The sequence below is a fragment of the Streptomyces sp. NPDC020192 genome (genome assembly GCF_044388685.1).
Classification (GTDB): Bacteria; Actinomycetota; Actinomycetes; order Streptomycetales; family Streptomycetaceae; genus Streptomyces.
Genome location: NZ_JBIRXG010000042.1, coordinates 1 through 44,868 on the forward strand (window position 1 = coordinate 1; position 44,868 = coordinate 44,868).

The following is a 44,868-nucleotide window of genomic DNA, read 5'->3' on the forward strand; positions in this document are numbered from 1 at the left end:
TCCAGCACCTTGCCGCTGTTGCGGTTGACCAGCACGTACCACTTCTTCAGATCCAGGGTTTTTTGCTCCGCCGAAGCCTGGCTGACCACGACAGCGGAACCGGCCACGATGCTTCGGGCGACCACCGCGGGCGTGGCCATCGGCACGGTGGCCGCCGGCGCGGGACGCCACCGATGACGTGGGTGGGCTGGGGACATGTCTGTCCTGTCGTTCCAGGGACACGCCTGTGCTCTCTTTCAGCCGTTGCATCTGACCGGACCACTTGGCCGGACAACGCTGAGTGGTCCGAGAGGCCGAAAAGGTTGCCGCGAAAAGCCACAGATTTTTCCGCCGTGACCGCTTCCCCTCCGCCACGGCGAACGCGGCGGCTTCCCTGGTGAGCCGTACGGCGTCTTGGCACCCGGCCGGGAGGCGGTCGCGCAGCCCTTCACCGTGTGGGACGTCGCCCGCCGCCGCGCCCGCACCACCCTGGACAGGCGCAAGCCACCGCGGTCGCCAAACCGCACACCGGCTCCCACCAGGGCGGATAGGTTTCGGCAAGGGCACGCCCCGCCAGGGCAACCGCCCATGGTCAGGACACGACGGAGCGCTGGGGCACGGTGCCCGCGTCGGTCGGCGTGGAGCGGGTGGTGTACTGCGGTACGGGGGCGTCGTCGCGGCCGGTGTCGCGCACGAGTCCGTACCGTTCGCGGTCGGCGGAGTGCGGGGCCGGGAGAGCGGCGATGTCGTCGGCTGTCTCCTGCCAGGAGGAGGGCAGGACGTCGAGGTTGTAGTCGGCCTGGGTTTCGTTGAGGTGGAGTGTGACGCTGCCGTCGAGGTAGTAGTACTCGTTCTGCCACATCTGCTGGGCTCCCGGCGGGAGGGTGATCAGTCCCTGCTGCCTGTTGCCCATCCAGGTGCCGCCGGCGGTCGCGCCCGGTTGGCGGTCGTCCATGCGGTGGCCGCCGCCCGAGGCCACGTGGAACAGCCTTCCGCGCAGTCCGGTCCACGAGGGCATGGTCAGCAGCCCGGGGCGCAGCTCGTACATCACGTCCCAGTGGACGGTGAAGTAGCCCTTCCCGCGCAGTACCACCGTGTCCCCGCGGTGGACGAGCTGGTAGCCGTCCAGGTGCTTCTTGAGGCCCGTCATCGTCACCGTGGTCTGCGGGCGGTGGGGCAATGCGGCGGGCGGCCGGTCCGGCGGCGGCGCGCTGTCCACGGTGTCGACCACGGACCCGTACCGCGGCCGGGGCGAGGGATGCGAGACGGCCGAGCCCGGTACCGGTGCCGGCCGCGACGGTGATGCGGATGCGGTGGGCGAGGGCGCGGGTGCCGGGCGGGAAGCCGTCGGGGCGGTGGCCGGACGCGCCGACGGGCTGGACCATGGGGCCGTGTACACGAGCGCGCCGCCGCCCACGGCGAGCAGCGCGCTCGCCGCCACCACGGCCTTCGCGGTGAGGCTCGTCCCTGCGGTCCCTGCCGTCCCCGCCGTCGCGGAACCCCCGCCGCCTGAAGTGGCCGCGGTTCCGGCATGGTCGGCCGCCGCAGCGTGCGTTCCCGCGGACAGCCACGGGCGCCAGGCCAGCAGTGCCGCCGGCACGGGCAGGAGGGCCAGGGGCGCCAGCAGTCCTTCCGGGGCCAGCATGCCTTCCTCGTGGCGCACGCACCGCGGGCACTGCCGCACATGGCGGCCGAGGCGTTTGCGCCACAGGCCGCTGGGGGCCCCGTTCCAGTCCAGGGTCAGCCGGGTCAGTTCGCCGCATGCGGGCCTGGCCGCGAGGGCTCGGACGATGACGCGGGAGGTGTGCAGGCGCTCCTTCATGCGTTGCACCCGTACAGCCGCTTGATGGCCGGTCATGTCCAGAGCGGAAGCGAGCTCGGCCCGGGCGAGCCTGCCGGCCGTCTCCAGCCACCACAGTGACAGCAGCTCCCGGTCGTCCTCGTCGAGCCAACGGGTCGCGCGCAAGGACTCCTCGCGCTGCCCGGACAGCCGCAGGTTGAGGATGACCCCCTCGGCGAAGTCGGCGGCCGGGTCGGGCCGGTGCTCAGCCGCGTCGAACGCCGCTCCCGTCGTCTCCCTCCTGCCGCGCCTGCGGATGTGGTCGCGGACCTCGTTCACGGTGATGGTGATCACCCAGGATCGGAACGCCTCCGGGCGCTCCAGTCCCCTGATACCGCGCAGGATGCGCATCATCGTCTCCTGGACGATGTCGTCGACATCGTCGCGGTACGGGTACGCACGCGCTGCGACGCTGTAGACCAGCGGAAGCGTCCGGGAGCTGAGCTCTTCCAGGGCGCCGTGTTCCCCGGCCCGAGCCGCGGCGACCACGTCGGCCGCGGGCGCGGCATGCCTTGGCATGGGGTCTCCCTTCGACCTGCCGCGGGTAGGTTGCCCCGCTCGCGCCGGCCGAGCCGGGTTGCGGGGGTCCTCGGGCAACCGCCGTCAGTATCACAGGCACCGGGGCAGCGATGTCATCGTAAGGGGTGAGTGTTGACAGCCATGGGCGGGCCGGTGGAATCGGTGGCGGCCGGGGATCAGCGGGAGTGACGCGGGGCCGTACGCGGACGCGAGCGGTTGCGTACGAAGACGAAGACCGCGGCGACGCCGGCGAGAACGACGCCCGCCAGTCCTGTGATGGTCCACAGAGCACCGACGTTGCTGCCGGTGTCCGCCATGGTGCCGGTGGAGGCGCCCAGGGGCGTGGCCGCTCGGCCGGTCCGGGCCGGGGAGGGTGCCGGTCCCGTCGCGGCGGCGGAGGTGAGAGCGGTGAGCACGGTGTGGGCGCCGGCCCGGCTGACGGAGAAGTGCGCCCCGCCGATGGCGAGACCGGTACCGGAGACTGTTGCGGTCGTCGAACCGACGGTCAGCTCGGGGGAGTTCCGGGAAAGGAGGATCTTCGCGCCTGTGACGGCCTGCAGCTTGCGCAGGGTCGTGTCGCGTGCCTTGCTGAGATCCAGGACGGCCGAGGGACCGGTCAGAGCGACCGCGCTGGATGTCCGCAAAGAGGTCCCGGAGACGATCAGGCTGCCTTTGGCCACGGTGGTGGCGCCCGTGTAGGCGGTGCTGGTGACGGTGGTGGCCGCGGCTCCGCTCTGCGTCACCGAACCGGCACCGGTCACCGCCGGGAGGAGGGTGGGTGTCCTGGTGTTGCGGAGCACGAGTGAACCGTTGTCGATCACTTTGTCGAGGGCTCCGCCGGTGTGGAGGCTTCCGTCGCCGCCCGCGGTCCCGGAGCCGAGATGGAGAGTCGCACTTCTGCCGACGGTGGTGGATCCGTCGTAGTACTGCGCTGCTGCGAAGGTCACGTCGTTGCCGCTGGTGTCGGCGATGACGACGTCCCCGGCACCGGGAGCGCTGAGGGTGTCGTGATACATGCCGCCGCCGATGGGCGCGCCCAGGGTTACCGGTCCGTTGTAGTCGAAGGTGAGCCGAGAGCGCTGCCGTCTGGCGTGCAGGTTGATGTAGACCGTCTGCGCCGTGCCGGGCATGAAGATCTGGTGTGTGGTCCCGTCGCCCCACTGGACGTCGGCGCCCTCGATGTTGGTGCCGCGCTTGTTGAGTTTGTGGGCCACGGGTCGCCAGTTCAGTCCGGGGTCGCTCAGCGAGGGCGCCGCCCCGTCGCCGCTGTCACTCCAGCTGTAGACGCCGGTGAGGATCACCTTGCTGCCCGGGCGGGAGTGCACATTGACGTCGTTGCCGTACTCGTGGCTGTAGAAGTTCTGCCGCTGTACGACAGTGTGGTTGAGCGGGGTGTCGATGATCCATGAACCACGGTTGACGACGGAACGAGCGTTGGGCAGGTCGGCGGCACAGGTGGTGCTCGCGAAGTTGACGCCCGTGCCGTTGTCGAAGATGCCGGAGAACGGGTTGGTGCCGCATATCTGGAGCGTTCCCCATATGTTCCGGGGCTGGGTGACCAGGCCGGAGCCGCTGATGATGCCCAGGTTGAACAGCCGGGTCAGCGACAGGCGCAGTGTGCCGTCCACCTGGATGTTGTCCTGGTTCTGCTGGTAACCGGGCGTGTTGTATGGGAAGGACCCGATCAGGCCGGTCGTGCCGCCGGTGCCGTACTGGAGGGTTGCCCCCGCGTCCACGGTGACCGCGGGCTCGTCGGGACTGCCGACCACGACGTACGGGTGGTTGCCGCCCGGGATCTGGACCCTCTGGTGCTGCCGGGAGTGCGGCAGGGTGAAGGTGCTGTCCTTGGCGAGGACCAGCGTGCCGGTGCCGGACACGCGAAGGGCTCCTTCACCGCTGATCACGCCGGTGTACGTGTGGGTTCCCTGCGGAACGCGCACGACCGCGTCGCCGGTCAGGACGACATCACGGTTCGCCAGGACGGCCGCAGTGATGTCGCCGTCTGCGGCGACTGCGCTGCCCACCGCAACCACCGGTGTGACGGCTCCCGCAACGAGAGCCGACGCCAGAACAAGGTGCCAAGATCGCTTCATCGAGTCAGGGTGCTTCCTGGAGTGCTGGTGATCCTTACGGACGTGAAGACCGGTGGCCGGCCACCGGGATCTCAAAAACCCTGAGAAGTTCTCCGGTCCGCCTACGCCGCCCATCCGGACCCGGAACGCGGTCAGTTCTTCGTCCAGCTCACCGCAGATGCGGGAGACCTCGGACTCGGAGATCCCGCTGACCGCTCCGCACCTTCGGGATCTTCAGGTCCGGGTCGCCGGCCTGCCTGGTTCGGCACCCTGTCCCGGTGTCCGTTGCGCCAGGTCGTGCGCGTCCGTAACCGGACGCCCACCCGGCCCGAAGAGCCGCGGTTCAGCGACACATCACGAGCCTGGGAAGACCGTGAAACGAGTCGTAAGCCTCACGGAGCAGGTCTGTCCGCCTGAAACAGAATCGAGGATAAAGATCAAGCTCAGCTCTTCTTCGCGTTCAGCGCGCGCTGCAGCTGCGCCTTGTTCATGTCCGAACGGCCCTCGATGCCGCGCTGCTTGGCCTCGTTGTACAGCTGGTCATAGGTCGGGCCCTGAGAACCCTTGCCGGACCGCTGGCCACCGCGCTGGCCGGAGGACTTGTCCTGGGTCGAGGTTCGGCTCGCGGTCTTGGACTCGCCGGAGCGGGCGCGTTCCTTGTTCACGGTCCGCGAGGCGATCTCCTTGGCCCGCTTGGGCGACTCGCCCCGGTCCTGCGCGCTCTTCTTGATGTGCTCGTATTGGCGCTCCCGCTTGGAGCTCGATCCTGCAGGCATGGTTTTCTCCCTTCCTGAGCACGGAGATCCCACGTCTTGGTGCTGCGAAGGCGATCTGTCCGGCATCACGGATGGTCGGCCTGCTGGTCCGGCGGCACGCCGCCGCCTTCTCCTCCGCCCTTATCGCCGTTGTCGGTGCGGTGGGCACGTCGACGCTGTGCTGTGCCGTGGCGCCGCCCCTGTGACTGCGTCTCTGCTCGGGTTGCGATGGGTTGGACATCTGCAGGGACCCCGCTCGTGCCGACCTTCGTTCGGAGCGTCGGGTTCCCCATGGGAGCCACCCGACGCATGCGGCAGGCACGCACCCTTCCGGACGGCCCTGCTGGTATGCCCCGCCCCCGTTTTTGGAACCGCTCACGCATGGCTCCGAACCACGATGAGGCACCCGTCCTCGACGCCCTCGCCCGATATCACGACGTCGACGAGGTGGGATTCACGCCGTCCGGCCCACAAGCAGGCACGCGGCGCGGACCCCCGCGCGCGAGCAGTGCTGGGCGATGCCGTCTTCTACGGCGATGTCCTGGCCAACGGTGGCCTGGACGACCGCCTCGCCCGGGCCCGCGTACTGGAGCGGGCCGAGAATCTCATGGCCGACGCGGTACACGCCGACCACACGTTCTTCTCGACGTGCGGCAGTTCACTGTCCGTGAAGGCTGCCATGCTGACGGTGACCTGCCCGGGCAACCGGCTCCTCGTCGGACGCGACGCACACAAGTCGGTGGTCGCCGGGCTCATCCTGTCCGGCGTCGAGCCGGTATGGGTGGAGCCCCAATGGGCCGCCTCCCGGAACATCGCCCATCCCCCTCGGCGGCCGCCTACGACAAAGCCTTCACGAACCATCCGGATGCCGACGGTGCCCTGGTCACCAGCCCGCCTCCGTACGGAGCCGCCGCCGACATCACGGGAATCGCCGACGTCTGTCACCGCCGCGGCAAACCGCTCATCGTGGATGAGGCGTGGGGAGCGTACCTCCCCTTCCACGACGATCTGCCGTCGTGGGCCATGGATGCGGGCGCCGACGTCTGCGTGACCAGCATCCACAAGATGGGCGGCGGCCTGGAACAGGGTGGCCGCGCAGGTACGAGCGTCCGGGGTGCGCCTCGTCGGCCGGCCCGTCAGCTGCCGCGGGGGCGGGCGGGGACGTGGGCGGCACCTCGGCGTACACCTTCACGCCCCATTCCACGTGGTCGGCGAGCCGCTCCAGCAGCGCGGTCAAGGCCGCCTCCCGCTCGCGCAGCATGTACCGGACGCGGTTTCGTCGAGATACACGGTGGCCAGCCGCAGTGGCAGAACCGTGGTGCGCGCGCCACGGTCTCGATGACCAGGTGGTGCGCCCGGGCGGTCGCTTCCAGCCAGCACATCTCCTCCAGACCGACCCTCAGCGCCGACTCCGAGAACTCGCTCTGGGACACCGCGCTGACCTCGGCGGCCACCGCACCCGAGCGGACCAGGGTGACAGTGGCGTCCGCCACTCCTCGGACGTGGGCGAGCGCCGTCCGTTCCAGCGCGGCGGACGACCTCACCACGGCGTACGCGTAGCACAGCTGCTCGTGCACCGTTCTCAGCTCCGGTCCTCGTCGTCTTCGACCTTGCGGCGCTTGCAGCGTGGCTCGGCACGCGTCTCTCGCTGCTTCTGCTCGGCGCCACCGGCGTCACGAGACCGGCGACGGCTGCCGGATCCGCCGTCGGACAGCTCCGGCTGCGACTCGCTTGGCTGTCTGCGCAGCACCTCCACTCGGCGCGCAACTGCTCGTTCTGCTCCTTGAGGCTGCCTCGGCGGTCGGCACGGGAGGAGAGGGCCGGGTCGTGCTCCCACCAGTCGATACCGATCTCCCCGGCCTTGTCGACGGACACCACCAGAAGCCGGAGTTTGATGGTGAGCAGCTCGATGTCGCGGAGATTGATCTTGGTGTCATCGACAATGACAATTCCCTTGCCGGGCACGCGCTCAAGGATGTCCGCCAGGTTCGCGCTACCCCCAGTACCTTGTTGATCAGCCCCGCAATGGGGTGCCCGGCCTCTGGGACGGCATGACTGTTCCCCCTGGCCTGGACGTCGGCAAGGGCGAACACCACGCCACCGCGCTGACCCCGGCCGCCCTCAGCCACCGTCCGGCCTCCTCGCTCGTGCACCACTCTTGGAACGACTTTGGGCGCCCGTTGTCCTGGCCGTCGTCCTCCTGGCGCGCCGCTCGCCCTCTTCCTGAGCCGACCCGCGGTGCTGCGCCTTCTTTTTGCGCGCCTCGCTCCGGCGCGCCGCACCCTTCCGAGCTTCGCTGCGGCGCTCGTCGGCTTCGCGCTCTTTCTCCACGCCGGCCTCTTCTTCGCTTTCTTCCTCCTGGCGTGGGTCCTCCTCGCGTTCGTCACCCGTCTTCTGCTCCGTTGCCCGGTCCGCCTCGCCACGGTCCCCGCCAGCGTCCGGATGCGCTCTTTCGTGCAGTTCCGTGGTGCGTTCGTGGAGGGCGTCGGCCAGGCTGTCGGCCTTCGCCGTCAATACGGCGGTCGCCGCGGCCTTGCCCGCGCCGGTCAGTTCGGTCCGCGCCTGCTGAGTGATGTCGCCGAAGAAGGGGGACTCCTGGACGGCCTTGACGAGCTGTCCGGGCTTGATCCGCGACCCGGCCGGCAGCGCGGTCAGACTCAGGGCGAGTTTGGCCTTCTTGGTCCGGCCCAGCAGGTATCCGCCGAGGACGGCCGCCCCGATCTTGGCGTTGTTCATGATCGCGACTTCTTTCCTTGCTCATGCCTCACGGACCGCTCTGCCGCGGCTCCGCAGCTGGTAGGCCCCGATCTCCTCCAGGCGGCGCATCAGCCTTTCCTCGTGCCGCTCGATCTCCTCGTCGTCGATACGGCCCTCGGTCCGCGCCCGATCCAGGTTCACGAGCTCTTCCTGCACGGGTGCGGGATCGTAGTACTCGTCCTCAGCGGCACGGACGACCTTGTCGAGCACCCACAAGACACCGCGCACGGGGCGACCGGCAGCGCCAGGATCTCGGTGACCAGTCCCATACCGCCTCCTCGTGCTGTCCGGACAGGTCATGGCAAGCGGGTCAGGTGAAGCTGTACGGCGGCAGCGGCCCCCGTACCCGCAGTTCGACGTGCTCTCCGTACCGTTCGGCGAGTTCCTGGGCGGTGCGGGTGAACCCTTCTGATCGTTCGCCGTCCACCAGGAAGGACACGTTCACGAAGTACTGCTGGGGCGGCTCCGCAAGTTTCTCGAACCAGGCGAGTGGCCGCAGGGCGGCAAGCATCTCGGCGGCAAGCGCCTCCTGCCGGGTCTGCACCTCCTGCGCCATGAGCTCCCCGAGCGCCAGCCGGTCCTCGTAGGTGCCGCCGCCTTCGCGGGTCGCCTCGTTCAGCGCGGTGGCTTGCTCGGACGTCTCGAGCATGGCGCGCAGCAGCGCGTCCTCGTCGTGGATTCCCTTGACGTTGAAATCCGCTCACCCGGTGAACTCCTCGAGGCGCTGCGAGAACTCCTCCAGGCGCCGCCAAACACCGCCGTGGTCGAACGCGCGGTGGCCCCTCCATGTCGTTCTCCGTGGCCAGCACGGTCACCGGGACCTAGATACGGCCTGACTATGGAGAACCTCAACCTGGACCTCAGGTCGCCCGGCACATCCTGATCGCGCCAGCGCATCCAGAACTGCAATTGACTGCCGCATCCCGTTTCCGTGACACATATGGGGTACCCGAGCGCCGTGTCCACAAATACCCATAGGGACTTAGGGGGTATGAACGCCAAATGGCCGGAGGACAGAAAGCCAAGGGCAAGATGGAAGAAGCCGCAGGCAAGACGAAGGAGGCAGTCGGCCGCACGGTGGGCAACGAGCGGATGACGGCCGAAGGACAGGCCAACAAGAAGAAGGGCGCAGCGCGCCAGGCCAAGGAGAAGACGAAGGATACTTTCAAGCACTGACATGGCAAGTTCTGAGCGGGATCCTGTTTAAGGATCCCGCTCCCTTATGCCATCAAGTTGCACGCCGCCTGATCCAGAATAACTTTCGACACGAAAAGAATCCGGGCTCGGTGGCGGACAGAAGACGCCGTTAAGCTCACCAATAGTGACGTCGACCGGCGACTGCGTGACCCATTGATCCCAGGGCCCACAAGGCGATTCCGACCACTGCCAGGATGATGCCTATGGTCCACAGGATCGATATCCCTGTGATGAAACCGACGATGAGCAGGACGATGCCGAGGGCGATCATTACGTGCCTCCCACAGTTGGCAATGGCTCCTCGCCTTCGGGTTCCCGGAAAACGGCTGCTTCCACCATCAGCGGCGGAACTCTGGAGCGCGCCCACTCCTTCGTCCCGTCCTGTGCACCGGCCCGCTCATTGGCGGCAGGCCAGCCGCGTGACCAGCCGGTCAGCGAGCGTGCCTACGGCCGTGACTGGGACTCGTAGGCATCCGCCGCCGCACGCTGAACCCACACGAAGCCCGGGACTCCCACCGACCGCCCTTGCTTGTCCGGCCGCGTCTGCGCCGATAGTCACGGCTGGGGGTGAGAATGGCTGGATCACACAGGATCCCGCCCCCTCCGGCGAGGAGACAGACCGCATCGTCGAGCTGGAGGAACAGGTCGACCAGCTCAAGGAAGCTGTCACCTCGCACCAGGTCGTGGACTAGGCGATAGGCATGGTCGCCATCCTGTGCCGGGTGTCACCGGATCAGGCGTGGGAGGTACTGAAGGAGGTCTCCCAGCACACGAACATCAAACTGCGCAACACGCAACTGATCCTCATCTGGGGGCGCACGGGAGAGACGCCTGCGGATATCCGGGACGAACTGGAATACACCCCCGACCGCCACGGCCCGACAGAGATCCCCCGGACCCCACCCCCGGAGTGAACGGGGCCTGGGCCAACAAGACTGGCGGCCCAGCCCGGAGATTGATCACGATTGCTACTGGAGCAGCCTGAGGTTCTGCGCCAGTAGTGGTTCGTTAGATGTTGTGTGACTTCTGCTGCTGGTGCGTCAGTCCCTCGTCGGGGTCCGAAGCTGGAGCCGTTGCTTTTGGCCGAGGACGAGCGTGTGGTGCTGGTGCCGTGGGCACGCCGGGCGAAGTCGGCCCAGGCGCTCGCTCTGCGGGCGCGGATCGTCCTGGCGTGTGCCGGCCCGCATGTGCCGCCGATCGTGGAGGTGGCCCGGAACTTAGGGGTGGCCGCGGACACGGTCCGCAAGTGGCGGCGCCGGTTCCTGGCTGAGCGGTTGGACGGGCTGGTGGACGAGCCCCGGCCCGGCCGTCCTCCCACCATCGGCGTTGACGAGGTGGAAGCCGTCGTGATCGCCACGCTGGAGGAGATTCCGAGGAACGCGACCCACTGGTCGCGTTCCTCCATGGCTGAGCGCAGTGCGCTGTCGAAGTCGACGGTCGGTCGGATCTGGCGGAAGTTCCATCTCAAGCCCCACCTGGCGGACACATTCAAACTGTCGACTGATCCGCTGTTCGTGGAGAAGGTCCACGATGTCGTCGGCCTGTACTTCAACCCGCCCGAGGGTGCGGTGGTCCTCTGCGTGGACGAGAAGTCCCAGATCCAAGCCCTGGGCCGGTCCCAGCCCGTGCTAGGGACTGTGTGGGGTTCAGATCACTGGATCGGTGATTCCCGCTCCGATCGCTTGTCGGCTGCGGTAGACCGGGCGCGTGACGCGTGGCGATCTGACCGATGCAGAGTGGGAGTTGATCGAGCCGCACCTGCCACTGGGGGTGTCCGGGCCGATTCCTGACCTGCGCCGCTCCTTCAACGCGGTGATGTGGAGGTTCCGCACCGGCAGCCCCTGGCGAGACGTGCCGGATAGCTGCGGACCCTGGTCGACGGTCTATGACCGATTCCGGCTGTGGGCGCATGCCGGGGTCTTCCAGGGGCTCATGGAGGCGATGATCGCCGAGGCGGCGGCCCGCGGTGATATCGATCTCGGCCTGGTCAGCGTGGATTCCACAGTCGCCCGCGCACATCACCACGCAGCCGGGATGGTGGTCGATGCGGAGCTCCTCGACGAGCTGGAAAAGGCCGTGGCAGGGGAAAAGGGGCTCCAGCGAAGGGGCAAAACGACCCGGTAGGCGAGGCGTCCGACGAGCTGACAGAAGCCGAGCGGGAACGGCGCCGTGCCTTGCGTCGGCGCCATCGTGCGCGGCTGCGGGCCGCCGAACTGGGCAGCTCCCGAGGCGGGTTGACTAGTAAAGTCCACCTCGCCGCCGACCGACGCTGCCGCCCGCTGTCCATCATCCTCACCCCCGGACAGGCCGCGGACAGCCTGCGCTTCGTCCCGATCATGGAGAAGATCAGAGTGCGAGGGCGCGTCGGCCGTCCCCGGACCCGGCCGGATGCGGCCGCCGGCGACAAGGCGTACTCCTGCCGCGCTAAGCGCGCCTACCTGCGCAGACGCAACATCAAGGCGGTGATCCCGGAGAAGTCCGACCAGGCCGACCGCCAACCGCAAGAAGAAGGGACGCTGAGGAGGCCGCCTGGTCAGCCACGACACCGCGCTCTACAAGGACCGCAACACCGTCGAACGCTGCATCAATAAGTTCAAGGAATGGCGAGGACCGGCCACCCGCTACGACAAGACGCCCGCGAGCTACACCGGCGGGCTCCACCTGCGCGGATCCGTCCTCTGGTTACGCAGCCCGCCAGCCCTCCCGTGATCTCAACCCCGCGCAGTCCCTAGCCCCACTACGGTCCCCTGGCCGCTGGGGCCTGACTATCCCACGGCCCCACGCCAGAGGGTGCTTCCCTGAGCAAGCTGGGGAGGCACCTCCATTCGTACGGCTGGACCGGGATCCCGTTGGCGGGACCTCCCCGGGCGATACAGCATCCGGAAGACCGTCCACGAACGTCACCGGCGCTGGTCCGCCGACGGCACGTGGGACCGGATCCTGCGGGCGGTGCAGGCCGATACCGATCTGGCGGACCGGCTCGACTCGAGCATGGTGGGGGTCGACTCGACCAGACGATCGGAGGCGGGCGAGCCCGCCTTCTCGGTGCTGGACCACGCCGCGAGCAGCGGGGGCTCTATGTCCCAGTGATCCCGCCCCAAACGGCGGCCGGGGAGGGTCGTAGCCGGCATCACTGCTTGGCCGGCGGCTCTTCGGCCTCTTCGCCGTCCGGCCCCTGGTGTTCCTCCATCAACTGCTCGATCTCCCAAGGGACCTCGTACAGCGCCTTCAGGACCAGACCCCACGCCCGGTCCCGCAGCTCCTCCGGTACCTCGTCTTCGATCTTCTCCGCGAGCCTGCCGATCTCGACCCGGGCGCCATCCTCCGTGCCCGTGGTCGGCGCGGTGATCGCCTCCCACAGGAACCGGCCCACCCCGGCCGCCACCTGGCCTATACCGCCGAGCACCGAGCCCACAACCATCTACGCTTCCCCCTGGTGGTTGGTGTCCTGCCGCAGCGTGGGCCGCCCCAGTGTGCGGGGCGACCCACCGAGTCGTTTCAGGTGATGGTGGGCCAGGGCCGCAGCAGGGCGGCAATCTTCCCAGCGCTGCAGGCCGGGTCCAGGAGCAGGTCCTTGAAGGCGATGGCGTCCTCGCGGTCTGGTTTGACCGTGAACCGGGGCAGGAGTGTTGAGACATAGTCGTATCACCACAGGCTTGGCAAGATTCGGGTGGGTTCGTCCCTCGGTGGTCATCGGATGACGCTGCTCGGGGCCGAAGTGACGTGCTCCATTTGAGGGTATTGCGGTTACGGACAGCACGGTGGGGCGTTGAACGTGTATGAGCGGAAGTCATCGGCGGAAGCGGTCAGGGTCGCAAGCGTTCGAACAGGTGCAAGCGCAGTTGGCTCGTGCGGCTGCCGCGATGGCCGTGGGGAAGAAGTCGCCGCGGCAGGGAGTGGAAGAAACGGTTCGTCCGGCAGGTGCGGAGCCGGATAATGGCCACGATAAAGCGGCACCACCCGACTTGAGCTGAGGTCATTCGCCTGCCTTCGCGTCGCCTCACCATCGGCGGTCGTCGGGGGCTGCCCGATCGCGTCGGTGGGTCCAACGCATGAGTTGTTTCCAGCGTCTGTGGTCGGCGAGGGCGTGCTCGACGGTGATGCGGTCGGATGAGTGGCTGTGCCGATCGCGTTCCCACTGTTCGACTCTGCCGGGCAGTGCTCCGGATCGTGGCTTTCTGGACGGGGTGAGTGCACGGCCGGGATGGTCACGGCTCAGGCTCAGGTAGCCGTCGTCGAGCAGCACCTCCACCGGGTCGAAGTGCTGGAAGCAGCCAGTGATGCCCGCAGCGCGAACTGCGGTCGCATCGTCCATCCGCCCCGGCCGCAGGCCATCGGCCCACAGGGTGCGGCCCTGGTGGTCAGCGATGACGGTGGCTTTCATCGTGTTCTGTTTCTTCTTGCCCGACACGAATGCCCGCCTGCCGCCCCGGCCGGCGGTCGGACCTGGAATCTCGGTGGCGTCCAGCCTCAACTCGACACCCTCGGCCTGGGCGTAGGCGAACACGTCCTCCAGCGTTCGAAGCCGCAGGCCAGGCCTGTCGGGAACAGCAAAACCCCGCTCCGCCAGCAGTCGGCGTATCTCACCGACGGCCCGGGTGACAGTCGGGCGATCGACGTTGAACAGCACCAAGACCGCGTGAGGCAGGTCATGCCGCAGGTGAATCAGCGTGACTATCAGCCGGTCCACGAACACCAGCCGGTACTGAGCACCCGCGCCCTGCGCGCGTCTGCGCACTCCACCTCGCACCCGCGACACCACCAGCCCAGCCCAGAACCTACGGTCAGCCGGCGGCCCGTCCCCGCAGCCCTGCACAAGGAGTCTGCGCGACCCGGAGCTGACCGGCATGCCCGAACCCACGCTGGACGAACTTATCAACCAACTGGCCGTGGATTTGGACGAGTTACGTGAGCAAGAACGAGTCCAGCAGCGAGGAGGCGAACGCATCCGTGCTCGCGGTGCAGGGGCCAGGGACAAGCTGACCACCGCCGACAGAGTCCTGGCCACCGTGCTCTACCTGCGCAAACTCGGCACCAGAGATCTGCTTGCCCAGCTCTTCGGGGTCACCGGAAGCACCCTCACCAGGGCCGTCCACCAAGTTCAGCCCCTCCTGACCGAGCACGGCTACACGATCCCGCCCTCGACAGCCAGGTTCCGCACCCCCGCTGACGTCACGGCGTTCCTCGCGAACCGCAGCCCCACGGAGATCAAAGCAGCATGTTGATTCTCTGCGAGCCCTAAGGCACAGCAGCAGCCAGGATCCCTGGTGCCGCCCCCGCGCTCCGCACAGAGGTGTCCGCAGCCCACCACTGCCAGTGCAGCTGCTCTTTACCCGTCAGGGCAATGAAGACTGACAAGCTCTTCAACCCGGGACGGCACCTGTACCCGACGGTCGAAACGGCCCGCTGCCTCGAGACTCCCCCGGCCTCGGTGTGTCGCCCTGCCGCTGATTCGCCAGACCGACTTCTGGCGTGAGTGATGTGCGTCCACTGGCAGACCCCGCGACCACAGCCATTGCGCGTCACTGCGACGCGCAGGCAATGACCACAGGCTCGCCGCCGTTCCGCATGCGCAACCGTCTCCACCGGAGCAGTGCCTGTCAGGCACAGCTGGATGCTCTTGTCGCCGAGGCGGGCGGCAGTTCGCTCGGGGCAGGTGCAGGTCCGCGGGAGTATGCACCGCGGCGCGGTGGCTGCCCATGGCCGCGGCACCGTTGATGCCGGGTCGGCGATGTCGCCGGCGGCGAGACCTCATGCGGCCCACCTCAGGCCAGGCGGGCGCCCTTGCCGAGATGCTGCGCGACCACTGCACCCTCTACAACTGCGCGTTGCAGGAACGCCGCGACGCCTACCGGCATACGTCGAAGCCGACGGTCCGCTACGGGCAGCAGTCGCGCAGCTCAAGGGCATCCGGGCTGTCGACCCGGAGTGTCAGGGCCGCTGGTCCTTCTCCTCCCAGCAGGCGACGTTGCGCCGGCTGGACAAGGCATTCGCCGCGTACTTACTGCGCCTCAAGGCCGGACAGAAGCCAGGGCATCCGCGTTTCCGGTCCGGCAACTTCGGGGTGACGAGTTCCTTGGCCAGGAGCAGTTCGTCATCCTCGAAGAGCTCCGGGTCCTGCATGCATGCGAACACTGCCAGGCCCAGTACCGCGGCCTGCGTGTTAATTGGCGCGATCATCACGGAGCGCATCCTGCGCTGGCGGACTGAGCATTGAGGTTTCGCAGAGCCGGATCACGCTGCTGGCGCCCGGGATCCGGACGGTGACGACGGGGCCACACTGTGGCCGACATCAGCGTCGTGCCCTGGATGCCGATGCGTTCCATGCTTGGTTCGCCGGCGTTCCCACTCGCCGTGCCCGCCTGTCGCACCCGGCGGGAGGCGTACCGACCACGGTCAGCGACAGGTGTCCTCGATCGGGAGATCCGAGTGCGTATGAATGCCGCAGTCCAGTCGTTCGTGAAGTCTCACCGGACGTGGCTGTAGGAGGGCACGAACATCGCCAACTGGTCGGTGATCCAGGGGTCGAACATCACCAACTGGCCTGCGACCCACGGGTCGGGGTGGTCGTGCGCCCGCCGCTGCTCAGCGGCGTGCCCGTAGCCGTGGTTCCGGCTTGCGTGTCCGGGGAGGTTGTGGCCGGCACTGTCGACCACCGCGGTGCGCTCGTTCACCTGAGACGTGGCCGCAGTTGCGGAGCCGCCGGCGGCCAGGAGTGCACCTCCCACGAGGGCAGCGGAAATGCCTGCACGCGAAACACGCCGCATGATCTTCTTCATGGTCTTTCCTCCTTGCGCAGCCCGTCGGTCTGGTTACTACGAACCGGTGGAACCTGCCGGTGCTGCTGCGCTATGGAAGCTACACACTCCCCATATGGTTGAACAATAAACTAACCCGGTGAAACAAATCACTCACACCAGGAGGAATGGGGAGACCGAGCGACACCACGCCTCGCGCACACAGGTTCGGCCCGGACCGCGACAACTCGCGACAGACCACGTCACAGCGCAGCACACACCCCAGACTCCGCCCGCCACAGCAGCCACCCAGACGGAAGCAGGCTCGGCCGGGAGCGACCTGGGGCCGGGCGCGGCAATGGCGACGGCGACGGCGACGGATCCAGGGGTGCCGCAGGCGGCCGTGGCCGACGTCACGGCCAGAAAGGGGCGAATAGTGCCATCATCAATGTCGTGCAAGATTCAACCATCCTGTCGGGGCGCACGGCGGTGACGCTCACGCAACTGAGGCGCACCCTCACCCGCCAGATCCACAGCGAGCGGGCCGATCATGTGGTGCACGGCGTCAAGACCGTCATCACAGCCCTACTGACCTGGGCCGTCGTTGCTCCATGGGCTCCTGATAGCCAGCCCTACCTGGCGGTCGCCACAGCCGTACTCATGGTCAACGCCTCCACGGTGTATCAGTCTGTGACGAAGGCAGCACAAAGCGTCGTGACAAGGATCGCCAGCCTGGTTCTCGCCCTCGTGACTGCCCGGCTCCTGGGACCGACCGTGGGCGCCGTCGCCGTCATTGCGGTCATCGCGGTCCTGGCCGGTCCCCGCCGAACCACCGACGACCGTCTCCAGGTCGCCTCGACGGCGGTGATCGCATTGACCGCCACCGCAACCGATCCCATGGGACATCTCTTGTCCCCCGTACTGCAGACGCTCACCGGCGCGGCCGTGGGGATCGCGGTGAACGCCCTGGTCCTGCCTCCGCTGTATCTGAACGAATCCGATTCCGCCGTACGCGACCTCGCCCACGCCCTGGGAACACTGCTGGACGACATGGGTACCGGCCTCGCCAGGCGACAGCTCACCTCGAATGCTCACGCCTGGCTCCACCAGGCCCGCAACCTGGACAAGCGCCTCACACACGCAGAGGAACAGGTGCAGCAGGCCGATGAGAGCCTGCGCTGGAACACGCGCTGCGTCGCGCACACGCGACGCAAGGACACGACCTCCACGGGTACCGATGCGTTCAGGGTCCTGCGCGGCGTGTCGATCCAGGTCCGTGGAATCGCACGCACCCTGGCCGACAGCGCCCACGACGACCACACCGATCACCACCTGGGCCAGCAGTTCCTCGACCGGTACGCCGACGCCCTGCAACTGGCCGCGACAGCCGTCCAGGGATTCGTCCAAACCCGCCCGGTGACGGACACCGCGAACGCATCTCCCCGCGAACGGCTGCGCACAGCGATCGACGGAACGCTCACCTGGCACCACACGATGACCGACATGATCGGCCAGGGCAGGCTCACCAAGCCAGGCGCGTGGCACGTCTACGGCTCGCTCATGACAGACGTGGAAAGGCTGCTGACCGACCTGGACCGCGGGGACATGCACAGACCCAGCGAACCCACCCCGCGTGAGGCGACCTTCAACGCCGAGCGTGTCTGAAAGATCGTGTAAGTCCGTGATGTGACAGGCTGGTCAGGGCTCTGACCTGGGCCTTCGGCCAGCCGGGACGGACGGACATGAACGACAACGAGATCCCGGCCGTCGAACCGGTCGAGGACAAGCTCGTCGATGAGGTCGTCGAGCGGCTGCTGGAGGGCGCCGACGCCTCGGGTGCTGCCCTGCTGGGCGAAGGCGGGCTGCTGACGGCGGTCACCCGGGCCGTACTGGAACGGGCCCTGGACGCGGAGATGACCGACCACCTCGGATACGAGAAGCACGATCCCGCTGGCCGCGGCTCGGGCAACAGCCGCAATGGGACATCGCTGAAGACGGTGCTGACCGATGCCGGGGCGGTCACGCTGGCCGTTCCCAGGGACCGTGACGGGTCCTTCGAACCGCAGCTGGTGCCCAAGCACGTCAGGCGGCTTACAGGGTTCAACGAGCAGGTCCTGTCGCTGTATGCACGCGGCATGTCGGTCCGCGACATCCGCTCGCACCTGGCCGGCATGTACGGTGTCGAGGTCTCACCGGACCTGATCAGCAAGGTCACCGACGCTGTCACCGACGAGCTCGACGCGTGGCAGAACAGACCACTGGACGCCGTCTGGCCGATCATCTACATCGACGCGCTGTGGGTGAAGATCCGCTCCGGCTCCGTGTCCTCCCGGCCGGTCTACCTGGCCGTCGGGGTGGACATGGACGGCTGCAAGGACGTCCTCGGCCTGTGGGCCGGTGACGAGGGCGAAGGCGCCACGACCTGGATGACCGTGCTGTCCGAGCTCCGCAACCGCGGGGTCGAGGACGTGTGCATCGTCGCCTGCGACGGACTGAAGGGCCTTCCCGACGCGGTCACCGCGACCTGGCCCAAGGCCACCGTTCAGACATGTGTGATCCACTTGATCGGTGCCTCGCTGAGGTTCGCCTCCAAGCAGCACCACACCGGGCTGGTCACGGAGTTGAAGGCCATCTACACCGCCCCGACCGAGCAGGCCGCCAAGCAGGCCCTCGCCGACTTCGCCGCAGGCGAGCTGGGCCAGCGGTATCCGGCGATCGTGCGGACCTGGCAGGCCGCGTGGAGCGAATTCACGCCCTATCTCGCCTTCCCGCCGGAGATAAGGAAGGTCGTCTACTCGACGAACCTGATCGAGTCGATCAACGCACGGCTGCGAAAAGCCACGCGCAACCGTGTGCACTTCCCCTCGGAGCAGGCCGCGTTGAAAGTGCTCTACCTCGCCGTCCGCGAGCAGATCACCCCCAGAGCGCGCGATGTCAACCACGTCGCAGCACACTGGAAGAAGGCACTGAACCAGTTCTCACTCTTCTTCGAGGACCGGCTCAACACCAAGTGATGGCCCAGGACTTACACAAAGTTCCGTACACGCCCTGCTGGTCCAGGAAGGTCTGGAAGGCGGTCGGTGGTCGTGGTGAGGGGGTTTCCTCGGTCGGTGGCAGGCCGCTGAGGCGTTCGATGCTCACGGCGATGGCCGTGAGCACGTGTTGCAGATGGGTTTTCGGCCGTCCTCAGTAGCGGCAGTGGCGCATGCCGTGTCCGTGGACGAACTCGTTGATGGTGCCCTCGACTCCGGAACGGACCGCGTAGCGGGTCTTCCAGTCGGGGGTCTGCTGCTCGGCGCGGACGCGAAGTTGCAGGTCGCGAAGTTCTCGCGAGGGAAAGCCCACGTTGCGGGCGCCGTCGGCGGTGGTGGTGGTGCACCGGGTGCGGACCGGGCAGGGGCGGCACTGGCTCTTGGTGAACCGGGCCACGATCAGCGGGGCGGCGGTGGGCGAGGATGTCGGGTAGGGGCCGTGTCACCCGGCGCTGACCTCGCCCTGGGGGCAGGTGACCTGTCGGCGGTCGAAGTCGATGCGGAAGTCGTCCCGGTCGAAGCCCTCGTTCCTGAGGTGCTGGCGGGTGGGGTTGCCCGGCAGTGGGCCGCTGACGGTGATCTGGTGTTCGCGCTGGGCTCGTTCCAGGTGGACCAGGGAGGTGTAGCCGCCGTCGACCAGGTGCTCGGCTGGCAGCAGTCCACGACGCGCCAGGCGGGTGTGGATGCCGGGCAGGGCCTGGGCGTCGTTCGTGGCGGCCGAGGTGGTGGCCACGTCCGTGATCACGTTGACGCTGTCGGAGGCACACGTCTCGGTGACATGCGCGGCGAATCCCTTCCAGCGGATGATGTGCCCATGGCGGACGTAGCGCGCCGTGGTGTCGTACGGGGAGACGATCGCCGTGGAGGAAAGCGGTAGCCCACCGTCGTCTGCCGTCCGCCAGCGCAGGCGGCCCGTCGCGTCGCGGTAGTAGTTCTGCACGACGATCTGCCGCAGGGCCTCCACTGGCACGGGCCGGGCCGGTAGCCCGGTCCGTGCCGGTGGAGGCGCTCCAGCAGTCGGCAGGCGTCGTCGCCGACGGCGAGAATCCTGGTCTTGGGCCGGGTCGGGTTCTGGCCCAGGCGGACCGGACGGCCGTAGCAGCGCCCCCACTCCTCGCGGATGCTCCGCCACATCCACGCCCTCCAACCCCGCGTGCTGAAGGAACACGCTCAGATCGTGCAGGCTGTACGCCTTACCGAGGAACTCGCCGTCGACATGGACCTGCTGGCCGCCGCTCTCTCCAGGCGGTTCAACGATCACGCGACGCTCAGCCATAGCCTCAGCCTCCCCCGACTGCAGGTGAGGCGCCCGTGGGGGGGCGACTCTCAGTGGCCGGTCTTCCCGCGGGTCACGTCGCCTTCGTGGTTCTTTGTGGCCGAGCTCCACCAGCCGGTGTAACGTCATGATCAGCAGTCGTGGTTCCGAAGTCCCGTTCGCCCGTGATCGCCATCGCGGGCGTTTTTGCTGTTCAACACCTCTCCGGACCAGGGCGATCACCTCCGGGTCCCGCACGGTGCGGGACCCGATACGAGTCCCTTCGAAGGAGACAGACACATGGCCAAGGGCACTGTGAAGTGGTTCAACGCGGAAAAGGGCTTCGGCTTCATCGAGCAGGACGGCGGCGGCCCGGACGTCTTCGCCCACTACTCGAACATCGCCGCCCAGGGCTTCCGCGAGCTCCACGAGGGTCAGAAGGTCGAGTTCGACATCACGCAGGGCCAGAAGGGCCCGCAGGCGGAGAACATCCGCGCCCTGTAAAGCCGAACACGAAAGAGGCCCCAGCCGGGACGCCCACCGGCTGGGGCCTCTCCGGTCCCCGCCATGTGGTGCGGCCGTCTCGATCTGTGTGGTCCAGAAGCCCACGCAGGTCCGCAAGGTGTCCGAGGCGTCCGGCTACTCGGCCGGATCCTCCGCGGTATACCGGACCGTTCCCCGTCCGGGCGTCGATGCCGACGCCGTCCCCTGAACGACGCCGGCGCTGTCAGTCGGTAGCGTGACCGCCGTGATGGTGGGAACCGAAGAAACGCGGCTGGTTGTGCTGCGCGGCAACAGCGCCTCGGGGAAGTCGTCCGTCGCGGCCGGCCTGCGTGAGCGGTTCGGCCGCGGCCTGGCCCTGGTCGGCCAGGACAACCTCCGCCGCATCGTGCTCCGCGAACGCGACCGGCCCGGCGCCGCGAACATCGGCCTGATCGACCTGACCGCCCGCTACGCCCTGGACGCCGGATTCCACGTCGTGGTCGAAGGCATCCTCTACGCCGACCGCTACGGCGACATGCTCGCGGCGCTGCGCGACTGGTACCGGCCGCGCGATCTGCTGCCCGGCGGCATCGAGACCGTCATCGGCGCCGACAGCGCCCTGCACGAGACCGTCGACCGCATCATGCTCGACACCGGCCTGGCCTACTTGCCCGCCGTGAACCGCTGACCCGGGCACTGTTGCGACGGATGGTGCGTTACATGCCGTCACAGTCGGGTCGGCCCTGCCCCGGCCATGAGGCCGACCACGGGTGCGGCCGCGCCGCGCCAGCCCCGACCATGGGGTTGGCCGTGCCGCTCTCACCTCCGACTACGGCTGGTCAGCGCGCTACGTCTGCGCGAAACGCACGACCGGTCCAAGGGACTCGCAGGTCAGGCTCGTGGACGGGACGCCACACGGGTGCGGAGGGGCCGTGGTGGAGCAGGTCGGCAAGCGGCGCCGCGAGGACGGGGACGTCGTACAGGAAGCGGGACGGCGCCAGCAGCCCGGCCCCCGCGCGCAGGGCGTGGATCCGGTTCTCGATGCCGGTGGGTCCGGTGCCGTCCAGGACGAACAGAACGCGGGGGAAGAGCGGGTAGCGCCGCCGCCATTCCTCCAGCGCCGGTTCCTGGAGGGCTGGCCGACGTCCCGGGACTGCGGGTGCGTAGCGGTAGCGGCGTTCGTAGGAGGGCAGTTTGGTGGCGAGGCGTTCGGGGCCCATGGTGGCCCGGTCGACTTCGACGAACGCTCGCAGCATCGGCCCGCTCTCTCCGTCTCCGGGCCGCGCTCGTAGTACAGGAGGGCGTCGGGGATGACGGCTTCGCCGTTTCCGATCGGGTGGTGGACCTCGCAGATCCAGTCCAGCGGCCAGCACCGTTCGCCGCGGCGAGTATCTGCGGTGCCGGGGCATCCGGCACACGATTCCGGAGAAGACCGACAGCCAGGCTGCTCGCCTGCGCAAGGGCTCACGAGGCGGACGGCCACCGGGCTTCGACGAGGAGCGGTACAAGAAGCGCAACACCGTCGAACGAGCCATCACAACAGGCTCAAGAGCTCCCGGGCCGTTGCGATGCGGTACGACAAGCGCGGCTACGTCTTCCTGGGCACGGTGACTGCAGCGTCGCTGGCTGTCCGGCTGAGGTCATGACCGCTCGACAGCCTGCAGCTACTGGTCGGCGCGGTCGTGGAGCCACGCGCGGTACCAGGAGTGAAGCGCTTGACCCTCACGTGGCGTCATGCCGCATTGTCGGTGGCGTGGAAGAACACCTGACCGTGGGACGTGTGGCCGAGTTGGCCGGCGTGAGTGTCCGCACGCTGCATCACTACGACGAGATCGGCCTTGTGCGACCGTCCGCGCGGACCGCGGTCGGGTACCGGGCCTACTCGGCGGGCGACGTGGAGCGGCTGCGGGAGGTGCTCGGCTACCGGCGGCTGGGCTTCGGATTGCGCGAGATCGCGGATCTGGTGGACGACCCGGCCACCGACGCGGTCGCGCACCTGCGCCGGCTGCGCGGCCTGCTGCAGGGACAGCGCGACCGCGCTGCCGCCATGGTGACGGCTATCGACAAGGAACTGGAGGCACGAGCCATGGGGATCAGGACGACGCCGGAGGATCAACTGAAAGTGTTCGGTCCACAGTTGTACGAATCCATAGGGTCCGCTTACCCGGCGACGCGGCGCACCGAGCCGCGGATCGCCGCGAGGATCTGGGATGCGCTCGGGGACGCCCGGACGGTACTGAACGTCGGGGCCGGCACCGGCTCCTACGAGCCCCCGGACCGCCAGGTCACGGCGGTGGAACCGTCGGCGGTGATGCGGGCGCAGCGTCCCGCGGGTGCGGCGCCGTGCGTGGCCGCCAGTGCGGAGCGCCTGCCGTTCGCTGACCAGTCCTTCGACGCCGCGATGGCGGTCAGCACCGTTCATCACTGGCCGGACCCGGTTGCCGGGCTGCGCGAGATGCGGCGCGTGGCCCGCCGCGTGGTGGTGTTCACGTACGACGCCAGTACGGCTGGCTGGCTTCAGCGATTCTGGCTCACCCGCGACTACCTGCCTGAGTTCGCTGACCTTCTCACTGGCTGGCCTTCACTGGCCGACATGACCAGCGCGATCGGGGGCCACGCGGAGCCGGTGCTCATCCCGTGGGACTGCGCCGACGGCTTCTTCGAGGCCCACTGGCGCCGACCTGAGGCCTACCTGGACGAACAGGTCCGCCGCGCGGTATCGGTATGGACCAGAGTCGGGCCCCAGGCCGAGCAGCGGGCGGTGGACAGCCTCCGCGACGACCTTTCCTCAGGCCGGTGGGCCGAACACAACCGGGACCTCGTCGCCCTCGACGCGGCAGAGCTGGGCCTGCGCCTGCTCGTGGCCTGAACCATTGTGCGCGAGGAGGCCGCAAAAAAGCCGACCCGCCGGACTCAATAGACGTTGCGGCAGCGACGCTCATCAAAGAGCGTTTTGTCCCGGCAGTGGTGTTTGATAAGGGAGCTGTCTCACCTGCGGGAATATTGTGAGACAGGCGGTGCTGCCGAGCGATTCAATGTGAGGATGAACGATTCTCTGTGGGGTCGGCTCTCGGGCGAGGACCAGCGGGAGGTGGACCAACTGGTGGCTGCGAGACGCCACGTTCGGGCCATCGCATTGATGCGTGAGCGCGCTGGTCTGCCGCGGCCAGATCTCCGTGACTGCGTTGACCTCCTGGAAGAACGCGTCCAGGTCCTGCGGGGGTAGGCGGGGACCGGGACGGTGTCGAGGCCGAATCGATGCCGCGGCGGGCGCCGTGGTCGATGGCCTCGGTGCGATAGCCGGTGTCGGCCCACGCCTTGGTCACGCGAGGCCTTGTGGCGGCGATCTGTGAGAGCAGGTGGATGCCGCCGGCGTTGTCGGAGACGCCGGCCGCGGTCACCCAGACTGCCCGTAGCAATCCGAGGGCGTCGACACCGAGGTGGCGCTTGCGGCCTGCGATTTTCTTGCCGGCGTCGATCCCCTGGTCGGCTGCGTGCATGTTGGCGGAGGTCTTGACGCTCTGCGCGTCCAGCACGCATGCGCTCGAAGACGCCTTCCTTCTGCCAGGCGGCGAAGTAGCCGTAGACCGTCTCCCACGGAGCGAAATCGTGCGGCAGGTAGCGCCAGGAGATCCCGGTGCGGTCGACGTAGAGGATGGCGTCCATGATGCGGCGCAGGTCGTGCTCGGGCGGCCGATGTCCAGGCCCTTGCCTCTTCGCTCGACCCGCCAGGCGGTGAGCGTGGGTCCGGTCAACTCCCAGCGGGCATCGGACAGGTCGCTCGGATACGGGCGATGTCGCGTCATGTTTCGGTAGTACCGTCGGGCATCACCTGCCCCAGGGCGCAAACAGCCTCAACCGGGGGTGCGTTGGGATCAGACAGGAGCAACTCGAACGAAACGGACGGGGACGTGGCCTCACCGGTCGCACAGCACGCATCGGACACTACGGCCTCAACAGCCTCACACCCACTCGCCATCCGAAGCACCATGAAACAGCCCTGCCGGGACAAAACGCTCCGACATCGCCCAGTACATGCTGTGGGCTTTCGGGCATCCCAGCTCTTGCCACCGACGTGTCCGAGCGGCAGGGTGAAGCCGTGATCATTCCCTTCTTACGCGACGACATGCAGGGCGCAGTAACGGTGACGCTCGAACGCGTCGATGACCCTGCTGCAGTGGGCAAGCACCCCTCAGCCGCCGGTTTCCCGTGCTGCACCGCCGTGGTGGACTATCCGGGCAAGGGATATCGGGCCCTGTTCGGCTGGGTCCAGCTGGTGCGGTCGACGGACGACTCCTCCGCAGGGGTCACGTTCGACATGGACCCGTTCTACCTTTTCGAGGACGCGCCGTCGCCCTACGCGTTCTTCGGTATCAATCCCACCCTGTTTGATGCACCGTCACGGGCTGAGCGGGCCACCCTGGACTGGACAGCGCACAGCTATCTGGCATGGACCCCGATGGATGACACCGAACGACGTGTCGTCCCGCTGGCCGGCTTCTCCTGGGGGTTCAACATCGACTCGGCCAGTCGCATCACGCTGCAAGAGGTCCGGGCACTGACAGCTGTGGACTGGGACGCGCACCTGCCGTACCTCGGCTCTTCCCATCCCGGTTGGGCATTCGACAAGTGGCAGTCCAAGTAACGACTGCTGACGGTCCCTGCCAGGACGCTCCCGGAGATCACGCCTCACGTTGCGCAAGGTGGTAAGGGGTGCGGCATTCGGCGTGAGCGCCTGTTCCTGCTGCAGCCGTGACGTGGCGGCGGCTGTGACGCGTTGGCGAACGGCTGGTCGTCGACGCGCGCGGCCAGCACCTTGGAAAGGACGTGATGAAGCTTCTCCTCACCGACTCCGGGATCAGGAACGCGAGCATCCAGGATGCGCTGGTCGATCTCCTGGGCAAGCCGATCGCCGAGTCCAGCGCCCTCTGCATCCCCACCGCGGGGTACGGGGGCCCCGGCGCCGATCCAGCTGGGCCATGGCGATTCATCAGCGGACGATCACCCAGCCCCATGACCGAGCTGGGGTGGAAGTCGGTGGGCGTGCTGGAACTCACGGCGCTGCCCAGCATCGACGAAGCGCTCTGGGTCTCCTGGGTCCGGGAGGCCGACGTCCTGCTGGTCAATGGCGGTGACGCGCTGTACCTGTGTCACTGGATGCGGGAGTCCGGGCTGGCTGAACTCCTGCCGTCGCTGCCCGACACGGTCTACGTGGGTCTCAGCGCCGGGAGCACGGTGATGACCCCCCGCGTCGGGGAGGAGTTCGTGGGCTGGAAGCCGCCCACCGGCGGTGATAGCGCGCTGGGCGTGGTTGATTTTTCGATCTTCCCGCACCTGGAGCATCCGGATTGTCCGGACAACACCATGGCCGCGGCGGAACGATGGGCGGCTGGGATCGCGGGGCCGGCGTATGCGATTGACGAGCAGACGGCCATCATGGTGACTGACGGCGCCGTCGAAGTGGTCTCGGAGGGCCACTGGAAGTTGTTCTAGTGCTTGTGCCAGGTCCTTGCGTGACAAGTCGGTTGGTCTGTTGACGCAGTTCAGGGGCCCGTCGCTTTGGGTGGATCCGTCCGAAGCGACGACTGGGCCGCAGGCACCGCCCCGCCGTACGGTGGGCGTATGGGCAGGGACGGAGTGCCCCGGCTGCGTCTGGTCGACGTCGCGGTCGACGGGGGCGGGCCAAGGCTGTGCCGGGGGTGTGGTGGGCCGTTGATGCCGTCGGCGAAGGCAACGGCGGTGTTCTGTGAGGCGGCCTGCCGTTCGAGGCGCTGGCGGCGAATGGGCCGGCGTGACGGCCTCGTGTCCGCAGTGCGGGGTGGCGTGGGCGGTCGGGGTCGACCGCCTGGTCACGGCGGTCTACGGCTCTCCCGCCTGCCGCAAACGGGCCTGGCACACACGGCGCGCGCGGTCCGGCGAGGCGTGAGAGCCTGCGCGTTCTATAGATGCGGGGCCGCTTCGGCCGCCGGGGCCGTACGCCCTTCGCTGCCGGGCGAGGCGGTCGGATGGTGCGAAGTGACGGGCCTCCAGGGCGAGTTGGCGGCACATACGAATGCCGCACCCAGGGCTCGTGGGGGTGGTGTCCCGATGACCGGGATGGTCGGCAGTGTGATCCGGCAACGCTACGACGAGCTGGTCAAGCTGGGGCGGGACTGGGTAGCGGCGATGAGCAGCGTCCAGTGGCAGCTCGGGGACGCGGCCATGGAGATCGAGCCGATGCACTCCTACGGGGGCACGAACCCGTCGGGGAGCGAGGAGCTGTTCACGGTCAGCGAGGCGATCCGGATGTTCGCCGAGGACCTCGGCCTGGCGTATTTGACGGTCCGGGACTACCGGTGGGTGGCCTCGCGCTGGCCGAAGGAACACCGGCGAGCCGACGTCTCCCACACCATCCACAAGATCCTCGCCTCCATCCCCGTCGAGCAGGAAGGGTTCGAGGCGGTGAACAGCCCCCGCCCAATGCGGGCGGCCCCGCGCGTTGGACGCACGACAGCGCGAAACGGATCGTCGGCTGGAAGGTCGACACCCCTGAGAGCGTCCAGGAGAAGGTGGACGCGATCCACGACCTGGCCGCCGACGACCAGGTGGCCGCGCGGGTGGCCACCGACTTCCTGCGCGGCCCGGCGGTCGCCTCGAAGGCCATGGCCGACGACACGGCCAGGCGCGCCGTGAACGAGGCGCAGTTCGACCAGTTCCGCCAGCAGGTCCAGTACGGGCAGGAGGAAGCCGCCCCGCAGCTGGACCAGCTGCGGCGCATGGAACACAACACCCAGTTCATGGACCTGGTCGCGGTCTGCACGCAGTTCACCGTCACCGCCGGAAGGATCGTGCCGAACCTGCGCGGCGAGCCCTACGACGACGCCGAACGCGAGACGATCCTGCGGGGTCTGACACGGGTACGGGCGTCGGCAGACTGGATCGAGAATGCGGTCACCCGCGGCGAGATCGACCTGGACGAGCAGCTGGAGAAGCTGCTGAAGGGCTCGGGCGAGTAGCGACGGGGCGGGGCGTTCCCGCTCACGTCCACGCCGAAGCCGTCGTGTCCGCCCTGCTGGAGGCTCGTCTCGCTGGCTTGACGATCGTCCAGCTGATGGCAGCCACCGAGCGCACCCGCGCGCAGGTCCACACCGCGCTCGCGCACCTGCGCATGGTGGCTGCGGCGAAGGGGCTTCCGCCGGTGACCTGGGACAAGACGTGGGGCTAGCGGATGCTGGACGACGCGCCGGAGGTCTGGATCGGCTACGAGCGCGCGTTCTTCGAGACTGTCCACCACCGGGTGGAGAACTTCATCGCCGGGATCCTCCTGCCGCACCAGAACAAGAAGCCCGACGATCCCTACATCCGCACGGTCATGCCGCGGATGGGCGCGATCGAGTCCACCCTGCACCTCCTCGCCAGCCTGGAGTGCCCCCTAGAAAGGCAACCGGCCGCGACCGCCCGGCAGTTGGCCCCCTACAGGTCGCGGCCCGGTCCCTCTATGCTGCTGCCCCGCTACCGCTGTCCCTCCGACACCAGCGACCTCGAATGGGCCCTCCTGGAACGGCTCCTGCCCACCCCCGCCTGCCAGACCCCGAAGGGCGGGGCCCCGGAGAAGTGGCCCCGCCGCCGCATGGTCGACGCCATCCGCTACATCACCGACAACGGGGCGAAGTGGCGGGCGCTGCCCGCCGACTTCGGCATTCCGTGGCGCACGGTGTTTGGGTATTTCGCCCGCTGGGCGAAGGCCGACGTCCTCCGGCACATCCTCGACCAGCTCCGTCGGCGGTTGAGGCTGAACCGTCGACGCTGTCCCTGGCCGGTCCGGGTGATCGTGGACTCGCAGTCCGTCAAGGGCGCGGAGAGCGTGTCGAAGGCAACGCGCGGCTATGACGCGAACAAGCACATAAATGGGCGGAAGCGTCACCTCCTGGTTGATCAGGACGGCCTGCTCGTCGACCTGCTCGTCACGCCCGCCGACGTCCAGGACCGGGAAGCGGCCCGTGTCCTGCTGACCCGCCTTCACGCCGAGCACCCCGAAATCGTCCTGGTCCGGGCTGACAACGGCTACAGCGGAGACGAGTTCAGCACCTGGGCACAGACCGCCCTCGGCATCACCGTCAAGGTCGTCTCCCGGCCCAAAAACGCCAAGGGCTTCGTCTTGGTGCCCAAGCGCTGGGTGGTTGAACGGTCGAATTCGTGGACGATGCGGGCCCGCCGCAACGCGCGGGACTACGAACGTCTCATGTCACACGCCGAAGCCCACGTCCAGTGGGCCTTCATCACCCTCACGACCTGCCGCCTCACCCGACGAAACGCCCAGACCGAGGCGGTTCCAACTCCCTCCGCCGCAGCCGCCTGACGATCCCATCGACTGCCGTTCGGTTCGGCGTCCATCGACGCTCATCCGAACGGCAAACCCGATCACCACCCAGCCAAAGGACACCGTGACCTGCGGAAAGAGGATGTGACACAGGCCCTTAGCCTCGAAGCACGCTCGACGTTTCGCGAGCGGATCCGGCTGGAGGCCGCGGAGCGATTCGCTGCGGGTTCCTCCAACGCCGAGGTCGCCAAGGACTTACGGGAGTGTGCGCTCGGTGCAGCGCCGGCGCCGGGCCTGGCACGACGCCGGCGCCGAGGGGCTGCGGTCTGCCGGGCCCGTCTCACGGCCAAGCTGAGTGAGGCACTGTTCACCGTGCTCGAGCAGGAGCTCGCCAAGGGGCCGGTCACGCACGGCTGGCCGGACCAGACGTGGACGCTGGCCCGGATCAAGTCGCTGATCGGGCGCCGGTTCCACAAAAGCATGACGCTGTCGGCGATCGCGCGGATGCTGCGACGGCACGGCTTCAGCCACCAGGTCCCCGCCCGCCGCGCGACCGAGCGCGACGGGGAGGCCGTGGCGGGCTGCGTGAAGGAAACCTGGCCGCAGGTGGAAGGTCCGTGGCGGCGCTCGACAACCTCAACACCAGGCAAGACACACCACACAGGACCAACCATTGGCCCGCATGGGGAATCCCCCTGCCAGGGCCTTCGCCAGAGGCGAAGGCCGGGCCCCTTGCAAAGCCCAGCACGATCGAGTGCGAGGCCGGGCGCCGCCGGCCCCCAGGGCGGACGCAGCATGAGGCCACGGAGCGGCGACCGCCACCTCCCACCAGGCGCCGCACAACACCGGCCTCCCCCAGCGTGGGGCCGGGTATCTCCTGGATGGCACGGATGGACTGCCGGGTGATGATCCCGAACCAGATCTCGATCTGGTTCAACCACGAGGACCCGACGGGGGTGAAATGGAAGTGGACGTGCGGGTTCTTCGCCAGCCACGTTTTCACGTCCGGGGTGGTGTGCGTGGAGAGGTTGTCCAGGACGATATGGATCTCCTTCCCCGTATGCGGCCTGGCGGCCTTCTTCAGGAACGCCAGGAAGGTCGCGCCGTTCCGGTTCGGCCTGCACTCGCCCAGCACTTCACCGGTCGTGACGTTCAGCGCGGCGAACAGGTTCGTGGTGCCGTGCGCACATAGTCGTGGGTGCGCTTCTCCGTGGCCGCGAAAGTCACCGGCAGCACGGGCTGGGTCCGGTCCAGGGCTGCACCTGCGTCTTCTCGTCGATCGACAGCACCACGGCGCCGCCAAGCGGGGCCAGGTACAAACCGACGACATCGGCGACCTTGTCCGCGAACGCCGGGTCTTTCGAGATCTTAAAGGTGCCCGAGCGGTGCGGCTTCAGATTCTCCTCACGCCAGATGCGGGCGACGTAACGCCACGACACCGAGATGCCCTTCCGTCGCTTCAGATGGTCGGCGAGTGTCCGCGTCGACCAGCGCGACAGACCGGATTCCGCCGGCGGGGACATCCTCGTCAAAGCGACCACCCGGGTCCGCACCTGCGGCGGCACCTGGGTACACGGCCCGCCGCGACGCTTCTCCTCCAGACCAGCAAGGGCCCGCTCGGCATAACGGGCCTTGCAGCGGTCCACCGTCAGCGGCGCCACACCGGCGAGCTCGGCGATGTCCTTGCGCCGGCGCCCCTCGCAGGACCACAACACGATCCGTGCGCGAAGCGCGACGACAGCCGGAACATCCCGCGACCCGGCCAACTCCCGCAGTTCTGCCATCTGTTCAGAGGTGAGATCCATACCAGACTGTAGGCCCTCAATTGGAATGTCCCGTTCAGCTGTGGCGACCTGGGTGTTTGCGGTTTGTCTCAGTTGTGGGCCACGGCATCGTGTGTCGCGAACTTGGCCTTTCGGGGCCGGCCGACGGTTGTGCGGACTAGCCGGTGAGGCCGTTGCGGTAGGCGTGGATGACGAGTTGGACGCGGTCGCGGGCATCGAGTTTGGTCAGCAGCCGGGCGACGTGGGTCTTCACCGTGCCCGCGCCGATGTACAGCCGTTCGGCGATCTCGGCGTTGGTGAGTCCTTCGGCGACGAGCAGCAGCACTTCGCGTTCACGGGTGGTGACGGCCTCGGGCAGTTGCGGCGGTTCCTGACCGTGTGGTGGCTGTGTCGGCCTGTTGACGTATGCCGCGATCAGTCGTTTGGTGACGCGTGGCGCAAGCAGTGCCTCGCCCTGGGCGACGGTGCGGACGGCGGACAGCAGGTCGAGGGGCGGTGCGTCCTTCAGGAGGAAGCCGCTGGCCCCGGCGCGCAGTGCGCCGAAGACGTACTCGTCCAGGTCGAAGGTGGTGAGCACCAGGACACGTGCGTGGTCGGCGGTGGTGATACGGCGGGTGGCTTCGATGCCATCCATCTCGGGCATCCGAATGTCCATCAGGACGACGTCGGGCCGGTGTTCGGCGGCTGCTGCGACGGCGTCCCGGCCCGTTGCGACGCTGCCGATCGACGTGAGGTCCGGGGCGGTGTCCACGATTCCGGCCAGGCCGATGCGGATCAGCTGCTGGTCGTCGGCGACCAGGACCCGGATGGTCACGGCCGCTCCCGCGCTGCGGCGGTGGGCTGTGGCCCGTCCAGGGGGATGCTGGCCCGTACCCGGAAGCCGCCAGTCCCGGCCGGTCCTGCCAGCAGGGTGCCGCCGTAGAGGGCGAGGCGCTCCTGCATCCCGGTCAACCCGCGCCCGGTGCGGCTCGGGGCCGGCCGGATGCTGCCGTCGTCGGTCACCGTGAGGGTGAGCTCGCCGGGACCGTACGCGACGGTGACCTGCGCGGTGCTCGCGTCGGCGTGCTTGACCACGTTGGTCAGCGCCTCCTGGACTATCCGGTACGCGGCTGCCTCCAGCCCCGGGGGCAGCGGTCTGGCGCACCCCGTGACGGCGAGGCCGATCCGCAGGCCGGGGCGCCGGGTCCGTTCGGCGAGACGGTCCAGGTCGGCGAGTCGGGGGGCGGGGGCCAGGGCCGGGTTGTCGGTGCCGTCCCCGTCATCCCCGTCATCCCCGTCATCATGCAGCACACCGAGCATGCGGCGCAGTTCGACGAGGGTCTCCCGGCCGGTGGTCTCGATCGCCTCCAGCGCGTTGCGCGCGTCCTGGGGACGGTCGTCGAGCACCAGGCGGCCGTAGCCCGCCTGGACGGAGATCACGCTCATCGAGTGGGCGATGCCGTCGTGCAGTTCACGGGCGATGCGCAGCCGCTCCGCCGCTGCCTCGCGATCGGCGCGGTCCTGTTCCTGACGCAGCAGCGTATGCAGATACCGGCGCCGCTGGCCGACCGCGAAGCCCACCGCCCAGGCGACGCCGAAGAGCAGCGCGAACGGCACCACGGCCCCGGTGTGTTCGAACCTGGGCAGGCCGGTGGAGACCGCCATCACCAGGGCGGCGGCCAGGGCGACTCCGGCAGTGCGGGCCGGGCGCAGGGAGGTGACGCAGAAGAGCGCGAAGGCGAGCGGCACTCCGCCCCAGAAGATCGCCTGCGGATGCCACGGCGCCAGTCCGCACACCGCCAGCGACAGGACTGCAAGGCCCTCCGGCCAGTAGGGCCGGAGCAACTGCGGGGCCGCACGCGACTTCCGTTCCACGACCGGAGCGTATGCGCCTCCCGGCTCCGCCCGCATCGTCCGCGGGACCTATGCCGTACGGCAGACCCGGCCCCGAAAAGTCCTGCCCGCAGGCAGACGAATCACCTCCCCCGCCCCGGCACCGTAATGCACGTGATTCGATGCGAACGCCTCACCAAACGCTTCGGCCGCAAGGCCGCCGTCGACGACCTCAGCTTCGAGGTCCTGCCCGCCCGTGTGAGCGGCTTCCTCGGCCCCAACGGAGCGGGGAAGTCGACCACCATCCGGGCCGTCCTCGGCCTGGACACCCCGGACGCCGGCCGCGCCCTGGTCGACGGCGTGCCCTACCGCCAGGCCGAACAGCCGCTGCGCCGGGTAGGTGCCCTCCTGGACGCCGGGGCCGTCCACCGGGGCCTTACGGCGTACGCGCATCTGGCCGCGCTCGCCGCCACCAACCACATCCGGCGCGGCCGGATCGAGGAGGTGCTCGCCCTCACCGGCCTCACCGACGTCGCCCGCCGCAGGATCGGCACCTACTCGCTCGGCATGAAGCAGCGCCTGGGCATCGCCGCCGCCCTGCTCGGCGACCCGCCGGTGCTCATCTTCGACGAGCCTGCCAACGGCCTGGACCCGGAAGGCATCAGGTGGATCCGGGCCCTCATGCGGTCGCTGGCCGCCGAAGGACGCACCGTCCTGGTCTCCAGCCACCTGATGAGCGAAATGGCCCTTACCGTCGACCATCTTCTCGTCATCGGACGAGGACGTCTGCTCGCCGATGTCCCGATCACCGACTTCGTTCCCGCCGGGGCCTCGCTGGAGGACGCCTACCTCGGCCTCACCGAATCCGCCGTGGAATACCGCACCGAAGGGACGGGCCACTGATGCCCACCGCACTGACAGGCGCCATGGCCGCCGAGGTCATAAAGCTGCGTTCCCTCCGCTCGACCTGGATCACCGCCCTCATCGCCGTGGCGTTCGGCCTGGCGCTGAGCGTCATGGACGTGGCGCACACCGCCAGCGCGTGGCCGCACCTGGCGACGGCCGACCGGGCCCAGTTCGACCCGGTGGGCGACTCGCTCTCCGGCTTCGCCTTCGCCGTCCTCGCCTTCGGCGTCCTCGGCGTGCTGGGCGTCAGCAGCGAGTACACCACCGGACAGATCCGCACGACGCTGACCGCGACACCCCGGCGCGCGCTCGCCTACACCGCCAAGACCCTCGTCATCGGCGGATTCGCCCTGCTGCTGGGCGAACTGACCGCGTTCACCGGTTTCTTCATCGGGCAGGCGGTCCTGGCCAGGCGGCACCTGGACGTCGGCCTGGGCACGCCGGGCGTGTTGCGCGCCGTGTCCTGTGCCGGGCTCTACCTGTTCGTCGTCACCGTCGTGGGCTACGGCCTCGGGGCCGTCATCCGGCACACCGCCGGAGCCATCGCCGCACTCTTCGCCCTGGTCTACCTCGGCTACGGCGCAGCCAAAGCCGTCGAAGGCTGGTCCTCCCTGCCCAGCAAACTCATGCTCAGCAACGCCGCGGACGCCCTCGGCCAACTCCACCCACACCCCCTCCACCCGGAACGCACCCCCACCCTCCCCTTCGCCCTCTTCGACCTCGCCCTCTACCTCGCACTCGCCCTCACCTGCGGAGCCTGGCGCTTCACTCGCGACGCCTCATAGACGCTCCATCCGATCCGCGGCCGACGTTGATGAGAGCCAAACTCCCGAAGCCTCATCAACGTTTCCGGCCCCCACGGCAGACCATCCCCAGCGGGATCCAGAGCGTGGCTGCGGCGCAGACAGAGTGCGTCTCATCGGGGAGCGCAAGCGGTTCTCCTCCAAGATCCTGCCGCCCTGGTGCCGCACGTCACCGAAGATCTCCGAGGTGGTGCCCCTGCTGTATCTGCACGGCCTGTCGTCCGGGGACTTCGTTCCGGCGCTGGAGCAGTTCCTCGGCGGCGCGGCGGGTCTGTCCGCGGCGACCGTGACGCGGCTGACGAAGCAGTGGCAGGACGACCACGCCGCCTTCCAGGACCGGGACCTGTCGGACCGCGACCAGGTGTACGTGTGGGCCGAGGGCGTGCACCCCAAGGTCCGGCTCGGGCAGGCGCACTCGTGCGTGCTGGTCCTGCTCGGCGTCCGGCTGGACGGCACCAAGGAGTTGATCGCGCTGGCCGAGGGCCTGCGCGAGTCCACCGAGTCGTGGGCCGACCTACTGCGAGACTGCCGGAGGCGCGGCATGCGCGACCCCGAGCTGGTCGTCGGGGACGGCGCAATGGGGCTGTGGAAGGCGCTGGCCGAGGTGTTCCCGGTCACCCGGCACCAGCGCTGCTGGGTTGACAAGGCCCGCAATGTCGCGAGCTGTCTTCCGAAGTCCGCGCAGCCGGGTGAGGCGAAGGCGATGCAGGAAATCTCCAACGCCGAGGACCGCGCGCACGCTGAGAAGGCGATCGAGGCGTTCGCGAAGACCTACGGCACGAAGTGGCCCAAGGCCGTCGCGAAGATCACCGTGGACCGGGACGAGCTGCTGGCGTTCTACGACTTCCCAGCCGAGCACTGGATCCACCTGCGGACCACGAACCCGATCTGGGTGTCGACGTTCTCCACGGTCAAGTTCCGTACCAAGGTCACCCGCGGTGCCGGCAGCCCAGCCGCAGCCTTTGCGATGGTGTTCAAGCTGGTCGAGTCCGCCCAGGCCCGCTGGCGCGAGGTCACCGGAGCCCACCTGGTGCCCCTGGTCGGTGCGGGCGCCCGATTCGAGAACGGAGTCCTTGTCGAGCGACCCGATGAGGAAGCCGCTTAAGAGCTCATCTCATTTGGCGGCTTCGATAGCCTGCTGGTGTGGGAATCGTTGAGCGGCTGGTGCCGGATGAGCTGTGGGAGCTGTTCCAGAGAGTGGTGCCGGAGGCGCCGGTCAGGCCTCAGGGTGGTGGCCGGCGCAGGCACGGTGACCGGGAAGTGTTGGCTGCGATCGTGTTCGTGGCGACGTCGGGCTGCACGTGGCAGCAGTTGCCGTCCGCCTCGTTCGGGCCGTCGGGAGCCACAGCCCACCGGCGCTTCGCCGAGTGGTCAAAGGCCCGAGTGTGGGCCAAGCTCCATCGCCTGGTCCTCGACGAGCTCGGCTCCCGCGGTGAACTGGACTGGTCCCGCTGCGCGATCGACTCGGTGAACATGCGGGCCCTCAAAAGGGGGAACTGACAGGTCCGAATCCTGTGGACCGGGGCAAGTACGGGTCGAAGATCCACTTGATCACCGAGCGGACCGGGCTGCCCCTCTCTGTCGCGATCTCCGGCGCGAACCTGCACGACAGCCAGGCCCTCGAACCGCTTGTACGCGGCATCCCGCCCATCCGCTCCCGCCGCGGGCGTCGTCGACGACGGCCCACGAAGCTCCATGGCGACAAAGGGTACGACTACGATCACCTGCGCCGATGGCTGCGCTCGCGGAACATCACGCCGCGCATCGCCCGCAAGGGCATCGAGTCCTCCCAGCGGCTGGGCCGCCACCGCTGGACGGTGGAGAGAACGGTCGCCTGGCTTTCCGGATGCCGCCGCTTACACCGCCGCTACGAGCGCAAGGCCGCCCACTTCCTCGCCTTCGTCGGCATCGCGGCCACCCTCATCTGCTATCGCAGGCTCGACGGCCTCACACCGCGGTAATTCGATGGCGCGCGCGCAACAGTGTGCCCACTCTGGTCCCCGTGGCAGAACCCAAATACCAGATTCGAGCCCTGCACACGGACTCCACAGTCACCGTCTACCAGGCGTACGCCCCGGAGATCGGCTTGTCGGCCGCCCGGGACGGCCGTTTCCCAGCGGTGTGGCAGCGGGACCGGATGACATGGATCAAGCCGTCGTTCCTGTGGATGATGTACCGCTGCGGGTGGGGCACCAAAGAAGGACAGGAGACCGTCCTCGCAGTCGAGATCTCCCGCGAAGGCTTCGAGTGGGCACTGGAACACGCCTGCCTGTCCCACTACGAGCATGGGCTCCACGCCGACCGCGCCACGTGGAAGCGCCAATTGAAGCGGGCTCCGGCCCGGGTGCAATGGGACCCCGAACGCGACCTGCACCTTCAGCCGCTTGCTCACCGGTCGCTCCAGCTCGGCCTCGCCGGCGAAGCCGCACGCCTCTACGCCGATGAGTGGACCGTCTCCATCACCGACATCACATCGCTCGCCCACACCATCCATGCGCATGTACGGGGCGGAGACCTGGACGCCGCACGACAACTCCTGCCCCTTGAACGCCCCTACCCCGTGAACGAAGGGGTTCTGGCTCACCTAGACCAATGAGCCGATCTACCAATTGAGATGGGCTCTAGACATCTGGATCCACAGGTATTGGCCCGGCACTTCGCCGTTGCGGAGCCCGCGGACGGGTAGGCTCACGCACGGGTCGGTCCGGCGAAGGGTGAACGCGCGTGTCCAGTGGGGATATGTTCAGCGTCTACGGACGAATGACCGCACTGCCTGGTCGGCGTGACGAGCTGATCACCCTGCTCCTTGATGGATTCCGCGCTGGCGGCGAGGACAGCGGCCTACTTGCTTATAGCATCAACACAGCCTTTGACGATCCGGACACGATTTGGCTGACACAGCTGTGGATCGATAAGGAAACACACGACGCGGTCACCCGTTCCGATCCGGTCACGGCGGCGACTCGCCGGGTGTTTCCACTCTTGGCTCAGCAACCCGAGGGCTTTTACGGCCACGCCGTCCATGTGCACGGCCGAATCACCGGGTCTTGATCATTACTCCGAGCCTGAGGCACGACCGGTCGACTCATCACCAGCGGAAGAAGCCGCTTGAAACCAAGCTAGATGGGTGAATGCGGCAGCCCGTAGCAGGGGGCGTGCCCAGGCGGGCACGGTGTGGGTCACGCAGCCCTGGCGGACCTTGTGGCGGTCATAGAGCGTCACCGTGCTGCCGTCCAGGGCGGCGCCCTGCACACGGGCGATGGCCAGCTGGCTGGTCGAGGCGGCGGTGAAGCATGCGGTGGCGAGTTCGGCCGCCAGGTGGGGACGGGCCGTGCCGGTATGAAGGCGCCGGGCGACCTCCTGCTCGGTCAGTACAGGCATGGCAGGAGGGGTGAAGCCGCGCCGGCCGGTGGCGCAGTGCAGACGCATGCCGGGCTGTCTTCGAAGGACTTCAGTGCGGTCAGGGCCGGCAGGCTGATCCACCGCCGCCGCAGGACACCGGTCGCGGGCTCGTCGGCTGGAGATTCTGGCTGGGCCAGCGCCGCTTCGGCGTCGGCGACCCGATTCTGCGTCATGACCAGAGCGCGCTCCAGTGCCCGGGGAAGTCTTCCCGCTGAGCAAAGAGCGGGCCGGTTAGTTTCAAATGATACCGTATTGAATGAGTGTGTCGCTGGTATTGTGTCTTTATGGCCGCTGACCTTCCTCACCAGCCCCCCGCCCCGCGCGCGACCGACCGCCCCGGGGATGAGTCGCCGTTCGCTCTGGGTCTGCTGCTGCGCCGGGCACACTGGCGCGCGGCCGCTGTAACGGGTGAGGCGCTTCGGCCCTTCGGCATCGAGTTGCGGCACTTCGCGGTACTGATCGAGCTGGTCAATCACGGGCCCACGGTGCAGCGGGATCTGGCGGCGGCGACGGGGTCGGACAAGGCGGGAATCATGCGGATCGTGGACGACCTGGAGCGCAAGGGGCTCGCCGTACGCAAGGCCGTTCCGGGAGATCGGCGGGTGCGGGCAGTGGAGATCACTCCTCAGGGGCTGGAGCTCTTCGACGCAGTCCACGTGGCGGCGCAGCCGCTGGCTGAGCGGCTGGTTGCGGAACTGGGGCCCGGTGAGCCCGAGAAGCTGACGGATCTGCTGACCCGGCTTGCCCATCCGGCGGACGACGAGGCGTAAGCGCGCGGGCGCACCGTTTGTCGGCCGCGTTGGCGCGCTTGGTCTCATGCGGCTTCCGCGGCGAACCCGGCCTTGAGGGCTGCGGCCATCGTCGCTGCGCGTCAGCCTGGCGGCCGGCGGCCGGCCGGGGCTGTCGCCGACGGGGCCGGGTCGTCTGCGCGGGTGCAGCGCCGCATACCTGGCCGGCGGTGTGCCCTTCGCCCTCGCCGAGCACCATCGTCGTCTCGATGCGCGCCCTGCAGGCAGGCCGAACACCGGCCGCCCTCAGGGCCGGGCCACCTGCCCCAGGTACAGAGCGCCACGGGCACCGCCGGAGGGGACGCACGCGCCGAGGACGCCGCGTGACCTCCTGGGGTGGGGTCACGCGGCGTCCACGGCTTGGGGGATACGCGGCGAGGCGCTGCGTGAGTTCCTTGGCCTTGGTGGTCGCGTCCTCGAAGGCGCGGCTGCGGGACGCCTCGTAGAGGGAGACCAGGTCTGTCATGGCCGGGTTGCGGGGGGCCATGGTGAGTTCGGGGACGATGAAGTCGAGGTCCAGGCCGAGGGTGCCCTTGAGGACGGCCTGAAGGTAGTTCTGTACTGGCGACGACGATGACCGGGGTGCCCTGGGCGGAGGGCCCTCGGTGCGGCCGAGCAGGAGCACGCTGTCCAGCCACGCCTTGAGCGTCGACGGCATCCAGAAGTTGTCCATGGGGGCGCCGATCAGGACGGTGTCCGCCTCCTCCAGCTCCTCGATGAGCTTCACTCGCGCGGCGAACGCGGCGGACTGCTCCGGAGTGCGCTCGGCGGGGGCGACGTATCCGGCGGACCAGGCGTCGGCGGTGATGCGCGGGACAGGGTCGGCGGCCAGGTCGCGGTAGATCACCGTGCCCTCCGGGTAGGGATTCGCGCATCGAGATCGTTTCATTCGATACGGTATTTAGTGATACCATCTTGAGTGTAACGAAGGTAGACCCGTTGAACAGATGGAGGCGGCCGGCCATGGACGTCTATGAGGCGGTAACGAGCCGACGGGCGGTGCGCGCGTTCACCGACCGGCCCGTGCCGAGGGAAACGCTGGAGCGGGTACTGTCCGCCGCGGCTTGGGCTCCGTCCGGATCGAACATCCAGCCGTGGCGCGCCTACGTGGTGACCGACGGGCCGCTGGCCGAGATCAAGAAGCGCGCCGGCGAGCGCCTGGCCGCGGGCGACCCCTGGGACGAGCGGGAGTACGAGATGTACCCAGCCGACCTGAAGTCCCCCTACCGCGAGCGCCGGTCCGACTTCGGCAGGGTGCGCTACGGCGCACTCGGTATCGCCCGCGAGGACTGGGAGGCACGCCGGAGGGCCGCCACCGAGAACTGGAACTGCTTCGGGGCGCCCGCCGCCCTGTTCTGCTATATCGACCGCGACATGGGCCCGGCCCAGTGGTCCGACGTCGGCATGTTCCTGCAGACCGTCATGCTGCTGCTGCGCGCTGAAGGGTTGCACAGCTGCGCGCAGATGGCGTGGTCGGAGTACCGCAGGTCCGTCGCGGAGGTCCTGTCGCCTCCGGAGAACCTCATCCTCTTCTGCGGCATGGCGATCGGGTTCGAAGACGCCGCAGCGGGCGACGCCCGCACGGGCCGGGCGCCGCTCGACGAGACGGTCACGTTCGTCGACGGTCCCTGACGCCGTCCCACCTTGGTCGATCAACAAGCCGTTTCATGCCGCACCCACATAGCGGCCATATGCCATATTGCGCACATAATCCCGACGAAAGGCATGTCATGAAGATCGCAGTCATCGGCGGTACCGGACTGATCGGGTCGCAGGTCGTCAAGAACCTGAACACCGCCGGACACGAGGCGGTACCGCACTCGAAGTCCACCGGAGTCGACATCATCAGCGGCCAGGGACTGGACGGGGCGGTGGCGGGAGCCGACGTCGTCGTCAACCTGACGAACTCCCCGACCTTCGACGAAGCCTCCCTGGCCTTCTTCCAGACCTCGATGGACAACCTCCTGGCCGCGGCCCACAAGGGCGGCGTCGGCCACTTCGTCGTCCTCTCGATCGTCGGCGTGGACCAGGTGCCGGAGCTGGACTACTACCGCGCCAAGGCGCTCCAGGAGAAGATCCTCACGGCCGGGCCGATCCCCTACTCGATCGTCCGGGCCACGCAGTTCATGGAATTCATGGACGCCGCCATGTCCTGGACCGCCGACGCCGACACCGTCAGGCTGCCCGCCACACCCATCCAGCCCATCGCCTCCAAGGACGTGGCCGCCGCGGTCGCGGAGGTCGCCGCCGGCTCCCCTCTGAACGGCATCCGCAACATCGCCGGCCCCGAGGTCTTCACCCTGGACGAGCTGGGCCGGATCACCCTGTCCCACAAGGGCGACAACCGCACCGTCGTCACCGACCCCACCGCCGGCATGTTCGCCGTCGTCAAGGGCGACGTCCTCACAGACAAGAACGCCCAACTCGCCCCCACCCACTACACCGACTGGCTCTCCTGACCCGTTACCCGTCTCTCATGGCTGTGTAGCTACAGAGTCCCCGGTGTTTGTAGCTGCACCAGCAGGCCCAGGGGACGGACGGCGTCAGATTGAGCGGCTGAACTAGGGTCCGTCTTCAAACCGATCTTGCCCAGCGCAGGAATGACACGAGTGTGACCGCCGCTTCGCACGACGCGGCGGTCTTCTCGTATCTGGTAGCGATGCCACGGAAGCCTTTGAGCCGGTTGAAGCAGCGCTCAATGACGTTGCGTCGACGGTAGATCTCCCTGTCGAATCCGGGCGGCCGACCACCACGCTGACGGCGATCTGCCAGTGCCGCCGCTGGTCGGTCTTCTCGGGGATGGTGTGCGCGATACCGCGTTTGCACAGGTGGGACCGGTTGCCGCGGGAACTGTAGGCCTCATAGACGTGGGTTGGCCGTTTGCCCGGTCCAGGCCGGAGCGATGGACCCGGATCCCGTTCCAGAAGAGGGCGAGCCCAGACGCAGTCGTGCCGCCGGACCGGGGTCACCAGTACGGCGAGAAGTCGGCGTTTGCCGTCGCAGGCAAGGTGGATTTTGGTGGTCGGTCCTCCACGGAATCGACCGAGGGCATGATCGTCCGGTTCGTCCGGCCGGTGGAGCCCCCTTGTTCGGCCGGTGGCGGCGGGCTGGTGGGCGCGGACAATGACGGAGTCGATTGCACCAGCCAGTCGATGCCATCGGCCGCGTCAGCCCGGGCCTGGATGTGCTGCAGGGCCCGGGTGAACACACCGTCCAGGGCACCAGAACCATGCCGCCAGCCTTCTCAATCCACCAACAACACCTCAGGCCAGACACCACCCCGTACACCAAATCCCCCCGAAACGACACCAGCCGCCCCTGCTCACGACCAGGGTTGCAATGGGCGCAATGTCGTCGTGTGCTGACGTAACCTCGGGCTCCATCCGATGCTGTCCGTCGACCGGTCCCCGCGCACGACGACGCCGTACGCACGGAAGAATCCGGTTGGCCTCCGCCACCGACCCGCACACCGCCCGCAGATAGCACGCGTACGCCACCGACTCCCTCTGCTCCCCGGTCGGACACAGCGACCAGCGGTTGGCCGGACCGTCGAAGGAAGCCGTGCGCACCCGCTCCACCAGTCCCTCGGCCGGCGGCACCCGCAGACGCTCCGCGGCACCGACATACACGCGCAGCGCGTCCATCTCCGCAGGCCGCAGCTCCCCCAGCCGCCGGCTCTCCTCACGATGCCGGGCAGGGGCGGGACTGGCCTCGGCGTAGGTCAGCACATCGTGGCCGTGCCCGGTGAGCCGGGCCGCCCACAGGATCGGCGTGCCCTCAAGCGTGGACAGCTCCGCACGCACCTCCCGGTCGGCCACCTCCGCACGCGCCAGACCTGTGGCCGTCTCCACCGCCTGCTGATACTGCGGCGGCATGTCGCTGGACAGCACCCAACCCCAAGCGGCGTCCCGCTCACCATCGCGCAGCACCCGAAGCACCTCGAAGCACGACTTCCTGCCGTGGCGGCCCCGGCGTGAGCAAACCTCGCCAGCACCTCCTCGGTCGCCCACCCCCGGCCTGACGACTTCTCGATCGCGCCGGGGGGCGCCGTGGCCCAGCATCGGGATCGGGCGGTGCCCGGTCGGGTCATGCTCGGGTGAGCACGATCTTCTTACCGCCGGCCCGTCCGGTAACCACCCGGGCGAACGCAGCCGGTCCCTCGGTCAGCGGCAGGGGTTCCGGTGCGAGTTTCAAGGTTCCCGCGGCGACCTGTTCCGCCAGCTGGACAAGCTGCGCGGCGTTGGGCTCGACGTAGAGATCCCAACTCGTGATGCCTCGTTCCTCTGGAGGCGCGTCCGAGGTCAGGGAGCACAGTCGGCCGCCGTCCCGCACCAAAGGCAGGGCAGCGTCCGCCGTGCTGGCGGCGATGATGAGGGCGGCGTCGAACCCGCCGCGTACCTTGGCCGGCCAGTTCGGGTCGTGGTAGTCGACGACCTCCATCGCTCCCAGACCGAGCAGGCGCTCTGCGGCGGCAGCAGACGCGGTCGCGGTCACCTCGATGCCCTTGGCCGCGGCGAGCTGGATGGCCAGGGCTCCGGTGGCCCCGCCTCCGTTGGTGATCAGGAGCCGCTGTCCTCGGCTGAGGTCCAGCTTCTCCAGTGCCTGCAACGCGGTGAGTCCGTTGACCGGCAGCGCCGCCGCGTGCACGGCGTCCAGCCCAGGTGGGCAGGCTGCCGCGTGATCCGCGTTGATCAGAACGCGTTCAGCCCAGAAGCCGCTTCCCCCGGGCAGCGGGGCCTCGTGTGCGAGAACCCGGTCGCCTACGGCAAACCCGGTGACACCCGCGCCGACAGCCAGCACCTTGCCCGCGCCCTCCACTCCCAGCGCCGCCGGGGGGCGCAGCCCCACGTCCCAGCCAGCGCCGTTCAGCAGTTCGTCCCACGGGCCGACCCCGGCCGCATCAACCGCCACCAGGATCTGACCGGGCCCGGGAGATGACGGTTCGGGCAACTCCAGCAGGGCGACTTCCTTCTCGGCCCCGGGCACTCCGCACGCCTTCACAGCAGATCTTTGTCCTCTCACTCAGTCCGGCCGACCGGGAGGTACGGGCCAGGAACCCACAGCAGGACCAGTGTCGACCTCAAGATCCTCTACAGCGGTCGCTCGTGGTCTCAGCCGCATTGGTGTCGAGGCTATGCAGCTAGCGGCCCGGATATATGGTCCATTTGAAGCGGGACACACTGGGCCAATCGTGGAATAGCTCTGCACCTGGACCTTGGGGTAGGTCGGGGTGTATGGACCCGCCTCGAACAGGCGCTGCGCCAGGCCGGGGGGTCAGCGGATCAATCGCGAGGTCAAGCGCCGAACCGACGTCGTCCAGGTCTTCCCGAACGACGACACGCTCCTGCGGCTGGTCACAGCCGTGCATTTCGAGCTGCACGACGAGTGGATCGCCTCCCCCGCCGCTACCTGCCCGAGGGCAGTATGGACCAGCTCTACCCTGCTGAGCTCCCCGAACGAGCCCCCGCACCACCCGACACCTACAGCACGACAGCTGGTTGATCGGACACGCCACAAGGGGCGCGCGCCCCTCAGGACGTCGATCGGTTGTGGACCTCGTTGCGCTGCGGGTCAAAGCAGGTCAGACCGTGTTTTTGCACAAGGGCGAAGACCGCACGAGAGAAGTCATTGGCCCGCGACCAGCCGACACAGAGGATCAACCGATGCTCGTTTGCGTCGGGGCTCACGCTCCACACGAGGTCATCGATCTCATCGTCATTCGGGTCGTCGGGGTCGGGGAACCCGACCAGCAGATCATCCAGCAGGGCGAGATTCCGCGGGTCAGGCTGAACAACGGTGTCATCGCCGTCTGCCAAACTCCGGCAGACAAGAAGTGCCCGGTCGACCGTGATCGTCGTCGGCTCGTGCCAGACATAGAGATCGAAGCTCATCGCAATACCACCTGCTTGATCGCCCCTTCTTGAGGTGATCACCTTCGCGGGCCGGGGCCAGCCTGGCAAGGCCCAACCCTCCGGCGAAGCACCGGGGCCTTCCCTTGAAGCGTGGACACCATTTGCTATGCGGCGGCGGTCAGCGTAACTGATCGCTGTTCGAAGGCGATCGGGCTGATGTAGCCAAGCCCCGAGTGCCACCGGAACACCGCGAAGCGGGCCTCACGCACCCCTGACCAGCGTTTCTTTCCTTGGAGGGTCTCTCTTTTCAGGGTTGCGTTGAAGCTCTCCGCGGCGGCGTTGTCCCCGCTGGTGCCGACCGCTCCGCGCAAGCGGATCACGCCGAGCCGACTGCACACCTTCGCGAACTCCTTCGAGGCGTATTGCGCCCCGTTGTCACTGTGGAAGATCGCCCCGTCGAGGCTGCCGCCCCGGGTGTGGGCGGCGGCTTCGAGCGCGTCAGTGAGCCTTTTCCAACCTCGTGGTGAGGGTGGCTGCTTGGTCGCGGAGGTCTGTACAACGCAGTGAAGCTCCCGGTAGACGGGTTCACGACCAAG

The 44,868-nt window shown here is 68.2% G+C and carries 41 protein-coding genes and 17 pseudogenes; 28 read left to right on the top strand and 30 right to left on the bottom strand.

What is annotated here, in order from left to right; genetic code table 11:
- Positions 1-571: 571 nt before the first annotated feature.
- The 3 genes from ACH47Z_RS41840 to ACH47Z_RS41850 form a co-directional block, all read right to left on the bottom strand.
- Positions 572-2,338, bottom strand: coding sequence for a sigma-70 family RNA polymerase sigma factor (locus tag ACH47Z_RS41840; RefSeq protein ID WP_399084158.1), 1,767 nt, complete (start codon positions 2,336-2,338; stop codon positions 572-574).
- Positions 2,339-2,514: 176 nt separating this feature from the next.
- Entirely contained in the window at positions 2,515-4,362 is a 1,848-nt protein-coding gene (locus tag ACH47Z_RS41845) for an autotransporter (protein WP_399084161.1), read from the bottom strand.
- Between the two features lie 491 nt (positions 4,363-4,853).
- Positions 4,854-5,186, bottom strand: coding sequence for a plasmid stabilization protein (locus tag ACH47Z_RS41850; RefSeq protein ID WP_399084164.1), 333 nt, complete (start codon positions 5,184-5,186; stop codon positions 4,854-4,856).
- Between the two features lie 360 nt (positions 5,187-5,546).
- Between ACH47Z_RS41850 and ACH47Z_RS41855 the strand changes: the two are divergent.
- Positions 5,547-6,254: pseudogene (locus ACH47Z_RS41855) on the top strand (ornithine decarboxylase); the annotation flags it as partial.
- A gap of 91 nt (positions 6,255-6,345) precedes the next feature.
- Here the strand turns inward: ACH47Z_RS41855 and ACH47Z_RS41860 are convergent.
- The 5 genes and pseudogenes from ACH47Z_RS41860 to ACH47Z_RS41880 all read right to left on the bottom strand — a co-directional run.
- Positions 6,346-6,438: pseudogene (locus ACH47Z_RS41860) on the bottom strand (GvpL/GvpF family gas vesicle protein); the annotation flags it as partial.
- 109 nt (positions 6,439-6,547) lie between these two features.
- A pseudogene (locus tag ACH47Z_RS41865) lies at positions 6,548-6,742 on the bottom strand (GvpL/GvpF family gas vesicle protein); the annotation flags it as partial.
- Positions 6,743-7,286: 544 nt separating this feature from the next.
- The gene (locus ACH47Z_RS41870; protein ID WP_399084167.1) at positions 7,287-7,901 is read right to left on the bottom strand and encodes an ABC transporter substrate-binding protein; all 615 of its coding nucleotides are present in this window, start codon (positions 7,899-7,901) and stop codon (positions 7,287-7,289) included.
- Between the two features lie 21 nt (positions 7,902-7,922).
- A complete protein-coding gene (locus ACH47Z_RS41875; protein ID WP_399084170.1) occupies positions 7,923-8,150 on the bottom strand; it encodes a gas vesicle protein GvpG in 228 nt (75 codons plus the stop codon).
- Positions 8,151-8,232: 82 nt separating this feature from the next.
- A pseudogene (locus tag ACH47Z_RS41880) lies at positions 8,233-8,607 on the bottom strand (GvpL/GvpF family gas vesicle protein); the annotation flags it as partial.
- A gap of 317 nt (positions 8,608-8,924) precedes the next feature.
- Here ACH47Z_RS41880 and ACH47Z_RS41885 point away from each other — a divergent pair.
- Positions 8,925-9,098, top strand: coding sequence for a CsbD family protein (locus tag ACH47Z_RS41885; protein ID WP_399084173.1), 174 nt, complete (start codon positions 8,925-8,927; stop codon positions 9,096-9,098).
- A gap of 136 nt (positions 9,099-9,234) precedes the next feature.
- On the opposite strand, the gene ACH47Z_RS41890 is transcribed toward ACH47Z_RS41885, so the two are convergent.
- Positions 9,235-9,390 carry a DUF6131 family protein gene (locus tag ACH47Z_RS41890; RefSeq protein WP_399084176.1) on the bottom strand — a complete coding sequence of 52 codons (156 nt, stop codon included), beginning with the start codon at positions 9,388-9,390 and terminating at the stop codon, positions 9,235-9,237.
- A gap of 310 nt (positions 9,391-9,700) precedes the next feature.
- Here ACH47Z_RS41890 and ACH47Z_RS41895 point away from each other — a divergent pair.
- From ACH47Z_RS41895 to ACH47Z_RS41910, 4 genes and pseudogenes are all read left to right on the top strand, one after another.
- Positions 9,701-10,033: pseudogene (locus tag ACH47Z_RS41895) on the top strand (ANTAR domain-containing protein).
- A gap of 159 nt (positions 10,034-10,192) precedes the next feature.
- On the top strand, positions 10,193-10,909 hold the full coding sequence (locus ACH47Z_RS41900) for an IS630 family transposase (RefSeq protein WP_399084178.1): 717 nt from the start codon (positions 10,193-10,195) through the stop codon (positions 10,907-10,909).
- Positions 10,827-11,828: pseudogene (locus ACH47Z_RS41905) on the top strand (IS5 family transposase). The gene ACH47Z_RS41900 and the pseudogene ACH47Z_RS41905 overlap by 83 nt, the downstream one beginning before the upstream one ends.
- A 132-nt stretch (positions 11,829-11,960) precedes the next feature.
- Positions 11,961-12,131 (top strand): annotated as a pseudogene (locus ACH47Z_RS41910) (transposase); the annotation flags it as partial.
- 118 nt (positions 12,132-12,249) lie between these two features.
- Here the strand turns inward: ACH47Z_RS41910 and ACH47Z_RS41915 are convergent.
- From ACH47Z_RS41915 to ACH47Z_RS41925, 3 genes and pseudogenes are all read right to left on the bottom strand, one after another.
- Positions 12,250-12,540, bottom strand: a complete 291-nt coding sequence (locus ACH47Z_RS41915; RefSeq protein ID WP_399084181.1) for a hypothetical protein — start codon at positions 12,538-12,540, stop codon at positions 12,250-12,252.
- Between the two features lie 77 nt (positions 12,541-12,617).
- Positions 12,618-12,731 (bottom strand): annotated as a pseudogene (locus ACH47Z_RS41920) (fic family toxin-antitoxin system, toxin component); the annotation flags it as partial.
- Positions 12,732-13,119: 388 nt separating this feature from the next.
- Complete coding sequence (locus ACH47Z_RS41925; RefSeq protein ID WP_399084184.1) at positions 13,120-13,968, bottom strand: transposase family protein; 849 nt, start codon at positions 13,966-13,968, stop codon at positions 13,120-13,122.
- Here ACH47Z_RS41925 and ACH47Z_RS41930 point away from each other — a divergent pair.
- Positions 13,895-14,344 (top strand): annotated as a pseudogene (locus tag ACH47Z_RS41930) (transposase family protein); the annotation flags it as partial. The gene ACH47Z_RS41925 and the pseudogene ACH47Z_RS41930 overlap by 74 nt on opposite strands.
- 492 nt (positions 14,345-14,836) lie before the next feature.
- Positions 14,837-15,180: pseudogene (locus ACH47Z_RS41935) on the top strand (RNA-guided endonuclease TnpB family protein); the annotation flags it as partial.
- Between the two features lie 406 nt (positions 15,181-15,586).
- Here the strand turns inward: ACH47Z_RS41935 and ACH47Z_RS41940 are convergent.
- Positions 15,587-15,847 (bottom strand): hypothetical protein, encoded by a 261-nt coding sequence (locus ACH47Z_RS41940; RefSeq protein ID WP_399084186.1) that lies wholly within the window; start codon positions 15,845-15,847, stop codon positions 15,587-15,589.
- Positions 15,848-16,309: 462 nt separating this feature from the next.
- Between ACH47Z_RS41940 and ACH47Z_RS41945 the strand changes: the two genes are divergently transcribed.
- Positions 16,310-17,521, top strand: coding sequence for an aromatic acid exporter family protein (locus ACH47Z_RS41945; protein ID WP_399084189.1), 1,212 nt, complete (start codon positions 16,310-16,312; stop codon positions 17,519-17,521).
- A gap of 77 nt (positions 17,522-17,598) precedes the next feature.
- A complete protein-coding gene (locus tag ACH47Z_RS41950; protein ID WP_399084192.1) occupies positions 17,599-18,870 on the top strand; it encodes an IS256 family transposase in 1,272 nt (423 codons plus the stop codon).
- Positions 18,871-19,042: 172 nt separating this feature from the next.
- Here the strand turns inward: ACH47Z_RS41950 and ACH47Z_RS41955 are convergent, their stop codons facing one another.
- Positions 19,043-19,285: a transposase gene (locus tag ACH47Z_RS41955; protein ID WP_399084195.1), complete on the bottom strand. Its 243-nt coding sequence runs from the start codon at positions 19,283-19,285 to the stop codon at positions 19,043-19,045.
- Between the two features lie 45 nt (positions 19,286-19,330).
- A complete protein-coding gene (locus tag ACH47Z_RS41960; RefSeq protein ID WP_399084198.1) occupies positions 19,331-19,858 on the bottom strand; it encodes a hypothetical protein in 528 nt (175 codons plus the stop codon).
- Between the two features lie 585 nt (positions 19,859-20,443).
- On the opposite strand from ACH47Z_RS41960, the gene ACH47Z_RS41965 reads away from it, so the two are divergent.
- On the top strand, positions 20,444-20,647 hold the full coding sequence (locus ACH47Z_RS41965; protein WP_399084201.1) for a cold-shock protein: 204 nt from the start codon (positions 20,444-20,446) through the stop codon (positions 20,645-20,647).
- 247 nt (positions 20,648-20,894) lie between these two features.
- Positions 20,895-21,314 carry a kinase gene (locus ACH47Z_RS41970; RefSeq protein ID WP_399084269.1) on the top strand — a complete coding sequence of 140 codons (420 nt, stop codon included), beginning with the start codon at positions 20,895-20,897 and terminating at the stop codon, positions 21,312-21,314.
- A gap of 151 nt (positions 21,315-21,465) precedes the next feature.
- Here the strand turns inward: ACH47Z_RS41970 and ACH47Z_RS41975 are convergent, their stop codons facing one another.
- Entirely contained in the window at positions 21,466-21,882 is a 417-nt protein-coding gene (locus ACH47Z_RS41975; protein WP_399084205.1) for a hypothetical protein, read from the bottom strand.
- Positions 21,883-22,379: 497 nt separating this feature from the next.
- Between ACH47Z_RS41975 and ACH47Z_RS41980 the strand changes: the two genes are divergently transcribed.
- Entirely contained in the window at positions 22,380-23,495 is a 1,116-nt protein-coding gene (locus ACH47Z_RS41980) for a methyltransferase domain-containing protein (protein ID WP_399084208.1), read from the top strand.
- Positions 23,496-23,859: 364 nt separating this feature from the next.
- On the opposite strand, the pseudogene ACH47Z_RS41985 reads toward ACH47Z_RS41980, so the two are convergent.
- Positions 23,860-24,432, bottom strand: a pseudogene (locus ACH47Z_RS41985) (transposase); the annotation flags it as partial.
- Positions 24,433-24,725: 293 nt separating this feature from the next.
- On the opposite strand from ACH47Z_RS41985, the gene ACH47Z_RS41990 reads away from it, so the two are divergent.
- The 5 genes and pseudogenes from ACH47Z_RS41990 to ACH47Z_RS42010 form a co-directional block, all read left to right on the top strand.
- Complete coding sequence (locus tag ACH47Z_RS41990; protein ID WP_399084211.1) at positions 24,726-25,271, top strand: hypothetical protein; 546 nt, start codon at positions 24,726-24,728, stop codon at positions 25,269-25,271.
- Positions 25,272-25,456: 185 nt separating this feature from the next.
- Positions 25,457-26,119: a Type 1 glutamine amidotransferase-like domain-containing protein gene (locus ACH47Z_RS41995; RefSeq protein WP_399084214.1), complete on the top strand. Its 663-nt coding sequence runs from the start codon at positions 25,457-25,459 to the stop codon at positions 26,117-26,119.
- Between the two features lie 792 nt (positions 26,120-26,911).
- Positions 26,912-27,621: pseudogene (locus ACH47Z_RS42000) on the top strand (DUF6192 family protein).
- Between the two features lie 212 nt (positions 27,622-27,833).
- A complete protein-coding gene (locus ACH47Z_RS42005) occupies positions 27,834-28,964 on the top strand; it encodes an IS5 family transposase (RefSeq protein WP_399084217.1) in 1,131 nt (376 codons plus the stop codon).
- Between the two features lie 159 nt (positions 28,965-29,123).
- Positions 29,124-29,579, top strand: a pseudogene (locus ACH47Z_RS42010) (winged helix-turn-helix domain-containing protein); the annotation flags it as partial.
- A gap of 292 nt (positions 29,580-29,871) precedes the next feature.
- On the opposite strand, the pseudogene ACH47Z_RS42015 reads toward ACH47Z_RS42010, so the two are convergent.
- The 4 genes and pseudogenes from ACH47Z_RS42015 to ACH47Z_RS42030 form a co-directional block, all read right to left on the bottom strand.
- Positions 29,872-30,255, bottom strand: a pseudogene (locus ACH47Z_RS42015) (transposase); the annotation flags it as partial.
- Positions 30,149-30,730 (bottom strand): IS630 family transposase, encoded by a 582-nt coding sequence (locus tag ACH47Z_RS42020; RefSeq protein WP_399084219.1) that lies wholly within the window; start codon positions 30,728-30,730, stop codon positions 30,149-30,151. The pseudogene ACH47Z_RS42015 and the gene ACH47Z_RS42020, both read right to left, overlap by 107 nt.
- A gap of 136 nt (positions 30,731-30,866) precedes the next feature.
- The gene (locus ACH47Z_RS42025; protein WP_399084222.1) at positions 30,867-31,523 is read right to left on the bottom strand and encodes a response regulator; all 657 of its coding nucleotides are present in this window, start codon (positions 31,521-31,523) and stop codon (positions 30,867-30,869) included.
- Positions 31,520-32,563 (bottom strand): sensor histidine kinase, encoded by a 1,044-nt coding sequence (locus tag ACH47Z_RS42030; protein ID WP_399084225.1) that lies wholly within the window; start codon positions 32,561-32,563, stop codon positions 31,520-31,522. Before ACH47Z_RS42030 ends, ACH47Z_RS42025 begins: the two co-directional genes overlap by 4 nt.
- A 126-nt stretch (positions 32,564-32,689) precedes the next feature.
- On the opposite strand from ACH47Z_RS42030, the gene ACH47Z_RS42035 reads away from it, so the two are divergent.
- From ACH47Z_RS42035 to ACH47Z_RS42060, 6 genes and pseudogenes are all read left to right on the top strand, one after another.
- Positions 32,690-33,424 (top strand): ABC transporter ATP-binding protein, encoded by a 735-nt coding sequence (locus tag ACH47Z_RS42035; RefSeq protein ID WP_399084228.1) that lies wholly within the window; start codon positions 32,690-32,692, stop codon positions 33,422-33,424.
- Entirely contained in the window at positions 33,424-34,212 is a 789-nt protein-coding gene (locus ACH47Z_RS42040; protein WP_399084231.1) for an ABC transporter permease, read from the top strand. Before ACH47Z_RS42035 ends, ACH47Z_RS42040 begins: the two co-directional genes overlap by 1 nt.
- A 130-nt stretch (positions 34,213-34,342) precedes the next feature.
- Positions 34,343-35,335, top strand: a pseudogene (locus ACH47Z_RS42045) (IS256 family transposase); the annotation flags it as partial.
- Positions 35,336-35,379: 44 nt separating this feature from the next.
- Positions 35,380-36,191 (top strand): IS5 family transposase gene (locus ACH47Z_RS42050; RefSeq protein WP_399084272.1). Its coding sequence is split into 2 segments (ribosomal slippage): positions 35,380-35,725 and positions 35,725-36,191, totalling 813 coding nucleotides; the frame shifts between segments, so codons are not numbered across the junction.
- 41 nt (positions 36,192-36,232) lie between these two features.
- A complete protein-coding gene (locus ACH47Z_RS42055; protein WP_399084234.1) occupies positions 36,233-36,826 on the top strand; it encodes a DUF4291 domain-containing protein in 594 nt (197 codons plus the stop codon).
- A 143-nt stretch (positions 36,827-36,969) separates the two neighbouring features.
- On the top strand, positions 36,970-37,281 hold the full coding sequence (locus tag ACH47Z_RS42060; RefSeq protein WP_399084237.1) for a putative quinol monooxygenase: 312 nt from the start codon (positions 36,970-36,972) through the stop codon (positions 37,279-37,281).
- 3 nt (positions 37,282-37,284) lie between these two features.
- On the opposite strand, the gene ACH47Z_RS42065 is transcribed toward ACH47Z_RS42060, so the two are convergent.
- Both ACH47Z_RS42065 and ACH47Z_RS42070 read right to left on the bottom strand, forming a co-directional pair.
- Complete coding sequence (locus tag ACH47Z_RS42065) at positions 37,285-37,611, bottom strand: hypothetical protein (protein ID WP_399084240.1); 327 nt, start codon at positions 37,609-37,611, stop codon at positions 37,285-37,287.
- Positions 37,599-37,805 (bottom strand): hypothetical protein, encoded by a 207-nt coding sequence (locus ACH47Z_RS42070; RefSeq protein WP_399084243.1) that lies wholly within the window; start codon positions 37,803-37,805, stop codon positions 37,599-37,601. The genes ACH47Z_RS42065 and ACH47Z_RS42070 overlap by 13 nt, the downstream gene beginning before the upstream one ends.
- A gap of 111 nt (positions 37,806-37,916) precedes the next feature.
- Here ACH47Z_RS42070 and ACH47Z_RS42075 point away from each other — a divergent pair, with 111 nt between their 5' ends.
- Positions 37,917-38,402 carry a MarR family winged helix-turn-helix transcriptional regulator gene (locus ACH47Z_RS42075; RefSeq protein WP_399084246.1) on the top strand — a complete coding sequence of 162 codons (486 nt, stop codon included), beginning with the start codon at positions 37,917-37,919 and terminating at the stop codon, positions 38,400-38,402.
- A 679-nt stretch (positions 38,403-39,081) separates the two neighbouring features.
- Here ACH47Z_RS42075 and ACH47Z_RS42080 read toward each other — a convergent pair.
- Positions 39,082-39,309: pseudogene (locus ACH47Z_RS42080) on the bottom strand (NAD(P)H-dependent oxidoreductase); the annotation flags it as partial.
- A 74-nt stretch (positions 39,310-39,383) separates the two neighbouring features.
- Between ACH47Z_RS42080 and ACH47Z_RS42085 the strand changes: the two are divergent.
- Both ACH47Z_RS42085 and ACH47Z_RS42090 read left to right on the top strand, forming a co-directional pair.
- Complete coding sequence (locus ACH47Z_RS42085; protein WP_399084249.1) at positions 39,384-40,052, top strand: nitroreductase family protein; 669 nt, start codon at positions 39,384-39,386, stop codon at positions 40,050-40,052.
- A 98-nt stretch (positions 40,053-40,150) separates the two neighbouring features.
- Positions 40,151-40,879, top strand: a complete 729-nt coding sequence (locus tag ACH47Z_RS42090; RefSeq protein ID WP_399084252.1) for an SDR family oxidoreductase — start codon at positions 40,151-40,153, stop codon at positions 40,877-40,879.
- Between the two features lie 115 nt (positions 40,880-40,994).
- Here ACH47Z_RS42090 and ACH47Z_RS42095 read toward each other — a convergent pair whose 3' ends face one another.
- The 4 genes from ACH47Z_RS42095 to ACH47Z_RS42110 form a co-directional block, all read right to left on the bottom strand.
- Positions 40,995-41,246, bottom strand: coding sequence for a transposase (locus ACH47Z_RS42095; RefSeq protein WP_399084255.1), 252 nt, complete (start codon positions 41,244-41,246; stop codon positions 40,995-40,997).
- A 139-nt stretch (positions 41,247-41,385) separates the two neighbouring features.
- Positions 41,386-41,628 carry a hypothetical protein gene (locus ACH47Z_RS42100; protein ID WP_399084258.1) on the bottom strand — a complete coding sequence of 81 codons (243 nt, stop codon included), beginning with the start codon at positions 41,626-41,628 and terminating at the stop codon, positions 41,386-41,388.
- Between the two features lie 55 nt (positions 41,629-41,683).
- Complete coding sequence (locus tag ACH47Z_RS42105) at positions 41,684-42,349, bottom strand: DUF6417 family protein (RefSeq protein WP_399084260.1); 666 nt, start codon at positions 42,347-42,349, stop codon at positions 41,684-41,686.
- A gap of 157 nt (positions 42,350-42,506) precedes the next feature.
- The gene (locus tag ACH47Z_RS42110) at positions 42,507-43,406 is read right to left on the bottom strand and encodes an NADP-dependent oxidoreductase (protein ID WP_399084263.1); all 900 of its coding nucleotides are present in this window, start codon (positions 43,404-43,406) and stop codon (positions 42,507-42,509) included.
- Between the two features lie 244 nt (positions 43,407-43,650).
- On the opposite strand from ACH47Z_RS42110, the pseudogene ACH47Z_RS42115 reads away from it, so the two are divergent.
- Positions 43,651-43,761: pseudogene (locus tag ACH47Z_RS42115) on the top strand (hypothetical protein); the annotation flags it as partial.
- A gap of 190 nt (positions 43,762-43,951) precedes the next feature.
- Here ACH47Z_RS42115 and ACH47Z_RS42120 read toward each other — a convergent pair.
- Entirely contained in the window at positions 43,952-44,311 is a 360-nt protein-coding gene (locus ACH47Z_RS42120; RefSeq protein WP_399084275.1) for a hypothetical protein, read from the bottom strand.
- 125 nt (positions 44,312-44,436) lie between these two features.
- Positions 44,437-44,868, bottom strand: a 432-nt coding sequence (locus tag ACH47Z_RS42125) for a transposase (RefSeq protein WP_399084266.1), incomplete at its 5' end; no start/stop codon positions are given.

Bases quoted from the DNA above. Each gene is read 5' to 3' on its own strand.
- ACH47Z_RS41995 (WP_399084214.1), top strand. From the start codon at position 25,457: ATGAAGCTTCTCCTCACCGACTCCGGGATCAGGAACGCGAGCATCCAG.
- ACH47Z_RS42005 (WP_399084217.1), top strand. From the start codon at position 27,834: ATGCTGGACGACGCGCCGGAGGTCTGGATCGGCTACGAGCGCGCGTTC.
- ACH47Z_RS42085 (WP_399084249.1), top strand. From the start codon at position 39,384: ATGGACGTCTATGAGGCGGTAACGAGCCGACGGGCGGTGCGCGCGTTC.
- ACH47Z_RS41915 (WP_399084181.1), bottom strand. From the start codon at position 12,540: ATGGTTGTGGGCTCGGTGCTCGGCGGTATAGGCCAGGTGGCGGCCGGG.
- ACH47Z_RS42020 (WP_399084219.1), bottom strand. From the start codon at position 30,730: ATGGATCTCACCTCTGAACAGATGGCAGAACTGCGGGAGTTGGCCGGG.
- ACH47Z_RS41890 (WP_399084176.1), bottom strand. From the start codon at position 9,390: ATGATCGCCCTCGGCATCGTCCTGCTCATCGTCGGTTTCATCACAGGG.
- ACH47Z_RS42040 (WP_399084231.1), top strand. From the start codon at position 33,424: ATGCCCACCGCACTGACAGGCGCCATGGCCGCCGAGGTCATAAAGCTG.
- ACH47Z_RS41970 (WP_399084269.1), top strand. From the start codon at position 20,895: ATGGTGGGAACCGAAGAAACGCGGCTGGTTGTGCTGCGCGGCAACAGC.
- ACH47Z_RS42075 (WP_399084246.1), top strand. From the start codon at position 37,917: ATGGCCGCTGACCTTCCTCACCAGCCCCCCGCCCCGCGCGCGACCGAC.
- ACH47Z_RS42090 (WP_399084252.1), top strand. From the start codon at position 40,151: ATGAAGATCGCAGTCATCGGCGGTACCGGACTGATCGGGTCGCAGGTC.
- ACH47Z_RS41885 (WP_399084173.1), top strand. From the start codon at position 8,925: ATGGCCGGAGGACAGAAAGCCAAGGGCAAGATGGAAGAAGCCGCAGGC.
- ACH47Z_RS42035 (WP_399084228.1), top strand. From the start codon at position 32,690: ATGCACGTGATTCGATGCGAACGCCTCACCAAACGCTTCGGCCGCAAG.
- ACH47Z_RS41950 (WP_399084192.1), top strand. From the start codon at position 17,599: ATGAACGACAACGAGATCCCGGCCGTCGAACCGGTCGAGGACAAGCTC.
- ACH47Z_RS41840 (WP_399084158.1), bottom strand. From the start codon at position 2,338: ATGCCAAGGCATGCCGCGCCCGCGGCCGACGTGGTCGCCGCGGCTCGG.
- ACH47Z_RS41870 (WP_399084167.1), bottom strand. From the start codon at position 7,901: ATGAACAACGCCAAGATCGGGGCGGCCGTCCTCGGCGGATACCTGCTG.
- ACH47Z_RS42120 (WP_399084275.1), bottom strand. From the start codon at position 44,311: ATGAGCTTCGATCTCTATGTCTGGCACGAGCCGACGACGATCACGGTC.
- ACH47Z_RS42070 (WP_399084243.1), bottom strand. From the start codon at position 37,805: ATGACGCAGAATCGGGTCGCCGACGCCGAAGCGGCGCTGGCCCAGCCA.
- ACH47Z_RS41965 (WP_399084201.1), top strand. From the start codon at position 20,444: ATGGCCAAGGGCACTGTGAAGTGGTTCAACGCGGAAAAGGGCTTCGGC.
- ACH47Z_RS42060 (WP_399084237.1), top strand. From the start codon at position 36,970: ATGTTCAGCGTCTACGGACGAATGACCGCACTGCCTGGTCGGCGTGAC.
- ACH47Z_RS41850 (WP_399084164.1), bottom strand. From the start codon at position 5,186: ATGCCTGCAGGATCGAGCTCCAAGCGGGAGCGCCAATACGAGCACATC.
- ACH47Z_RS41975 (WP_399084205.1), bottom strand. From the start codon at position 21,882: ATGCTGCGAGCGTTCGTCGAAGTCGACCGGGCCACCATGGGCCCCGAA.
- ACH47Z_RS41925 (WP_399084184.1), bottom strand. From the start codon at position 13,968: ATGCCGGTCAGCTCCGGGTCGCGCAGACTCCTTGTGCAGGGCTGCGGG.
- ACH47Z_RS42065 (WP_399084240.1), bottom strand. From the start codon at position 37,611: ATGCCTGTACTGACCGAGCAGGAGGTCGCCCGGCGCCTTCATACCGGC.